The organism is Leclercia sp. GHBNCSD (assembly GCF_055805075.1).
Genome location: NZ_JBQVYO010000002.1, coordinates 394,170 through 449,000 on the forward strand (window position 1 = coordinate 394,170; position 54,831 = coordinate 449,000).

The 54,831-nt window shown below is 56.6% G+C and carries 59 protein-coding genes and 1 other annotated feature (2 of these 60 running past the window's edge); of the genes, 21 read left to right on the forward strand and 38 right to left on the reverse strand.

The genetic code is table 11. From position 1 onward, the window contains the following. From selO to thrS, 14 genes are all read right to left on the reverse strand, one after another. A protein-coding gene (selO, locus tag ACT3IC_RS22240; RefSeq protein WP_159339070.1) for a protein adenylyltransferase SelO crosses the window boundary here: on the reverse strand, nt 1-415 show its 5' portion. It extends 1,028 nt beyond the left edge of the window; only the first 415 of its 1,443 coding nucleotides appear in the window; it begins with the start codon at nt 413-415; the stop codon falls past the left edge of the window. 64 nt (nt 416-479) lie between these two features. Beyond that, nucleotides 480-1,190, reverse strand: a complete 711-nt coding sequence (locus tag ACT3IC_RS22245) for an EAL domain-containing protein (protein ID WP_214421877.1) — start codon at nt 1,188-1,190, stop codon at nt 480-482. 285 nt (nt 1,191-1,475) lie between these two features. Continuing rightward, entirely contained in the window at nt 1,476-1,940 is a 465-nt protein-coding gene (locus ACT3IC_RS22250) for an NlpC/P60 family protein (protein ID WP_103179311.1), read from the reverse strand. A 72-nt stretch (nt 1,941-2,012) separates the two neighbouring features. After that, nucleotides 2,013-2,768, reverse strand: a complete 756-nt coding sequence (gene btuD / locus ACT3IC_RS22255; protein WP_103179310.1) for a vitamin B12 ABC transporter ATP-binding protein BtuD — start codon at nt 2,766-2,768, stop codon at nt 2,013-2,015. Further along, nucleotides 2,768-3,319 (reverse strand): glutathione peroxidase, encoded by a 552-nt coding sequence (locus ACT3IC_RS22260; protein ID WP_159339073.1) that lies wholly within the window; start codon nt 3,317-3,319, stop codon nt 2,768-2,770. Before ACT3IC_RS22260 ends, btuD begins: the two co-directional genes overlap by 1 nt. Nucleotides 3,320-3,354: 35 nt before the next feature. Then, the gene (btuC, locus tag ACT3IC_RS22265) at nt 3,355-4,335 is read right to left on the reverse strand and encodes a vitamin B12 ABC transporter permease BtuC (RefSeq protein WP_473479439.1); all 981 of its coding nucleotides are present in this window, start codon (nt 4,333-4,335) and stop codon (nt 3,355-3,357) included. A gap of 101 nt (nt 4,336-4,436) precedes the next feature. After that, entirely contained in the window at nt 4,437-4,736 is a 300-nt protein-coding gene (gene ihfA, locus ACT3IC_RS22270) for an integration host factor subunit alpha (protein ID WP_006820203.1), read from the reverse strand. A 4-nt stretch (nt 4,737-4,740) separates the two neighbouring features. Next, on the reverse strand, nt 4,741-7,128 hold the full coding sequence (gene pheT, locus ACT3IC_RS22275) for a phenylalanine--tRNA ligase subunit beta (RefSeq protein WP_156654358.1): 2,388 nt from the start codon (nt 7,126-7,128) through the stop codon (nt 4,741-4,743). Nucleotides 7,129-7,143: 15 nt separating this feature from the next. Further along, nucleotides 7,144-8,127, reverse strand: a complete 984-nt coding sequence (gene pheS, locus ACT3IC_RS22280; RefSeq protein WP_103179306.1) for a phenylalanine--tRNA ligase subunit alpha — start codon at nt 8,125-8,127, stop codon at nt 7,144-7,146. 40 nt (nt 8,128-8,167) lie between these two features. After that, nucleotides 8,168-8,291 (reverse strand) — a sequence feature (Phe leader region). Beyond that, a complete protein-coding gene (gene pheM, locus ACT3IC_RS22285; protein WP_001386830.1) occupies nt 8,242-8,286 on the reverse strand; it encodes a pheST operon leader peptide PheM in 45 nt (14 codons plus the stop codon). (Overlaps the previous feature by 45 nt.) Nucleotides 8,292-8,408: 117 nt before the next feature. After that, nucleotides 8,409-8,765, reverse strand: a complete 357-nt coding sequence (gene rplT, locus ACT3IC_RS22290; protein ID WP_000124850.1) for a 50S ribosomal protein L20 — start codon at nt 8,763-8,765, stop codon at nt 8,409-8,411. 50 nt (nt 8,766-8,815) lie between these two features. Then, a complete protein-coding gene (rpmI, locus tag ACT3IC_RS22295) occupies nt 8,816-9,013 on the reverse strand; it encodes a 50S ribosomal protein L35 (RefSeq protein ID WP_001124225.1) in 198 nt (65 codons plus the stop codon). Nucleotides 9,014-9,110: 97 nt separating this feature from the next. Next, entirely contained in the window at nt 9,111-9,653 is a 543-nt protein-coding gene (gene infC / locus ACT3IC_RS22300; protein WP_023616141.1) for a translation initiation factor IF-3, read from the reverse strand. A gap of 3 nt (nt 9,654-9,656) precedes the next feature. Beyond that, on the reverse strand, nt 9,657-11,585 hold the full coding sequence (gene thrS, locus ACT3IC_RS22305; RefSeq protein WP_103179305.1) for a threonine--tRNA ligase: 1,929 nt from the start codon (nt 11,583-11,585) through the stop codon (nt 9,657-9,659). 327 nt (nt 11,586-11,912) lie between these two features. On the opposite strand from thrS, the gene yncL reads away from it, so the two are divergent. After that, complete coding sequence (yncL, locus tag ACT3IC_RS22310) at nt 11,913-12,005, forward strand: stress response membrane protein YncL (RefSeq protein WP_103179304.1); 93 nt, start codon at nt 11,913-11,915, stop codon at nt 12,003-12,005. A 100-nt stretch (nt 12,006-12,105) separates the two neighbouring features. Next, entirely contained in the window at nt 12,106-12,213 is a 108-nt protein-coding gene (gene yniD, locus ACT3IC_RS22315) for a small membrane protein YniD (RefSeq protein WP_103179303.1), read from the forward strand. Nucleotides 12,214-12,399: 186 nt separating this feature from the next. Here yniD and ACT3IC_RS22320 read toward each other — a convergent pair whose 3' ends face one another. Next, nucleotides 12,400-12,633 carry a hypothetical protein gene (locus tag ACT3IC_RS22320; RefSeq protein ID WP_156654356.1) on the reverse strand — a complete coding sequence of 78 codons (234 nt, stop codon included), beginning with the start codon at nt 12,631-12,633 and terminating at the stop codon, nt 12,400-12,402. A gap of 256 nt (nt 12,634-12,889) precedes the next feature. Continuing rightward, entirely contained in the window at nt 12,890-13,648 is a 759-nt protein-coding gene (locus tag ACT3IC_RS22325) for a DUF481 domain-containing protein (protein WP_103179301.1), read from the reverse strand. A gap of 292 nt (nt 13,649-13,940) precedes the next feature. Here ACT3IC_RS22325 and pfkB point away from each other — a divergent pair, with 292 nt between their 5' ends. The 3 genes from pfkB to ACT3IC_RS22340 all read left to right on the forward strand — a co-directional run bounded on the left by pfkB (nt 13,941) and on the right by ACT3IC_RS22340 (nt 16,217). Further along, nucleotides 13,941-14,873: a 6-phosphofructokinase II gene (pfkB, locus tag ACT3IC_RS22330; protein WP_103179300.1), complete on the forward strand. Its 933-nt coding sequence runs from the start codon at nt 13,941-13,943 to the stop codon at nt 14,871-14,873. Between the two features lie 87 nt (nt 14,874-14,960). Next, the gene (gene ghoS / locus ACT3IC_RS22335; protein ID WP_103179299.1) at nt 14,961-15,251 is read left to right on the forward strand and encodes a type V toxin-antitoxin system endoribonuclease antitoxin GhoS; all 291 of its coding nucleotides are present in this window, start codon (nt 14,961-14,963) and stop codon (nt 15,249-15,251) included. Between the two features lie 105 nt (nt 15,252-15,356). After that, a complete protein-coding gene (locus ACT3IC_RS22340) occupies nt 15,357-16,217 on the forward strand; it encodes a fructosamine kinase family protein (RefSeq protein ID WP_103179298.1) in 861 nt (286 codons plus the stop codon). A gap of 39 nt (nt 16,218-16,256) precedes the next feature. On the opposite strand, the gene ACT3IC_RS22345 is transcribed toward ACT3IC_RS22340, so the two are convergent. Then, nucleotides 16,257-16,793, reverse strand: a complete 537-nt coding sequence (locus ACT3IC_RS22345) for a YniB family protein (protein ID WP_103179297.1) — start codon at nt 16,791-16,793, stop codon at nt 16,257-16,259. 144 nt (nt 16,794-16,937) lie between these two features. Here ACT3IC_RS22345 and hxpB point away from each other — a divergent pair, with 144 nt between their 5' ends. The 4 genes from hxpB to ACT3IC_RS22365 all read left to right on the forward strand — a co-directional run bounded on the left by hxpB (nt 16,938) and on the right by ACT3IC_RS22365 (nt 20,720). Beyond that, entirely contained in the window at nt 16,938-17,606 is a 669-nt protein-coding gene (gene hxpB / locus ACT3IC_RS22350) for a hexitol phosphatase HxpB (RefSeq protein ID WP_103179296.1), read from the forward strand. Between the two features lie 148 nt (nt 17,607-17,754). After that, nucleotides 17,755-18,516: a 2-dehydro-3-deoxy-D-gluconate 5-dehydrogenase KduD gene (gene kduD / locus ACT3IC_RS22355; protein ID WP_473479449.1), complete on the forward strand. Its 762-nt coding sequence runs from the start codon at nt 17,755-17,757 to the stop codon at nt 18,514-18,516. Nucleotides 18,517-18,608: 92 nt separating this feature from the next. Then, entirely contained in the window at nt 18,609-19,199 is a 591-nt protein-coding gene (locus ACT3IC_RS22360) for a metal-dependent hydrolase (RefSeq protein ID WP_103179294.1), read from the forward strand. Nucleotides 19,200-19,328: 129 nt separating this feature from the next. Continuing rightward, complete coding sequence (locus tag ACT3IC_RS22365) at nt 19,329-20,720, forward strand: L-cystine transporter (RefSeq protein WP_156654354.1); 1,392 nt, start codon at nt 19,329-19,331, stop codon at nt 20,718-20,720. A 58-nt stretch (nt 20,721-20,778) separates the two neighbouring features. On the opposite strand, the gene cedA is transcribed toward ACT3IC_RS22365, so the two are convergent. Continuing rightward, complete coding sequence (gene cedA, locus ACT3IC_RS22370; protein ID WP_103179292.1) at nt 20,779-21,033, reverse strand: cell division activator CedA; 255 nt, start codon at nt 21,031-21,033, stop codon at nt 20,779-20,781. 195 nt (nt 21,034-21,228) lie between these two features. Here cedA and katE point away from each other — a divergent pair, with 195 nt between their 5' ends. Further along, nucleotides 21,229-23,487: a catalase HPII gene (gene katE, locus ACT3IC_RS22375; protein WP_473479455.1), complete on the forward strand. Its 2,259-nt coding sequence runs from the start codon at nt 21,229-21,231 to the stop codon at nt 23,485-23,487. 129 nt (nt 23,488-23,616) lie between these two features. On the opposite strand, the gene chbG is transcribed toward katE, so the two are convergent. The 7 genes from chbG to osmE all read right to left on the reverse strand — a co-directional run bounded on the left by chbG (nt 23,617) and on the right by osmE (nt 29,462). Continuing rightward, nucleotides 23,617-24,375: a chitin disaccharide deacetylase gene (chbG, locus tag ACT3IC_RS22380; RefSeq protein WP_473479457.1), complete on the reverse strand. Its 759-nt coding sequence runs from the start codon at nt 24,373-24,375 to the stop codon at nt 23,617-23,619. An 11-nt stretch (nt 24,376-24,386) separates the two neighbouring features. Next, entirely contained in the window at nt 24,387-25,742 is a 1,356-nt protein-coding gene (locus ACT3IC_RS22385) for a 6-phospho-beta-glucosidase (RefSeq protein ID WP_103179289.1), read from the reverse strand. A 102-nt stretch (nt 25,743-25,844) separates the two neighbouring features. Further along, on the reverse strand, nt 25,845-26,663 hold the full coding sequence (chbR, locus tag ACT3IC_RS22390; RefSeq protein WP_214421869.1) for a transcriptional regulator ChbR: 819 nt from the start codon (nt 26,661-26,663) through the stop codon (nt 25,845-25,847). Between the two features lie 28 nt (nt 26,664-26,691). Further along, complete coding sequence (gene chbA / locus ACT3IC_RS22395; RefSeq protein WP_103179287.1) at nt 26,692-27,045, reverse strand: PTS N,N'-diacetylchitobiose transporter subunit IIA; 354 nt, start codon at nt 27,043-27,045, stop codon at nt 26,692-26,694. Nucleotides 27,046-27,090: 45 nt separating this feature from the next. Beyond that, entirely contained in the window at nt 27,091-28,449 is a 1,359-nt protein-coding gene (gene chbC, locus ACT3IC_RS22400; protein ID WP_103179286.1) for a PTS N,N'-diacetylchitobiose transporter subunit IIC, read from the reverse strand. Between the two features lie 81 nt (nt 28,450-28,530). Next, nucleotides 28,531-28,848, reverse strand: coding sequence for a PTS N,N'-diacetylchitobiose transporter subunit IIB (chbB, locus tag ACT3IC_RS22405; RefSeq protein ID WP_103823836.1), 318 nt, complete (start codon nt 28,846-28,848; stop codon nt 28,531-28,533). A gap of 272 nt (nt 28,849-29,120) precedes the next feature. Further along, nucleotides 29,121-29,462 (reverse strand): osmotically-inducible lipoprotein OsmE, encoded by a 342-nt coding sequence (gene osmE, locus ACT3IC_RS22410; protein WP_103179284.1) that lies wholly within the window; start codon nt 29,460-29,462, stop codon nt 29,121-29,123. 231 nt (nt 29,463-29,693) lie between these two features. Here osmE and nadE point away from each other — a divergent pair, with 231 nt between their 5' ends. Together nadE and cho are read left to right on the forward strand one after the other, a co-directional pair. Continuing rightward, entirely contained in the window at nt 29,694-30,521 is an 828-nt protein-coding gene (gene nadE, locus ACT3IC_RS22415) for an ammonia-dependent NAD(+) synthetase (RefSeq protein ID WP_103179283.1), read from the forward strand. A gap of 84 nt (nt 30,522-30,605) precedes the next feature. After that, nucleotides 30,606-31,493, forward strand: coding sequence for an excinuclease Cho (gene cho / locus ACT3IC_RS22420; protein ID WP_168192013.1), 888 nt, complete (start codon nt 30,606-30,608; stop codon nt 31,491-31,493). Here cho and ves read toward each other — a convergent pair. The 7 genes from ves to astC all read right to left on the reverse strand — a co-directional run bounded on the left by ves (nt 31,462) and on the right by astC (nt 39,166). Beyond that, nucleotides 31,462-32,019, reverse strand: a complete 558-nt coding sequence (gene ves / locus ACT3IC_RS22425) for an environmental stress-induced protein Ves (RefSeq protein WP_159339079.1) — start codon at nt 32,017-32,019, stop codon at nt 31,462-31,464. The two genes, cho and ves, sit on opposite strands and share 32 nt — an antisense overlap. 293 nt (nt 32,020-32,312) lie before the next feature. Next, nucleotides 32,313-32,804: an ATP-independent periplasmic protein-refolding chaperone Spy gene (gene spy / locus ACT3IC_RS22430; protein ID WP_103179280.1), complete on the reverse strand. Its 492-nt coding sequence runs from the start codon at nt 32,802-32,804 to the stop codon at nt 32,313-32,315. A gap of 338 nt (nt 32,805-33,142) precedes the next feature. After that, nucleotides 33,143-34,108, reverse strand: a complete 966-nt coding sequence (gene astE, locus ACT3IC_RS22435) for a succinylglutamate desuccinylase (protein ID WP_473479465.1) — start codon at nt 34,106-34,108, stop codon at nt 33,143-33,145. Nucleotides 34,109-34,118: 10 nt separating this feature from the next. After that, the gene (astB, locus tag ACT3IC_RS22440; protein WP_103179278.1) at nt 34,119-35,444 is read right to left on the reverse strand and encodes an N-succinylarginine dihydrolase; all 1,326 of its coding nucleotides are present in this window, start codon (nt 35,442-35,444) and stop codon (nt 34,119-34,121) included. Beyond that, entirely contained in the window at nt 35,431-36,918 is a 1,488-nt protein-coding gene (gene astD / locus ACT3IC_RS22445) for a succinylglutamate-semialdehyde dehydrogenase (protein ID WP_473479468.1), read from the reverse strand. Before astD ends, astB begins: the two co-directional genes overlap by 14 nt. Next, nucleotides 36,915-37,949 carry an arginine N-succinyltransferase gene (astA, locus tag ACT3IC_RS22450; RefSeq protein ID WP_103179276.1) on the reverse strand — a complete coding sequence of 345 codons (1,035 nt, stop codon included), beginning with the start codon at nt 37,947-37,949 and terminating at the stop codon, nt 36,915-36,917. The genes astD and astA overlap by 4 nt, the downstream gene beginning before the upstream one ends. Then, the gene (gene astC, locus ACT3IC_RS22455) at nt 37,946-39,166 is read right to left on the reverse strand and encodes a succinylornithine/acetylornithine transaminase (RefSeq protein WP_103179275.1); all 1,221 of its coding nucleotides are present in this window, start codon (nt 39,164-39,166) and stop codon (nt 37,946-37,948) included. Before astC ends, astA begins: the two co-directional genes overlap by 4 nt. Before the next feature lie 444 nt (nt 39,167-39,610). Here astC and xthA point away from each other — a divergent pair, with 444 nt between their 5' ends. The 6 genes from xthA (at nt 39,611) to ACT3IC_RS22485 (ending at nt 45,827) form a co-directional block, all read left to right on the forward strand. After that, nucleotides 39,611-40,420, forward strand: coding sequence for an exodeoxyribonuclease III (gene xthA / locus ACT3IC_RS22460; protein WP_156654345.1), 810 nt, complete (start codon nt 39,611-39,613; stop codon nt 40,418-40,420). Beyond that, on the forward strand, nt 40,421-41,107 hold the full coding sequence (locus ACT3IC_RS22465) for a TVP38/TMEM64 family protein (protein ID WP_473479473.1): 687 nt from the start codon (nt 40,421-40,423) through the stop codon (nt 41,105-41,107). A gap of 21 nt (nt 41,108-41,128) precedes the next feature. Next, on the forward strand, nt 41,129-42,292 hold the full coding sequence (locus ACT3IC_RS22470; protein ID WP_473479523.1) for an ABC transporter substrate-binding protein: 1,164 nt from the start codon (nt 41,129-41,131) through the stop codon (nt 42,290-42,292). After that, entirely contained in the window at nt 42,265-43,800 is a 1,536-nt protein-coding gene (locus ACT3IC_RS22475; protein WP_420193033.1) for an ABC transporter permease family protein, read from the forward strand. Before ACT3IC_RS22470 ends, ACT3IC_RS22475 begins: the two co-directional genes overlap by 28 nt. After that, complete coding sequence (locus ACT3IC_RS22480) at nt 43,800-44,432, forward strand: ATP-binding cassette domain-containing protein (protein WP_159339084.1); 633 nt, start codon at nt 43,800-43,802, stop codon at nt 44,430-44,432. Before ACT3IC_RS22475 ends, ACT3IC_RS22480 begins: the two co-directional genes overlap by 1 nt. Before the next feature lie 87 nt (nt 44,433-44,519). Beyond that, on the forward strand, nt 44,520-45,827 hold the full coding sequence (locus ACT3IC_RS22485) for a sulfurtransferase (RefSeq protein WP_473479476.1): 1,308 nt from the start codon (nt 44,520-44,522) through the stop codon (nt 45,825-45,827). On the opposite strand, the gene ACT3IC_RS22490 is transcribed toward ACT3IC_RS22485, so the two are convergent. Both ACT3IC_RS22490 and ACT3IC_RS22495 read right to left on the reverse strand, forming a co-directional pair. Further along, on the reverse strand, nt 45,828-46,451 hold the full coding sequence (locus ACT3IC_RS22490; protein WP_473479479.1) for a CDP-alcohol phosphatidyltransferase family protein: 624 nt from the start codon (nt 46,449-46,451) through the stop codon (nt 45,828-45,830). Next, on the reverse strand, nt 46,444-47,016 hold the full coding sequence (locus tag ACT3IC_RS22495) for a carboxymuconolactone decarboxylase family protein (protein WP_473479482.1): 573 nt from the start codon (nt 47,014-47,016) through the stop codon (nt 46,444-46,446). Before ACT3IC_RS22495 ends, ACT3IC_RS22490 begins: the two co-directional genes overlap by 8 nt. A gap of 66 nt (nt 47,017-47,082) precedes the next feature. Here ACT3IC_RS22495 and ACT3IC_RS22500 point away from each other — a divergent pair, with 66 nt between their 5' ends. Continuing rightward, complete coding sequence (locus tag ACT3IC_RS22500; RefSeq protein WP_263950935.1) at nt 47,083-47,508, forward strand: pyrimidine (deoxy)nucleoside triphosphate diphosphatase; 426 nt, start codon at nt 47,083-47,085, stop codon at nt 47,506-47,508. Here ACT3IC_RS22500 and ACT3IC_RS22505 read toward each other — a convergent pair. Beyond that, nucleotides 47,459-47,734, reverse strand: coding sequence for a YnjH family protein (locus ACT3IC_RS22505; RefSeq protein WP_114387331.1), 276 nt, complete (start codon nt 47,732-47,734; stop codon nt 47,459-47,461). The genes ACT3IC_RS22500 and ACT3IC_RS22505 overlap by 50 nt on opposite strands. 238 nt (nt 47,735-47,972) lie before the next feature. Here ACT3IC_RS22505 and gdhA point away from each other — a divergent pair, with 238 nt between their 5' ends. After that, the gene (gene gdhA / locus ACT3IC_RS22510; RefSeq protein ID WP_180209540.1) at nt 47,973-49,316 is read left to right on the forward strand and encodes an NADP-specific glutamate dehydrogenase; all 1,344 of its coding nucleotides are present in this window, start codon (nt 47,973-47,975) and stop codon (nt 49,314-49,316) included. Nucleotides 49,317-49,409: 93 nt separating this feature from the next. On the opposite strand, the gene ACT3IC_RS22515 is transcribed toward gdhA, so the two are convergent. From ACT3IC_RS22515 to ACT3IC_RS22525, 3 genes are all read right to left on the reverse strand, one after another. Then, entirely contained in the window at nt 49,410-51,314 is a 1,905-nt protein-coding gene (locus tag ACT3IC_RS22515) for a DNA topoisomerase III (RefSeq protein WP_156654343.1), read from the reverse strand. A 4-nt stretch (nt 51,315-51,318) separates the two neighbouring features. Then, nucleotides 51,319-52,362: a selenide, water dikinase SelD gene (selD, locus tag ACT3IC_RS22520; RefSeq protein ID WP_159339088.1), complete on the reverse strand. Its 1,044-nt coding sequence runs from the start codon at nt 52,360-52,362 to the stop codon at nt 51,319-51,321. A gap of 116 nt (nt 52,363-52,478) precedes the next feature. Then, the gene (locus tag ACT3IC_RS22525) at nt 52,479-53,030 is read right to left on the reverse strand and encodes an NAD(P)H nitroreductase (RefSeq protein WP_180209537.1); all 552 of its coding nucleotides are present in this window, start codon (nt 53,028-53,030) and stop codon (nt 52,479-52,481) included. 166 nt (nt 53,031-53,196) lie between these two features. Here ACT3IC_RS22525 and sppA point away from each other — a divergent pair, with 166 nt between their 5' ends. Then, nucleotides 53,197-54,831: the 5' portion of a signal peptide peptidase SppA gene (sppA, locus tag ACT3IC_RS22530; RefSeq protein WP_159339089.1), read on the forward strand. The gene runs 222 nt beyond the window's last position; the window shows 1,635 of its 1,857 coding nt (coding positions 1-1,635); it begins with the start codon at nt 53,197-53,199; the stop codon falls past the right edge of the window.

Sequence of the window (54,831 nt, forward strand, 5' to 3'; positions counted from 1 at the left end):
TCGCCTCGGAAGCCAGGCTTTCGCGGATGGTGGAGCGCAGCACGGCGCGACCGTCGCCCATACGCGAGTATGGCGTGAGCCCGGCCCCTTTCAGGTGCCAGTCCATCGTTTGGCCATTGGCAAGCTGCTGTTCGCCAAGCAGGATCCCCCGCCCGTCACCCAGTTGTCCGGCCCAGACGCCGAACTGGTGCCCGCTGTAGACTTGCGCCAGCGGCTGCATGCCCGGCAGCAGCGTTTCGCCGCCAAAGACGCCAGCGCCCTGTTCAGGGCGAAAGAGCGAGGCCGGGATTGCCAGTTCGTCTGCCAGCGCCGTGTTATGCCAGATTAGACGGGCATTGTTCAGGGGCGTGGGTTTCAGTGCCGTGTAAAAACCAGGTAGTTCATCATGCCAGTGCGCGGTAAAAGACAGGGTCATAGGTCCTCCTGCTTTTAGTGTAGTGGGTTTGTCAGATGTTAAACACCGGTTAAGACCAAGGTTATCACTGCACCAGGGACGTGATCCGCTCAAGGGGAACGGCAGGCCAGAGGTTGCCCTGCATGGCACTGAAGCCGTAAACCGACAGCCGTTGCAAGGCGATATCATCATTAACCCCCGCCACCATCAGCGACTGACAGTACGGCGATACCTGGGCAAAGATAGCCCGTAAAAAAGGATCGAAGGTATTTTCAGTAAGATGATTCTGAATGAAATTTTTATCCAGCGCCACGCGTTTAAACATGCCATCAAAAATGGCTTTGGTTGACGCATCCCCGGTTCCGAAATTACCCAACACCAGCGGAAAGCGCAGCGCAAAATTCATTAGCGTGTTATTTAAATTACCTTTATTAAGGTCAGGGTAGTTCTCATAAATGGTGAACTCCAGCCATGGATATCGTTCACATATTGAAACACCTTCGTCTTCTGTTAACAGGTATTCAACGATAACCGGGGAGATATTTATCCAGGCGATGAGCTGATGCTGAATAAAAAAGAGCTTGCAGGTTTCAAGCAAGGCGAGCTGCTCCTGAAACAGCATCAACTCCTGTGCAGGGGTTAGCATAGGCCGCACCAGCTCGGTAGGTATGCGCACCTGGTTGTTAACGCCAACAAAGTTGACGTTTATTTCAAGTCCTTTAAGCGCTCCTGAGTCATGGCGCGCAGGGACTAATAAAAATTCTGTTTGGTACGCAATATCCAGCATCACAATCATGGCATCCGTCCTGATTTAAAGACGATACATGACATCCTGAAACATGTGCTGAAGCAATTCAACCTTATGGATTTTAATAGGAATAAATTCATTCGTTCCTTTTAATTTTCGGATTTTCCTTAGCCCTGAAATAATCTTATCCTGGTTGCTGCTTAATAGCCAGTTTAGCTTAACTACCAGAATTGCATCAAATTAATTCAGACCTCTGGCCTCCCGGTAAATTAAGCCTTAAAACGAATCTCATTTAAAAATTATGCTGCGTCGCGCCCGCCTGGCGCGACGGGGTTAAATACGCCGGGCTTGCCAGAAATTTTTGCGCCAGTAAACGTTGTTGAGAGACGAACGCATTACACCGCGGCTGGTCGAGGCGTGTATAAATTGATTATCGGTATCGTAGATCCCGACATGCAGGCCGCTCTCTCCGGAGCCGGTTTTGAAGAACACCAGATCGCCCGGTAACAGATCGTCTTTATCAATTTCGGTGCCTATAGTTGCCTGCTGGCGCGTTTCTCGCGGCAACTGCAGGGCAAACTTGTCGCGAAAGGTCAGCAGGACAAACCCCGAGCAATCCACCCCACCACGGGTCATGCCGCCGTAACGATAAGGCGTGCCTCCCCAGCTATGGAGTTGATCGTTAAGACCGGCAATTACGGCGATAGAATCAGACAGCCGCGCGTTGGGCGGCGGTGCGCGATGGCTGCTGCATCCTGCAAGAAATAGCGCGGCTACCAGGAGAAAACAGAATCGCATTCCCGATGAATCCTCTGATTTTTTGAATTTTCTGTAATTTAGCCTGTGAATATGTCGCTGTGCAACAAGCGGTTATTCCTGTGACGTCGAAATGATCATTCTGTGACCTTCGATGTCCAGGCGGCGGAAAGACATCTCATACGCTTTCGCCAGATTCGGCGGCGTCAGCACGCTGTCACGCGCCCCGCTGGCAATGAGTTGCCCCCGCTTCAGCAGCCAGACGCGATGCGCGTGGCGTAGCGTATGGTTGAGATCGTGGCTGCTCATGACTACCGCAACCCCCTGCTGTGAAAGTGCGCTCAATGCTCTGTCGAGCGCTACCTGCTGTGCCACATCGAGACTGGTCATGGGTTCATCCAGCAGCAGCAGTTGACCGTGGGGATTGCCCTGGGGATGGATTTGCAGGATCACCGCTGCCAGCCGCACACGCTGCCACTCTCCCCCCGAAAGCTGACTGACGTTTCGGGACAGCTTATCTTCAATACCCAGCATCGCTGCCACGTCACTTAACAGCCCCTTTTGCGGGTTGGTATGCTGATGCAGCGTCAGATAGTGCCAGACCGGCATAGCGAACGGCGCAGTTTGCTGCTGCGCCAGATATGCCCTGCGGCAGGCCAGCGAGGCGGGAGACCAGCGCGAAAGGGGTTCCCCCAGTAAGGTAATGTTCCCTTCACCACCGGTTAAACCCGCCATACGGGAGAGCAGCGTGCTTTTCCCGGCACCGTTCGGCCCGACAAGATGCACGATCTCCCCACCATTGACGGTGCTATCGAGCGGGCCCAGCCGCCCTTTCACCGCTACGGCGCTGAGCTGCATCAGGACGGTCATTAGCTGGCCAGCGCCTTTTCAACCGCAGAGGTGATGGCCGGATCGTCTGGCGTCATATCCGGTGAAAAGCGCTGGATCACCTTCCCGTCGCGACCGATCAGGAACTTCTCGAAGTTCCACAGGATGTCCTCCGGCGAGAGCGGCGCGCGGCCTTTACTGGCCATACGTTCATAAAAACCGCTGCCCTCTGGCGCCAGGGCGGTCGGTGCTGCCGCAATCAGCTTCTGATAAACCGGATGGCGGTTCTCACCGTTAACATCCACTTTACTGAACATCGGGAAGGTCACGCCATAGGTTGTGCTGCAGAATGTTTTGATCTCTTCTTCGCTGCCTGGCTCCTGGCCGAGGAACTGATTGCAAGGGAAGCCCAGCACGCTGAACCCCTCTTTTTCCCGCGCCTTTTGCATCGCTTCCAGTTGCTCATACTGGGACGTCAAACCGCATTTAGAGGCCACGTTAACCACCAGCAGCACTTTGCCTTTGTAGCTTTCCAGAGTGGTCTTTTCTCCATCAATGGTCGTCACTTCGGTGTTCAGAATATCGTTCGGCATAACATTCCCTCAGGTTGATGTTCAGAGTGGCAGCCTTAGCGGCCCGCTTTTAATAATAGCCAGATAAATACCGGTGCTCCCAGCGTAGCGGTGACAACACCAATCGGCAACTCTGCCGCGGTCAGAGCCAGACGCGCAATGATGTCGGCAATAAGCAGCGTAGCGCCGCCTGTCACGGCCGCAGCAGGCAGCAGCAAGCGATGGTCGGTAATCCCGCACAGACGCAGCATATGGGGGATAACGAGGCCGATAAAGCCGATGGCCCCAGACAGCGCCACACTCACCCCCACCATCCAGCCGATGGCGATCACCAGGATGTTGCGCCAGAAGGTTAGCGGCAGTCCCAGTTGGCGAGCAGAAACTTCGCCCAGCACCAGGATGTTCAGCGGCGCTGCCTGAAAGCAGCCCCAGACGATGGCAGGCACCAGCAACAACATTAGCCAGCCCTGTTCCCAATTCACGCCACCGAAGCCGCCCATCATCCAGTACATCAGCTGGCGCAAATCAAATGAGGTAGAAAAATAGACCGCCCAGGTCATCAGGGCGCTACAGATGATGCCCAGCGCCACACCGGCAAGCAACAGACGGCTCACCGAGAGATGACGGCGGGCGAAGCGCAACAGAATAAGGGTAATGATGAGCGCGCCGGCAATGGCACAGAGGCTCAGTTCCCCTCCTGACAGGGCTCCCGCACCCAGCATTACTGCGGCAATCAACCCGACCCCCGCCCCGTTCGAAACGCCTAGTAAGCCAGGCTCCGCCAGCGGATTATCAAACAGCGCCTGCATAATTGTCCCGCTTAGCGCCAGCGCAGCGCCCACCAGCACCACGGCCAGCGTGCGCGGCAGGCGGATTTGCCAGATAAAGAGCTCCCCCTGCGGCGTAAACCACGACTGCGGCCCGATCCATTGCTCGCCCGCACAGAGGCTCAGCCCTAGCGCAGTGATCAGCGCCAGCAGCAGTAAGAGCACTTTACGTAGATCGGAACGGTATTGCAGACGGGCAAATTCAGACATTGGAATCATTTTGCGGGAAAAAGATGTAGTTGATTTTACGGTGGGTTTACAGCAGCGCAAAGAAAAAAGGCCGCTTTCGCGGCCTTTTTAGTTAGATCATCTCACTCTGCTTTGGGTGAAGCGTTTTCGACACGGCTTTTTAACTTCTGGCCGGGTCTGAAGGTCACCACGCGGCGAGCCGTAATGGGAATATCCTCACCCGTCTTCGGGTTACGACCCGGACGTTGATTCTTGTCGCGCAAATCAAAGTTACCAAAGCCGGAGAGTTTCACCTGCTCACCGTTTTCCAGAGCGCGACGGATCTCTTCGAAAAACAGCTCAACCAGCTCTTTGGCATCCCGTTTGCTAAGCCCAAGCTTATCAAACAGATATTCGGACATTTCAGCTTTTGTAAGCGCCATAGGTTCAATCCCTCAATGATGCCTGGAATCGCTCTTTTAATGCCTCTACACATTTGGCAACGGTAGCGGCAATCTCCTCTTCTTCGAGTGTACGGCTGGTATCCTGAAGGATCAGGCTGATAGCCAGGCTCTTAAAGCCCTCTGCCACGCCCTTGCCGCGGTACACGTCAAATAAGTTTACGCCAACTACCTGATTTACGCCAACTTTCTTACATTCGGCCAAAATATCTGCGGCAGGCACATTTTCAGCCACGACAACGGCGATATCACGACGGTTTGCCGGGAAGCGAGAAATCTCCTGAGCCTGAGGAATGACGCGGTCTGCGACCTTGTTCCACTCCAGCTCAAACGCCAGTGTACGGCCATTGAGATCGAGTTTGCGTTCCAGTTCCGGATGCACAACACCAATGAAACCAACGCGTTCACCTTTCAGATAAATCGCGGCACTTTGCCCCGGATGCAGCGCCGGAATAGCTTCAGCACGGAACTCAATTTCAGACAATTTACCGGTAAGTTCCAGTACAGCTTCCAGATCGCCTTTCAGATCGTAATAATCAACGCTGTTTTTACTGAGATCCCAGTGCTCTTCATAGCGGTTGCCGCAGATAGCGCCCGCCAGCATCAGATCCTGACGGATACCCAGGTTCGCCTGAGTGTCCGGCACAAAGCGCAGACCGGTTTCGAAAATGCGTACGCGGCTCTGCTGACGGTTCTGGTTGTAGACGATGGTAGTCAGCAGGCCGGTCAGCAGCGACAGGCGCATCGCGGACATCTCGCTGGAGATTGGGCTTGGCAGGATCAACGCTTCCTGGCCCGGGTGGATCAGCTGCTGCACTTTAGGGTCAACGAAGCTGTAGGTGATCACTTCCTGGTAGCCTTTATCGATCAGCATGGTCTTCACACGCTTCAGAGAGAGGTCAGCTTCACGGTGGGAGCCCATCACCAGGCCAGCCTGTACCGGCTCATCAGGAATATTGTTGTAGCCGTAAACGCGGGCCACCTCTTCCACCAGATCTTCTTCGATCTCCATATCGAAACGCCAGCTTGGCGCAACGGCTGTCCACTGGTCCTGGCCTTCGGTTACTTCACAGCCCAGACGACGCAGAATGTCGCTCACCTGCGCATCGGCAATGTGGTGGCCAATCAGGCGATCCAGTTTGCTGCGGCGCAGGGTGATGGTCGCAGGCTTCGGCAGATGCGCCTCGCTGGTCACGTCAATAACCGGACCGGCTTCGCCACCGCAGATGTCGATCAGCAGGCGGGTAGCGCGCTCCATCGCTTTGTACTGCAGCGCCGGATCGACGCCGCGCTCATAGCGGTGAGAAGCGTCGGTATGCAGGCCGTGACGACGTGCGCGACCGGTAATGGAGAGCGGGCTGAAGAAGGCGCATTCCAGCAGCACGTTCTGGGTTTCATCGTTCACGCCGGAGTGGTCGCCGCCAAAGATCCCGCCCATCGCCAGCGCCTGGCCATGGTCGGCAATCACCAGCGTGTCGGCATTGAGTTTGGCTTCGCTGCCGTCGAGCAGAACCAGGGTCTCGCCCTCTTTCGCCATACGAACCACAATGCCGCCTTCAATGCGATCTTTATCGAACGCGTGCATTGGCTGACCCAGCTCCAGCAGAACGTAGTTGGTCACATCAACCACGGCATCGATGGAGCGGATGCCGCAGCGGCGCAGCTTCTCTTTCATCCACAGCGGAGTAGGCGCCTTAACGTTAATGCCTTTAACCACACGGCCAAGGTAGCGCGGACAGGCCTCTGGTGCGTCAACCTGAATCGATACCGTATCGTTGATGGTGGCAGCAACCGGTGCAATCTCTGGCACGTTCAGTTCGGTCTGGTTCAGCACAGCGACGTCGCGCGCAACGCCGATAATGCCTAAGCAGTCGGCACGGTTCGGCGTCACGCTGATTTCGATGGTGTTGTCATCGAGCTTCAGGTATTCGCGCAGGTCGGTACCGATCGGGGCATCTGCTGGCAGCTCAATGATGCCAGAGTGGTCGTCAGAAATACCCAGCTCAGAGTAAGAGCACAGCATGCCTTCAGACGGCTCGCCGCGCAGTTTCGCCGCTTTAATTTTGAAATCGCCAGGCAGTACCGCCCCAACGGTGGCCACGGCTACCTTCAGGCCCTGACGGCAGTTTGGCGCGCCGCAGACGATATCCAGCAGGCGTTCGCCGCCCACGTTCACTTTGGTGACACGCAGTTTGTCTGCATTCGGGTGCTGGCCGCACTCCACCACTTCACCCACAACCACGCCATTAAACGCACCTGCAACCGGCTCAACGCCGTCCACTTCCAAGCCTGCCATGGTGATCTGGTTAGAGAGCGCCTCGCTGTCGAGCGCGGTGTTTACCCATTCGCGTAACCACAGTTCACTGAATTTCATTGTTCTGTCCTGCCCTTATTTAAACTGTTTGAGGAAACGCAAATCGTTTTCGAAGAAAGCGCGTAAGTCGGTCACGCCATAACGCAGCATGGTCAGGCGCTCCATCCCCATACCGAACGCAAAGCCGGAGTAAACTTCCGGATCGATGCCAACGTTACGCAGGACGTTCGGGTGCACCATGCCGCAGCCCAGCACTTCCAGCCATTTGCCGTTTTTACCCATCACGTCAACTTCGGCAGAAGGTTCAGTGAACGGGAAGTAGGAAGGACGGAAACGGATCTGCAGATCTTCTTCAAAGAAGTTGCTCAGGAAGTCGTGCAGAGTACCTTTCAGGTTGGTAAAGCTGATGTTTTTATCCACGATCAGCCCTTCCATCTGGTGGAACATCGGGGTGTGGGTCTGGTCGTAGTCGTTACGATAGACGCGGCCCGGCGCGATAATGCGGATTGGCGGCTGCTTCTCTTTCATGGTACGGATCTGTACGCCAGAGGTCTGGGTACGCAGCAGACGGGTAGCATCGAACCAGAAAGTGTCGTGGTCAGCACGTGCCGGGTGATGGCCTGGGATATTCAGGGCATCGAAGTTATGGTAATCGTCTTCGATTTCCGGGCCGGTCGCCACGGTAAAGCCGAGCTCACCGAAGAAACTTTCAATGCGGTCGATAGTCCGCGTGACCGGATGCAGACCACCGTTTTCAATACGACGACCCGGCAGGGAGACGTCGATGGTTTCTGCAGCCAGACGCGCATTCAGCGCAGCGCTTTCCAGCGCGTTTTTACGCTCGTTCAGCGCCTGCTGAACCTGCTCTTTGGCTTCGTTAATTACCGCACCTGCAGCCGGGCGCTCTTCTGGCGGCAATTCACGCAGGGTAGTCATTTGAAGGGTCAATTGCCCTTTCTTGCCCAGATATTCCACGCGGACATTGTCTAACGCGGCAACATCTGAGGCCTGGTTAATGGCGGCCGTTGCACTGGCAACCAGCTCTGCGAGATGTGACATGGTTTTCCTCGTTATGTAGCGATATTTACAAGCGGCAGATACGAAAAAAGCCTCCATCAGGAGGCTTTCTGGCGCTGTTTTCCGTTTCGTCTTTCACGCGCTAGCCTCCTGATGTCAGGTGCTAAAGTAAAAGAAGAAGCGGAAAATAGCAGCATTCATGCTTGCGTTACCTTGTGTGGTATGGGACCTGTCGCCCTATTGAAAAGGGTCGCCAGAAAATTGTCAATGTTTTGATGCTGTTGAAACGAAAAGAGGGAGCAGAGCTCCCCCTTTCAACTGGCTTATGCCAGAGCTGCTTTCGCTTTTTCGACCAGAGCGGTGAACGCTACTTTGTCGAATACTGCGATGTCAGCCAGGATCTTACGGTCGATTTCAACAGAGGCTTTTTTCAGGCCGTTGATGAACTTGCTGTAAGAAATACCGTTCTGACGTGCTGCTGCGTTGATACGCGCAATCCACAGTTGACGGAACTGACGCTTACGCTGACGACGGTCACGGTAAGCGTACTGACCTGCTTTGATAACAGCCTGGAAGGCAACGCGGTATACGCGTGAACGCGCACCGTAGTAGCCTTTAGCTTGTTTCAAAATTTTCTTGTGACGTGCACGTGCAATTACACCACGTTTTACGCGAGCCATGTGTGCTCTCCTGTATCTATTCTAAGTTAAAAAAGTTAAACGTTAACGACTTATGCGTACGGCAGGCACGCGATTACCAGGCCCAGATCGCCTTTAGAAACCATGGCTTTTGGACGCAGGTGACGTTTACGCTTGGTAGCTTTCTTAGTCAGAATGTGACGCAGGTTAGCGTGCTTGTGCTTAAAACCACCTTTACCGGTTTTTTTGAAGCGCTTAGCAGCACCGCGTACGGTCTTAATTTTTGGCATTTTAATAACTTCCACTTCGCATTGTTAAATAAACGAAACGTAGGCGAACAAAACCTGCGAAGCCTGTCGGCTCCACAGGAATTGCTACTTGAAGGCCTTACTGTTTCTTCTTAGGAGCGAGCACCATGATCATCTGGCGGCCTTCGATCTTCGTAGGGAAGGATTCGACTACTGCCAGTTCACTCAGATCGTCACGGACGCGGTTAAGCACTTCCATACCGATCTGTTGGTGGGCCATCTCACGACCGCGGAAACGCAGCGTGATCTTGGCCTTATCGCCATCTTCCAGAAAGCGAATCAGGCTGCGGAGTTTTACCTGATAATCGCCATCGTCGGTACCAGGACGGAATTTAATTTCCTTAACCTGGATAACTTTTTGCTTCTTCTTCTGTTCCTTAGAAGACTTACTCTTTTCATAAAGGAACTTGCCGTAGTCCATGATACGACAAACTGGCGGTTCGGCGTTAGGGCTGATTTCAACTAAATCTACTCCAGCTTCTTCAGCCTTTTCGATTGCTTCTCTCAGACTCACAATCCCCAGCTGCTCGCCTTCCAGACCTGTTAAGCGAACTTCCTGGGCGCGAATCTCGCCATTGATACGATTCGGACGTGCCGTTTGAACTCGTTTTCCGCCTTTAATACCTTATTCCTCCAGTTGTTGAAGACTGCGGCTGCGAATCTCTTGTTGCAGCTTCTCAATCACTTCACTTACGTCCAGGCTGCCCAGGTCTTTACCACGGCGGGTGCGAACGGCAACTTTGCCTGCTTCCACCTCTTTATCACCACAGACCAACATATACGGGACACGACGTAAAGTGTGCTCGCGGATTTTAAAGCCAATCTTCTCATTTCTCAAGTCTGCTTTTACGCGAATGCCCGCATTTTGTAGTTTCTGCGTCAATTCTTTAACGTAATCAGCCTGAGAATCGGTAATGTTCATCACCACTACCTGCACCGGCGCAAGCCAGGTTGGGAAGAAGCCAGCGAACTCTTCGGTCAGGATGCCGATGAAGCGCTCCAGAGAACCGAGAATCGCACGGTGAATCATTACCGGAACCTGACGCTCGTTGTCTTCGCCAACGTAAGAGGCGCTTAAACGCTGCGGCAGGGAGAAGTCCAGCTGTACAGTACCGCATTGCCATGCACGATCGAGGCAGTCATACAGGGTAAATTCAATTTTCGGACCGTAAAATGCGCCTTCGCCCAGCTGGTATTCAAACGGGATACCGTTCTCTTCCAGCGCGACGGCCAGGTCCGCCTCAGCACGATCCCAGGTCTCGTCACTGCCGATACGTTTTTCAGGACGAGTTGAGAGTTTGACCACGATCTTCTCGAAGCCAAAGGTGCTGTACATATCGTAGACCATACGAATACAGGCGTTAACTTCATCACGCACCTGATCTTCAGTACAGAAGATATGCGCGTCATCCTGCGTAAAGCCACGAACACGCATCAGGCCATGCAGCGCGCCTGATGGCTCGTTACGGTGGCAGCTACCGAACTCCGCCATACGCAGCGGCAGGTCGCGGTAGGATTTCAGACCCTGGTTGAAGATCTGAACGTGACCCGGACAGTTCATCGGCTTAATGCAGTATTCACGGTTCTCAGAAGAGGTGGTGAACATTGCATCTTTGTAGTTGTCCCAGTGGCCGGTTTTTTCCCACAGCACACGGTCCATCATGAACGGGCCTTTCACTTCCTGATACTGGTACTCTTTCAGCTTGGAGCGTACGAACGTCTCCAGTTCGCGGAAGATAGTCCAGCCATCGTTATGCCAGAACACCATACCCGGCGCCTCTTCCTGCATGTGATACAGGTCGAGCTGTTTACCGATTTTACGGTGGTCACGCTTCGCCGCTTCTTCCAGACGCTGCAGGTACGCGTTCAGGGCTTTTTTGTCGGCCCAGGCGGTACCGTAAATGCGTTGCAGCATCTTATTGTTGCTGTCGCCACGCCAGTAAGCGCCTGCGGTCTTCATCAGCTTGAAGTGATGGCAGAAACGCATGTTCGGCACGTGCGGTCCACGGCACATGTCGACATATTCTTCATGATGATACAAGCCAGGCTTATCATCATGGGCAATGTTTTCATCAAGAATAGTGACTTTGTAGGTTTCACCACGCTTCACGAAGGTTTCACGCGCTTCGTGCCAGCTCACTTTCTTCTTAATGACGTCATAGTTGCTCTCAGCCAGCTCGTGCATACGCTTTTCGAGGGCTTCGATATCTTCCTGGGTCAGGGTGTGGTCAAGGTCAACGTCATAGTAGAAGCCGTTGTCGATAACCGGGCCGATAGCCATTTTGGTGTGAGGCCACAGCTGTTTGATCGCATGACCGAGCAGGTGTGCGCAGGAGTGACGAATGATCTCCAGACCTTCTTCGTCTTTCGCGGTGATGATCGACAGCTTCGCATCGTTTTCAATTAAATCGGAAGCATCAACCAGCTCACCATCTACGCGGCCAGCAATAGTGGCTTTCGCCAGTCCCGGGCCGATATCCAGCGCAACATCCATTGGGCTGACGGCGCGGTCAAAATGGCGTTGGCTGCCATCAGGAAGAGTAATAACAGGCATTTTATATCCTTATTTGCAGTGATGCCCCACACATAAGAGCATATGCAAAGAAAATAATCTTTAATTTACAGTGGATTGCAAAACCATCTGACCAACAATCGTCAAATTGGCCCGCAACCATGCACAGGATCGAAATCAGATAAATGACAATTTACGATCAGCCCGAAGATGGTAACACTAACAAAAGGGTGAAAACACCCTTTACAGGCAGAATGAACGCGTTAGTACTTTTGCATGAGTTTGACGTGGAATTTCAGACAGCTGCTCGCAATAGCGGGCTGCTAAGCTATTCTTGAAAAGGTCCTTCAACATTCCATGGGGCAAATTATGAACGTATCCAGCAAAACAGTCGTTATCCTGAACATTCTTTCTGCCACCGCCTTACTCGTCATTCTGGCAGATAAGTTTCACTGGTTTTGACGCGTGTTGTTGCAGGCGCCTGAGGATGTAGCATCCCGGTGAAGCGCAATTATCTTTGTTCTTTGGTAAACTCCATGAATCAATGAACAAGGATGATCGGATGCCAACGAAACGCTTTACAAAAAAACACTGGAAGATGGTGATTGTGTTAATCGCCATCTGCGTTGCCATGCTGTTATTACGCTGGGCGGCAATGCTTTGGGGTTAATCGTCTCGCCTTCCCCTACGCCATAACGGTATTTCGCGTCTTGTAGGTAATAATGGCGCGAATATAAAATCGCGTTCTATATAACTTTACAAAAATGACAAAAATAAAAAAACCGGCACATCAAAATCCGGTTTTTTTAGTGGCAATAACAGCCCGTAAATGAATGGAGATAATCTGACAAATCGATCAGGACCATTCCCCGGCGACCAGTTTATGCACGTCGAATGCGTCATCCATGGACTGCCCGGTAGATTGCGAACCCGGGGCGATGTTTGATCCGGCTTCTACATCAGAGGCTTTGGTAATGCCGATTTGTGTAGAGGTGTCACTGGCAGAGTTATATACAGCGTCAGCGGCAAATGCGCCGAATGACAGTGCAGAAAGCACCAATGCTGCAGATGCAGTTGCGATTTTATTCATAATGTTTTTCTCTTACTGAATTAATACAGACCAACTTAAGGCAATATCTAGCCTGTGTTCATAGTTTAGATCTGGATCACACTTTTGCATAGTCAAAATATTTATCAATTCGTGTCAAATAAACTGAATAGTTAACGAAGCGAGGAATTATGGAGAGAATATGGAGATATCGGCTACCGCTATATTCTAAAACAGTGTTTATTATTTATCAGCACAAAAATCAAAAACGGGCCAATATATTCTTGGCCCGCGATAATTACATTTTGTAGCCCAGAGAGACGGTGGTTCTACGATCGGTGTGTTCCGGCGCAGACGCTGGCGGCTCGGAGTTCCAGGTCACATTGTATGCAACTTTCAGCCCGAAATGGGCGTTGATTGCCACGTTAAGCGCGGTTTCGGAGTTGACGGTGGTGTCGTCAGCGCCAAAGACAGAAACGCCCTGGCTGAATTTCGCGTTATCGGTCATCTGCCATGCATAAGTTCCGGACGCGTAGCCCAGCGGCTGAGTTTCCGTGTCGCCGTCAGTGTATTCGTCATAACGTACGCCTGGACCAAATTCAAAGCGGAAGCTGTGTACCGGACCGTTCAGGAACTGCCGACCGTAACCGGCGGTCGCAACGTCACGCTCACGATAGCCGTTATAGCGATCGGTTAACCAGCTTGCCTGGCCAAACAGATAGTCATAGTCGGTCACATTGAAACGGCTACGCCCACCTACCGCATATTTCTCGGAAGAACGCTCATCGTTAGAAGAGGTGTTACTTGCGTTACCCCACAGCGACCAGGCGGTAGTATTGCCGTACCAGGTCAGGGTGGTGTCTGCGGTCAGGGAGGAGCTTTTCGTATTGCCCGATTGCGCCAGATAACCTGCGTTAAGGTTGCCTTCGAAGGGTTTCTGTGCAGTGGAGGGATCATCCATGACAGTAAAAACGGAATCATCGGCTGCTGCATTCATTGACGCAAGCAGGCCTCCCGCTAACATCATCGCAGCGGGTACTGTCTTTAAGAGCTTCATTTATAAAGAGTCCGTACAACAAAAAAAGAGACCATTACGGTCCCGGAAACTTTCTTGCGGATCAATGCCATGGGATCCTTGGAAAGGTAACAAATTATAAAAAGGCTCAAATAACATAGCAATGATTTCTTGTTTCATTTTTGGAATAAGAACGATCTCAAATCCCTCTAATATTTATAAAAAACAGTCACGTTACGTAAAGATATTTATATTAGAAATCATATTGTTATTTCTTTCGCTTCTGTGGGTTCGGTGCCAGGCTTAATGCAAACCTCACTTACAGGAGATAAGCATGGATCGTATTTTTACGTTGACGCTCTCCCCTTCCCTGGACAGCGCTACCCTGACGGCACAAATCTATCCTGAAGGTAAACTCCGCTGCAGCGTGCCGGTCTTTGAGCCCGGCGGCGGCGGTATTAACGTCGCCCGCGCTATTACGCACCTTGGCGGAAAAGCCACAGCCATCTTCCCCGCGGGCGGTGCGACGGGCGAACATCTCGTCTCACTCCTTGCCGACGAGCAGGTTGCCGTCGATACGGTTGAGGCCCGGGACTGGACCCGGCAAAACCTGCATGTTCACGTTGAATCCTCTAACGAGCAATACCGCTTTGTGATGCCTGGTGCGACATTAAGCGAAGATGAGTTTCGCCAGCTTGAAGAGAAAGTGCTGGCCATCGAAAGCGGCGCATTGCTGGTTATCAGCGGCAGTCTGCCACCCGGTGTGAAAACCGAAAAACTGACGCAGCTGATCCGCGCTGCCCAGCAGAACGGCATTCGCTGCATTGTCGATAGCTCCGGGGAGGCGCTCAGCGCCGCGCTGACGCTTGGCAATATTGAGCTGGTAAAACCTAACCAGAAAGAGCTGAGCGCGCTGGTCAATCGTGACCTCAGCCAGCCAGACGATGTGCGTAAGGCCGCCGAGGAGTTAGTGAAAAGCGGCAAAGCGCGGCGGGTCGTCGTCTCCCTGGGACCGCAGGGGGCGCTGGCCGTTGATGAAACCGGCTCGGTACAAGTGGTACCGCCGCCGATGAAAAGCCAGAGCACCGTCGGCGCAGGTGACAGCATGGTCGGCGCCATGACCCTGAAACTGGCGCAGGGCGCATCCTTACGGGAGATGACCCAGTACGGGGTGGCAGCAGGCAGCGCGGCGACCATCAATCACGGCACCCGACTCTGCTCGCTGGAAGACACGCAAAAAATATTCAAGTATCTGGCAAATGCGTAATGACAGCCCTCCCGGTTAGCCGGCGAGGGCGACAAATAGCATGAATCGACTATGCTAAAAAATTTCGGGATAACAACGAGGTGAATGATGAGTAGTGGAGAGATCGCGCGCTACGTGGTAACCATTAAAGTGCATGAAGATACGCTGACCGAGCTCAACGAAATGAACAACAACCTCACCCGCGGAGGTTTTTTACTGACCATGACTGACGATGAGGGCACGCTGCATGAGCTGGGCACCCATACTTATGGTCTGGTTACCCCGCTGGGTGAAGACGAGGTGAAGGCGCTGGCGTCGGGGCTGGTTGAGAGCGCAACCGGGAAAGAGCCGCAGGTTGAAGTCACGCGCTGGGAAAACTGGCAAAAAGAGCAACAATAAATGCCCGAGGGCCAACCAAACGGCCCAACTGTGCGTTAGCTCGTATTTTTTTACCATAGTTTCACGCTAACTTTATGATCTGGCAGACAACATGGGAGAGCGATCATGTGGCAGGCTATCAGTCATCTTTTGAGTGAACAGTTGGGCGAAGGTGAAATTGAACTGCGTAATGAGCTGCCAGGAGGCGAAATCCACGCCGCGTGGCATCTGCGCTATGCAGGCCTCGATCTCTTCGTAAAATGTGACGAACGTGAACTGTTACCGATATTCACAGCAGAAGCCGATCAGCTGGAACTGCTCTCCCGCAGCAAAACCGTATCTGTTCCTACAGTCCGGGCCGTCGGTAGCGATCGTGACTACAGTTTCCTGGTGATGGACTATCTCCCTCCCCGCCCGCTCGACGCGCATAATGCCTTTATTCTGGGGCAGCAAATCGCCCGCCTGCATCAGTGGAGCGAGCAACCACAGTTTGGCCTCGATTTTGACAATGACCTCTCCACCACGCCACAACCCAACGCCTGGCAGCGACGCTGGTCAACCTTCTTTGCCGAACAGCGCATCGGCTGGCAGCTGGAGCTGGCAGCGGAAAAAGGGCTGGCGTTCGGCAATATTGACGCCATTGTCGATCATATTCAGCAGCGCCTGGCCTCGCACCAGCCGCAGCCTTCGCTGCTGCATGGCGATTTATGGTCGGACAATTGCGCGCTGGGGCCGAACGGCCCCTACATCTTCGACCCGGCCTGTTACTGGGGAGACAGAGAGTGCGATCTCGCCATGCTGCCGCTCCATCCTGAACAGCCGCCGCAAATTTACGACGGCTACCAGTCGATATCACCCCTGCCGGCAGATTTTCTGGAAAGGCAACCGGTGTATCAGCTCTATACGCTGATGAACCGCGCCATTCTGTTTGGTGGGGAGCATATGGTGAATGCGCAGCGAGCGCTGGAGCGGGTACTGGCGGCATAACGCGCAGGCTGCCGGGCTTCAGCGCCCGGCAGCGAACGCTTAGATCAGGCCGAGCAGCGAAAACAGGAAATACCCGGCGACGATCATCAGCACGGGCAGCACGTAGAGCGTGAATATTTGCAGGAAAATAGTGTTATTCGGTACCACAATACGTGATTCGATCTGCTCACGGGTCAAGCCCTCCTCCCCTCTCGCTTTCTCCAGAATCAGCTGCGCCTCCAAACCTTCGCGGATCATGCGCGTCTGGCGGCGCATCCGCGCTCCCGAGGCCTGCAGCGCGAGGGCAATAAAGATCAGGGCAAAAATAATCCAGAACGCGATGTTCATCCCCTGCCGAAAATCAGGCGTCGGCGAGTTGTACCAGAAAAAGTTCAGGAATGGGGTATTGAACCGCATCATCTCAATCATGACATGGGCAAAATCAAGCATCACGGCATTAATCCCGGCCTGCTTCTCGCTGTGGTCATAGATAAATTTCAGAACAGAAATAATGGTCGAGATAACTGATGGGATAAAAATCACCCATCCGGCGATCTGTTTCAGTATCGCAACGCGACCAGCTTGTTGATATGTCATTGGTTCCTCATTATGAAATTACATCCTTTGTGGCTAAGTTTACCTGCTGGATCTCATTTTCGCCCGCTCTTTACTGGCGATATGCTAAATTGCCAGGGTGAGGTAGCGCTTACCGCTGCTAAAACCAACGAAAGGAGAGGTTGCATGTCGACGCCACGTCAAATTGTTGCTGCCATTTTTGATATGGATGGATTACTGATTGATTCTGAGCCGCTGTGGGATCGGGCTGAACTGGATGTAATGGCGAGCCTGGGTGTGGATATCAGCCGCCGTCACGAGCTGCCGGATACCCTCGGCCTGCGCATCGATATGGTGGTTGATCTCTGGTACGCCCACCAGCCGTGGGTAGGTCCAGGCCGGGATGAAGTGACCGATCGCATTATCAACCGCGCCATTACGCTGGTGGAAGAGACCCGTCCCTTACTCAAAGGCGCGCGTGAGGCCGTATTACTCTGTAAAGAGCAGGGACTGAAGGTCGGTCTGGCCTCCGCCTCGCCGCTGCATATGCTGGAGAAGGTGCTGATCATGTTCGATCTGCGCGACAGCTTCGACGCGCTGGCCTCGGCAGAAAAGCTCCCGTACAGCAAGCCGCATCCGCAGGTCTATATGGATTGCGCTGCGAAACTGGGCGTCGACCCGACCGCCTGCGTGGCGCTGGAAGACTCGGTAAATGGCATGATTGCCAGTAAAGCGGCCCGGATGCGCTCAATTGTTGTTCCTGCGGAAGAGAACCAGCACGACGCGCGTTACGCACTGGCCGATGTCAAACTGACCTCCCTGCAGGCACTTACCGTGGCGCATCTGCGCGGGTAATGGTCACTGGCGGGCAGCACCCTGTTGCCCGCAAACATGACCGCCTCAAAAATTTTTGAAACACCATTTCATTTTAATTTGATCTTCCTGATAACTGATTCTATGCTTACCTCAGAACAACTATATCCCCCTACACACTGAGGTCTGTATGATACTGGATGCCTTTAATCTTTCAGGAAAAGTTGCCATCGTTACCGGCTGTGATACCGGCCTCGGCCAGGGCATGGCGCTGGGTCTGGCCCAGGCTGGATGCGATATTGTCAGCGTCAATCGCCGCGTTCCGGAAGAGACCGCCGCAGGCGTGAAGGCGCTGGGGCGCCGGTTTCTGGCTATTCAGGCCGACCTCAGCAAGCAGGATGCCATTGAAAGTCTGGTTGAACAGGCGGTGACCGGCATGGGGCGGGTCGATATCCTGGTGAATAACGCCGGAACCATTCGCCGGGAAGATGCGTTGACCTTCAGTGAGAAAGACTGGGATGAGGTGATGAACCTCAACCTGAAGTCGGTCTTTTTCCTCTCTCAGGCCGTGGCCCGCCAGTTTATTGCCCAGGGGCAAGGGGGCAAAATTATCAATATCGCTTCCATGCTCTCCTTCCAGGGGGGGATCCGCGTTCCCTCTTATACCGCGTCAAAAAGCGGCGTGCTGGGGCTCACCCGGCTGCTAGCCAACGAGTGGGCACAACATGGTATTAACGTAAATGCAATCGCCCCGGGGTACATGGCGACCAACAACACCCAGCAGCTACGCGACGACGAACAGCGCAGCAAAGAGATCCTCGAACGTATTCCGGCGGGTCGCTGGGGCAAGCCGGACGATCTCCAGGGCCCGGCGGTGTTTCTGGCCTCTTCCGCCTCGGACTATGTGAACGGTTATACCCTTGCCGTCGATGGTGGCTGGCTGGCGCGTTAACAGCTTTGTGACAAAGAGTTACACCGTCACTACTTCCGTATACTGTATAAAATCCCTATACTGGATGCATCGACAGTTTAGTGGGTTTTATCATGACGGCGGAAGGTCATCTGCTTTTTTCTCTCGCCTGCGCAGTGTTTGCCAAGAACGCTGAGCTTACACCGGTGCTGGCGCAGGGTGACTGGTGGCATATTGTGCCATCGGCGGTTTTGACCTGCCTGTTACCGGATATCGATCATCCTAAGTCGCTGCTCGGGCAGCGGCTGAAGTGGATCTCCAAACCCATTGCCCGCGCCTGCGGCCATCGTGGGTTTACCCACAGCTTGCTGGCGGTGTTCGCCGCCCTGACCCTCTTCTATTTAAAAGTGCCCGACAGCTGGCTCATCCCCGCAGACGCCATTCAGGGAATGGTGCTGGGTTACCTGAGCCATATCCTGGCCGACATGCTCACCCCGGCTGGGGTTCCCCTCCTCTGGCCCTGCCGCTGGCGTTTTCGTTTGCCTATCCTCCGGCCGCAAAAAGGTAACCAGCTGGAGCGTGCGCTGTGCATGGCGCTGTTTGCCTGGGCCGTCTGGATGCCTCAGACGCTGCCTGAAAACGGTGCCGTGCGCTGGTCTTCGCACATGATCAATTCGCTGCAATTTCAGTTCAACCGCTTTATTCATCTGCAAAGTGAGCAGTAACTGGACAAACTTAACCGTTTTGGCATAACCCATTCCATTTGGATATAAGCGACTGGATCACACTTCTGCTAACCTTGCGCCAACAAGGTCGGACTGATACCGATCTGATATTAAATCAGGAGAACGGGGATGAATTTTCCATTAATCGCGAACATTGTGGTGTTCGTCGGCCTACTGCTGTTGCTGGCGCAGGCGCGTCATAAACAGTGGAGCCTGGCTAAAAAAGTGCTGGTCGGTCTGGTCATGGGCGTGGTCTTTGGCCTGGCGCTGCAGGCCATTTACGGTTCCAGCAATCCGGTACTGAAAGAGTCTATTCAGTGGTTTAACATTGTCGGCAACGGCTACGTCCAGTTGCTGCAGATGATCGTCATGCCGCTGGTCTTCGCCTCTATTCTGAGCGCGGTTGCCCGTCTGCATAACGCCTCCCAACTGGGGAAAATCAGCTTTCTGACCATCGGTACGCTGCTGTTTACTACGCTTATCGCGGCGCTGGTCGGTGTGCTGGTCACCAACCTGTTTGGCCTGACGGCAGAAGGCCTGGTGCAGGGCACCGCGGAGACCGCGCGCCTGACCGCCATCGAGACCAACTATGCGGGTAAAGTGGCGGATCTCACCGTTCCGCAGATGCTGCTCTCCTTTATCCCGAAAAACCCGTTTGCCGATCTGACCGGGGCCAACCCGACGTCTATCATCAGCGTGGTAATTTTTGCCGCCTTCCTGGGCGTAGCTGCCCTGAAGCTGCTGAAAGATGATGCGCCGAAAGGCCAGCGCGTACTGACCGCCATCGATACCCTGCAGAGCTGGGTGATGAAGCTGGTGCGTCTGGTGATGCAGCTGACCCCGTATGGCGTTCTGGCGCTGATGACCAAAGTGGTTGCGGGCTCGAACCTCCAGGACATCATTAAGCTAGGTAGTTTCGTGGTGGCCTCGTATCTCGGTCTGGGCATTATGTTTGTGGTTCACGCCATTCTGCTCAGCGTAAACGGCGTCAGCCCGCTGAAATACTTCCGCAAAGTGTGGCCGGTACTGACCTTCGCCTTTACCAGCCGCTCCAGCGCCGCCTCCATTCCACTGAACGTGGAAGCGCAGACCCGTCGTCTGGGCGTGCCGGAATCGATTGCCAGCTTCTCTGCCTCCTTCGGTGCAACGATTGGCCAGAACGGTTGTGCGGGTCTCTACCCTGCCATGCTGGCGGTGATGGTTGCCCCAACGGTTGGGATTAACCCGCTGGATCCGGTATGGATTGCGACCCTGGTGGGGATTGTCACCGTGAGCTCTGCCGGTGTGGCCGGTGTGGGCGGCGGCGCAACCTTCGCGGCACTGATTGTTCTGCCTGCGATGGGTCTCCCGGTAACGCTGGTGGCTCTGCTGATCTCCGTTGAACCATTGATCGACATGGGGCGTACCGCACTGAACGTCAGCGGCTCCATGACCGCCGGGACGCTGACCAGCCAGTGGCTGAAGCAGACCGACAAAACTATCCTGGCAAGTGAAGATGACGCGGAGCTCGCGCACCGTTAATCGCCTTCTGAGTTAAAAAAAACCGCCTTCAGTAATGACGGCGGTTTTTTTATCTCTGTTAATCCTCAACCTCTTCATCCTGACGGACCTGTAGCGCCCAGCGCTGGGCTGATTCCGGTACGGTAAAAGCTGGAGAACGACGAAAACGCTCCCCGATCAGCACAAAGGCCACATATTTGCCGCGTAACAGCCAGACGTCACGAAAGCCATCCATTTTGGTGGCATGTTCTGGCGGCGCAGGTTCAACGCGAGGCTGGTAACTGATCACAGGGCGGTTTTGTTGGCGAAGAGGTTTCATAAGCAGCAGTTTCACTAAACATACATAAAAATCAGCAAATTCTTATCATAGCCGATTGCCCCTCCTGCGTCGCGCCTCACGTGTCTTATGCAACATAAGCTCTGACCTTAGATCGGCCTTTCACCCGGTTTATAACCCGTAATGTTCTATAGTTATTGAGTTTTGACGCAAAAACGGCCGCATTTCAGCAATGAAAAGGAGACGAGTGCAATGTCGCAAAATGATAAGACCCATAAACCTGAACAATCCCCGCTTCACGATGCCAGCGAAGCGAAACCCGGAATGGACTCGCTGGCCCCGGCAGACGGTTCTCACCGCGCAAGTCCAGTCCCTACTCCGCCAGGCCAGGAGCCGACGGCTCCCGGCAGCATGAAGGCACCTGATACCGGCAACCAGAAACTGAATGCGCTGGAGGGGGTTCGCAAAGGGGGGGAAAACTTCCCGTTGACCACCAACCAGGGTGTGCGTATCAGTGACGATCAGAACTCCCTTCGTGCCGGTACGCGCGGCCCCACCCTGCTGGAAGACTTTATCCTGCGGGAGAAGATCACCCACTTTGACCATGAACGTATCCCGGAGCGCATCGTACACGCCCGCGGCTCCGCCGCACATGGCTATTTCCAGCCTTACAAAAGCCTGAAAGAGATTACTAAAGCCGATTTCCTGTCGGATCCGGATAAAATCACGCCGGTTTTTGTACGCTTTTCCACGGTACAGGGCGGGGCAGGTTCCGCCGACACGGTGCGCGATATTCGCGGTTTCGCCACCAAGTTTTACACTGATGAAGGCGTTTTTGATCTGGTGGGCAACAACACACCGATCTTCTTTATTCAGGACGCACACAAGTTCCCCGATTTTGTTCACGCCGTAAAACCGGAACCTCACTGGGCTATTCCCCAGGGCCAGAGCGCACACGATACCTTCTGGGATTACGTGTCGCTGCAGCCGGAAACCCTGCACAACGTGATGTGGGCGATGTCCGACCGCGGCATTCCGCGCAGCTACCGCACCATGGAGGGCTTTGGCATTCATACCTTCCGGCTGATTAACGCCGAAGGCAAAGCCACCTTTGTGCGCTTCCACTGGAAACCGGTCGCCGGTAAAGCCTCGCTGGTATGGGATGAGGCGCAAAAGCTCACCGGGCGCGATCCAGACTTCCATCGCCGCGATCTGTGGGAATCCATTGAAGCGGGCGACTTCCCGGAATTTGAGCTCGGTTTCCAGCTGATCCCGGAAGAGGACGAGTTCAAGTTTGATTTTGATATCCTCGATCCGACCAAGCTCATTCCCGAAGAGCTGGTGCCGGTTCAGCTGGTGGGCAAAATGGTGCTCAACCGTAACCCGGACAACTTCTTTGCCGAAAACGAGCAGGCCGCGTTCCACCCTGGACATATTGTCCCCGGGATGGACTTCACCAACGATTCATTACTGCAGGGTCGTCTGTTCTCCTATACCGATACGCAAATCAGTCGTCTGGGCGGGCCTAACTTCCACGAGATCCCAATCAACCGACCAACTTGCCCGTACCATAATTTCCAGCGGGACGGGATGCACCGCATGGAGATCGACACCAATCCGGCGAACTACGAGCCAAACTCGATCAACGACAACTGGCCGCGCGAAACGCCGCCGGGGCCAAAACGGGGCGGATTCGAGTCCTATCAGGAGCGCGTGGAGGGATCGAAGATCCGCGAGCGTAGCCCCTCTTTCGGTGAATACTATGCCCATCCGCGCCTGTTCTGGCAGAGCCAGACGCCCGTTGAGCAGGATCATATCGTGGGCGCCTTCAGCTTTGAGCTGAGCAAAGTGGTGCGGGCCTATATCCGCGAGCGGGTGGTCGATCAGCTGGCCCATATTGATATCACGCTGGCCCAGAAGGTGGCGGACAATCTGGGCATCACCCTTACCGACGAGCAGCGTAACCTGGCTCCGCCGCAGGATGTGAACGGCGTACAAAAGGATCCTTCCCTCAGCCTGTATGCTGTTCCTGGCGGCGATATCAAAGGCCGTGTGGTGGCGGTATTGCTGAACGATACTCCACGGGCCAGCGACGTGCTGGCGGTGCTCCAGGCGCTCAAGGCCAAAGGCGTCCATGCCAAACTGCTCTATTCGCGCATGGGTGAAGTTACCGCCGATGACGGCTCGGTACTGCCAGTGGCGGCCACCTTCGCCGGTTCACCGTCGTTGACCGTCGATGCGGTCGTCGTGCCGTGCGGCGATATTCAGAGCCTGCTGAATAACGGCGACGCGGCTTACTATCTGCTGGAAGCGTACAAGCATCTCAAGCCGATTGCGCTGGCTGGCGATGCCCGTCAGTTTAAGCCGCTGCTGAAGGTGGCAGATCAGGGCGAAGAGGGTATCGTCGAAGGCGATACGGCTGCGGGTGCATTTATGGATGAACTGACGTTGCTGATGGCGGCGCACCGGGTATGGTCGCGCAGCAGTAAGATTGACCAAATACCTGCGTAAAAAAAGCCGGGTGGCGCTTGCGCTTACCCGGCCTACGGTTCCGTGTAATTTGCTAACCGGATAAAACCCGGCGCAAGGTTCCATTGAAGTTGTAGGCCGGATAAGGCGAAGCCGCCACCCGGCATTTCCTCACAGATCCCCGAACGTTCCCAGACGATACCCGCGCTCGGCAATCGCATACTTCAGCGACGTCGAGGTCAGCACCTCCATCTCCGTCAGTCGTGGCCAGCAGTAAGCGCTTTTACGGATCGTATTGTCGATAAAGGCCGGATGCGCCATCACCTCCAGCGACCGCTCTCCCTGCTGTACGGACCTGTCCAGTACGCTTAAAAACAGCGCTTCACTGATTTCATCGCCATAAAATGCGCTACTGAAACCGTCCGTCGTGGGCGGCAGATCGACCCCCATTTCGCCGGGCATGTCGGCCTGACGATCCACACGCAGCGCCACCCCTTTGCGGCGGGCAAACTCGGCCACCAGCGGGAAGATGGCCGGGATCATATGCACGTGATGATGGCTGTCGATATGGGTCGGTTCGCGCCCGAAGAGATCGACGAAGCGATTGAACTGACAGTCCAGTTCGCGGGCGATCTCCTCCAGGGGTAACGTCCCCTCCTCTGCCCTCTCCCAGATCCATTTGCCCAACACCCCCTCCCGGGTCAGCCCTGGCATAGCGGTCAGCGGCATACCAAGGGTCAGAACAAAGTGCATGCCCACGCCCAGATCGGGCAGATCCCGGCTGAGCGCCGCGGCGTGCTCAATGGCTTCACCGTTCACCATCGCGGTGGTGGAGGTCACCACGCCGTGCCGACAGGCTTCCACGATGCCGTAGTTCTGCCCTTTTGAGAGGCCAAAATCATCGGCATTGACGATCAGCAGATATTCCATAGCGATCCCTCTTAGTGCTGCTCGCTTTTCAGTTTATCGATCGTGGCGGCGAAGTTCGGCAGCCATTTTTCATGGGCCAGGATCAGATCCCGCGCCAGCTTCTCGGCATCACGATCGGAGTGCACCAGCGGGCTCAGGTTCAGCGCCAGCAGCACGTCGTTCAGCTCGCCGCTGATGGCCGCCTGGCTTGCCGCCACTTCAAAGCCCTTGATGGTGTGGATGAGGCCCATCACTTTGTCATCGAAATGGGTCAGTCGCGGATGTGGCTTCGCCCCGTCACGGCCCAGGATGCAGGTCATCTCCACCGCCCAGTCCGCCGGGATGTTATCGATGTGGCCGTGGTGCGGCACGTTGACGTAGTGTTCCGCCTGCTTGTCGTTGTAGATAGCGTTGATCACTTCGCAGGCCGCATCGGAGTAGTATGCTCCGCCGCGCTGCTCCAGCTCTTTCGGCTTCACGTCCAGATCCGGGTTCTTATAGAGCTCGAACAGCTGTTTTTCCACCTTCTGCACCACCTGCGCGCGGGCACCGCCTTTGTAGTATTCGCCCATCTCGATCGCCAGCATCTCTTTCAGCTTGAAGTAGTAGAGCAGATAGGAGCATGGCAGCAGATTCAGGGAGCGGATCAGCCCTTCGCTAAACGGCAGGTCAAAGATGTTCTTCACCGAACTTGCTTTCAGAGTGCCGCTGGCAACGCCATCCAGCAGCTCCGGGAAACGTGATTTGCCGTTGACCAGGACATCCTTGATAAAGACCATGTGGTTCAGGCCAAACAGGTCGATAGAGAGGTCGTCGTTGTCGGTCAGGGCCAGCACGTCGTGAATAAACATCTTCATGCCGATAGGGATATTGCAGACCCCAATGAAGCGTTTGAACCCGGTATGGCGATAGACCGCTTCGGTGACCATCCCGGCCGGGTTGGTGAAGTTAATCACCCATGCCTGGGGGCAGATCTCCTGTACATCTTTAATGATGTCGAACACCACCGGAATGGTGCGCAGCCCTTTGAACAGGCCGCCTGCACCGTTGGTCTCCTGGCCCAGATAGCCGTAGCTCAGCGGGATACGCTCATCCAGCTCGCGCGCTTTCAGCTGGCCGACACGCAGCTGCGTCGTCACGAAATCGGCATCTTTCAGCGCCTGACGACGGTCGAGGGTTTTATGCACGGTCATCGGCACACCCGCTTTTTTCACCATACGCTGGCACAGGTCGAAAATAATATCGAGCTTCTCCTGGCCCTCGGCCACGTCAACCAGCCACAATTCGCTGACCGGCAGTTCATGATAACGCTTAAGGAAGCCTTCCAGTAATTCCGGGGTGTAGCTGCTTCCGCCGCCGATGGTCACTACTTTAAGTTTCTTTTGCATAATATTCTCCCTGGAGATCCGCTTTTTAAGTATAGCGATCCCGTCCCATTTATATTGGGCAAGCCTGTTAATCGATATTCCCGGCGGTAAACCCGCCGGACGTTAATTAATAACTGTGAGGTTTTTCCGGTAGCTGTTAGGGGTAAATGAGGTCAATTTCTTAAAGGTTTTAATAAACAGACTCGGACTGCTATAACCGGATTCGTAAGCAATATCCGTCACCGAATAGTTGGTGATTTCCAGCTGTTTTCTGGCGAAATTGATCCGTATTTCATTAATAATCTGCATCGGCGTTTTCTGGTAATAACGCTGGGTGGCACGGGTCAGGTATTCCTGGGATTTTCCCGACAGCGCCACCATATTTTCCAGCGCGTTTTCACCAAAACGCAGCTTGTCATGCATCGATTCAACGGTCGTGCGCAGCCATTGCGGAATATCGTCGGATGCCTGCTGCTCTTCGCGATAATGGCGTAGCCGATTGACGACGTAAAAGGTCACCGTTTCAATAAATTCATCGAATTCATTGTCGCGGAAGTTGAGTGAGGCAATAACAGTGTCGATCCAGTTCAGGAATTCACTTTTAACGTGATAAACCTGCGATGCAACAAAGCAGAACGGCAGCAGCGGCGAGTAGTGGGTTTCGAAGAAGCGTTTACTGATGCCGACGTTGAGAATGCGCGTGGCACCAAAATCGTAAAAGCTCTGATGGTGAGAACCCATCGGGATAAAAACAAAATCCCCACGCTCCAGCAGCACCCGCTTGCCGTTGATCTCCTGGAAATAGCGGCCGGTCAGCACGATGGTGAACTCATAGTAGTCATGCTGATGCAGACCGCTGATGCTCTCCACCTTGTTGTAGATAAAGACATGAAAATTTTTACCATTAAACAGCTGTTGTTCCCGGGCGGTAGTGATTTCCATGGCGCTGACCTCCTGCTATCAGTCTGACCTACTGCATTTTCTCATGAAGTTCGATGAGTTCCGCCACCAGCTCACGCGCCAGCATGGAGGTCATCAGATGGTCCTGAGCATGTACCAGCACCAGGCTGACCTTCATTTTACCTTCACCCTGATCGCTTTCGATCAGTTTTGTTTGCACCAGGTGCGCTTCATTGAGCGCGGTGCGCGACTGGGCCATCATCTCTTTCGCGGTGTCGAAATCGCCCTGCTTGGCTTTTTTCAGCGCCGCGTACGCCAGGCTGCGCGCCTGACCGGAGTTGATGATAAGCCCCATCACCACTTCTTCAAGATCGTTCTCTGCGACCTCTTCCGCTTCTGCAACTACATTCTCTAAATCAAACATGTTTTCTCTCCTGTAGTGACGCGGGTCGCCCCGCGTCATACGACATCAGAATTTCAGTGCGAGGGCGATATCCTCTTCGCTCTCTTCTTCATCAATGGTGGTCTGGGCTTTATTGGCGATGGCAACGAATGGCATATAGAGCAGGGTTGCCACACCCAGGTTAAATATCGCCAACAGGAAGGCCGCTACGCTGCCGTTGGTGTTGAAGAAGGCGCCCAGACCGGCTGGCATGGTCCACGGTGCAATGTTAGTGACCGGCGGGATGATGCCCAGGTAGTAAGCCGTCAGGGTAATGGCCGCCAGCAGCGGCTGCACCAGGACGAACGGAATAAACATCACCGGGTTCATGATAATCGGCAGACCGAACAGGATGGGCTCGTTAATCTGGAAGATGCCTGACGGCAGGGCCAGCTTCGCCACCTGACGATGATCCGCACGACGGGAGGTGATAAATACCGCGATGATCAGGCCCAGCGTTGCCCCGGTACCGCCCAGGAAGATGTAGGAGTCCAGCATCGGTTTCGCCCATACGTGGAAGGTTTTACCGGCCGCCAGCGCTGCGTCAACGGAGCCGTACTGCTGGTAGAGCGCCACGTTTTCCAGCGCCCATGGGGTCATGATGCCGCTGTCCAGCGCAGCCAGCGCCAGAGAGCCGTGAACACCGAAGAACCAAAGCAGGGAGGTGAAAATCACGTAAGCCCAGCCTACCACGCCTCCCATGGATGCCAGCGGTGTGGAGATGGTGTCCATGATGATCTGGTGGAAGTTGGTGCCCCAGTGTGAGAGCGCCCAGGCGATAGTCCCCATGATGGAGAGAATAATGAAGCCGGGGATCAGCGCCGAGAACGAGCGCGATACCGATGCCGGAACGCTGTCCGGTAAGCGAATCACCCAGTTGCGTCGAATAATAAAGGTGAACATCTCCGCCACCACCAGACCGATCACAATGCCGGAGATGATGTTTGCCCCGCCCAGCCAGTTGGCGCCCACTGCGTAGGCTTCGCCCACGCTGTAAGGGGTGACGGTCATAAACGCAGCGACAGATAATAAACCGGCGGCCAGTGAGTCGACTTTACGCTCTTCTGCCAGCGCCATCCCGATAAAGAAAGGTGCCATCAGCGACATAATACCCAGCGTACCGTTGTACACATTGCCGCCGATGGCCTTGAAACCATTTAATGTTTCAATAGTTGAGGGATCTAAACGCACGCCTAATGAATAGAAAAATGAACCATCACCGAAGCTAAGAAAAACGTTGTTAATTAAAACGAACATGGCCCCGGCCAGTGTTAACGGCATTACTTTAATAAAACCGTTTTTAATGGCGTTGACATGCGGTTGCTTTCCTATTTTAACTGCAAAAGGAAGGAGTACCTTTTCAAGCGCAGCAATAAATCTACTCATAGAAAATACCCTTAAATGCCGCAATAATATTGCGGCGTAAATGTGTGAAATTGCTCTTTGACGGGAAAAATAAAAATTAAATTAATTAGCAGCTTTTTTAATCGCCGCTACTGCAGCTTTAAGAACACCCAAACCATCCACTTTGCCGTACAGGGCAGAGTCGATCACTTCAACCGGTTTATTCGGTAACAGACGCTGAATTTCTGGCAACATATAGGCAATTTGCGGCCCCAGCAGTACCACATCGGCACTGGTGCCTTTTTCGCCTGCCAGCGTTTCCGGGAAGGCTTCAATGATAACCGGAACTTCGTACTTCTCGGCCTGCGCGCGCATCTTTGACACCAGCAGTGACGTTGACATGCCTGCTGAGCAAAACAGATAGATATGTTTCTTTTCCATAATGACTTCCCTCTTATATAGCCACCGCGTTAGCTGCGACTTCAGCACCGTTACCGGGCGTTCTTCTCGCAGGCTGGTCTGATGGGATGAGTATACGGCAAGCGAAAAGGCTGTGGTAATCCAGGATGTTTTGGAATTGTCTCTCATTGACCTGCGGTTATGACAACCTTCACATTTCAGGCAAATAATTCGCGATAAGAAATAAGATTATAGGGGGGAAAAAGAAAAACCGGCCAGTTGGCCGGTTTGGATCTGCTCAGGCAAAAGGGTTATCAGGCTTTAGGTGCCTGCGGATCGGTGTCATATTCCGCGCAGGTCTGGTAGCCAGAGTTCATAACGTGACCTGTGTCATCTAATGCAACAAAATAGGTTTCGGTTTTACCATCCCGTTGACCCAGGATATAGGTCTGGCAAGTACCGCGAGCGTGGATCATCGTCACTTCAGAGGATGGCTTACCGGCCAGCTGCTCGACCTGAGCGCGGCTCATCCCTTTCTTAACATCTTTGACCACAGGCTCTTTAAACTGATCGGTTGTGCGGTCATAAGCGGTACAGCCCGCCAGTAAAGTCAGTACAGCCGCTGCGCCTAACATTCCTGCTACGTTCTTGTTCATATTCCGTCCTCTTGTTTATCAGCGTGTTAAGTAAGCCTGGAATAGAAAACCACATTTTTCAACCTCAAGCGTGACGGCAAAGTTTTTTCGGAAAATTCCGGCAAAACAAAAATAACCTGCTAAATCGCTCTATTTCGCTCCATTCAAATTTGTGATCCTTGTCGTTTTATCCATCACAGGTTAGCTTTAACAGTACATTCATCAGGCAAATTTGTGTAACGGAGGGGCTAGATGGCTCTGCAACAAGAGATTATCCAGGCACTGGGTGCAAAACCCACTATCAACGCGGAAGAAGAGATTCGCCGTAGCGTCGATTTTTTGAAATCCTACTTAACCCGCTTCCCGTTTCTGAAAACGCTGGTGCTGGGCATCAGCGGCGGTCAGGACTCTACGCTCGCCGGGAAGCTCGCCCAGATGGCGATCAACGAACTGCGTGCCGAAACGGGGAATAACGACCTGCAGTTTATCGCGGTGCGCCTGCCCTACGGTGTGCAGTTTGACGAGCAGGATTGTCAGGATGCCATCGCGTTCATCCAGCCCGATCGCGTGCTGACCGTCAATATTAAAGAAGCGGTGCTGGCCAGCGAAAAAGCGCTGCGCGAGGCGGGCATTGAGCTGAGCGATTTCGTCCGCGGTAACGAAAAAGCCCGCGAGCGCATGAAGGCGCAGTACAGCATCGCCGGGATGACCAGCGGCGTAGTGGTGGGGACAGACCATGCGGCAGAAGCCCTGACCGGCTTCTTCACCAAATATGGCGATGGCGGTACCGACATTAACCCGCTGTTCCGTCTTAACAAGCGCCAGGGCAAACAGCTGCTGGCCGCGCTGGGCTGTCCGGAGCATCTGTATAAAAAAGCCCCTACCGCAGATCTGGAAGACGATCGCCCTTCCCTGCCTGACGAAGCTGCGCTGGGCGTGACCTATGAAAATATTGATGATTATCTGGAAGGTAAGACGCTGGACGAAGGCACCGCCCGCATTATCGAAGGCTGGTACCTGAAGACCGAGCACAAACGTCGCCCGCCGATCACGGTGTTTGACGACTTCTGGAAAGCGTAATCTGACGGGGCGGCTTATGCCGCCTCTTTTTTAACCGCACCACTGCTGCTACACTGTATGCCTGAACAGTATCAGGAGTATGTTGTGAGCAGGCGTCAATCGGCACCGCGGCTTGAATTTGAAGCGGCAGCAATCTATGAATATCCCGAACATCTGCGCCCGTGGCTTGAGGCACTTCCCAGGCAGCCAGGCGTCTACTTCTTTCATGGCGAAAGCGATGCCATGCCGCTTTATATCGGCAAGAGCGTCAATATCCGCAGCCGGGTGCTGTCGCATCTGCGCACGCCGGACGAAGCCGCTATGCTGCGCCAGTCCCGGCGCATCACCTGGACGCAAACCGCGGGCGAGCTGGGCGCCCTGCTGCTGGAAGCGCGTTTAATCAAGGAGCAGCAGCCGCTGTTCAATAAACGATTACGTCGCAACCGCCAGCTCTGCTCGCTGCAAATCACCGAGGGTAAACCGCAGATCGTCTATGCCCGCGAGGTCGATTTTTCGCATACCCCGAACCTGTATGGCCTGTTCGCTAACCGCCGGGCGGCGCTGCAAACCTTACAGACGCTGGCCGACGAGCGACAGCTCTGTTACGGCCTGCTGGGGCTGGAGTCGTTAAGCCGCGGGCGGGCCTGTTTCCGCTCCGCCCTGAAGCGTTGTGCAGGGGCGTGCTGCGGGAAAGAGAGCGTGGAGGAGCATCAGCAGCGGCTGGTTGAAGGGTTGCAGGCGATAGGCGTCACCTGCTGGCCGTGGGACTGCGCCGTGGCGCTGAAAGAGTCGCGCCCGGAGATGACCCACTACCACATTATCCATAACTGGCTCTGGCTGGGCGCGGTCGAAAGCCTGGACGAGGCGGCGGAACTGCTGCGCACGCCCGCCGGTTTTGATCAGGATGGGTATAAAATACTCTGCAAGCCGCTGCTGGCGGGCAAGTATGAGATCATTCCGCTCAGTGGCCCGGAAGCCAGAAAATCTCGCTGAACAGCAGGGTGCCCTCGTCCTTAAGCAATCGCAGGGTATGGTCGCCTTCATGCCAGTACGCCCCCTGATCGGCGGTCAGCAGTTTATCACCCAACTGCCAGGCGCCGCTCAGCACAAACACCACGCCGCCGCGTGACGCGAATGTCGTGAAGGTGCGATCCGCCACCCGCACCTTAGCCCGGCAGCAATCCCGGCGGGTCATGATGTTAAAGTCCATCGACATCTGCCCTTCCAGCAGCTGCGCCTTGACCGGCAGTTCTCCGGCAAAGCTGAAGGGTTGATGACGCCGCAGCGTGTGATTAAACGCCTTTCCACCATCCAGCTGCACTTCTCCCCCTTCCAGCAGGGTGATCACCCGATCAACACCGGGGGAAACAGAAAAATCACCGTTGCTGGCAAGGGAGGCAATACTGGCGCGCCAGTTAAAGTCCCGGGTTGCAGGAGGGAAACAACATATTTCGCGCGTCTCTCCCGCGCCGTTGCGCCAGAGGTTAACCGGCATTTTGCGGATATCGAAGAATTCCATCACCACTCCAAATGGCGCAATACGCGCCAAAGCACCCCGCCCAGGGCGGTCGCTTTTTGTTTGTTATCGTTAGGTCGCTGCAGAACAGTATCGGCAGATGTGCGGGTGGGCCTTAGTCTGACGACAAAAAAAGTAACGTCAGAAATTTCAAACACATTCTGCAAATCGATAACAGGAGAATACCGGGATGGCGGCGGCTGGCAAGAGGCTGGAAAAGAAAAAACCGCCGGACCTGCCCACAGCAAATCTGCTTGAGTGGACAAGACTCCGGCGGTCTTGAATAGCTGAACCGATTATTCGGCTGAGGTGGTCATTTTACCTTTCGCCGCGGAACGTTCTGTCAGACGCTTCTCAAAATTGGCATTAAACTGCTTTTTCTGTTCCGGGGTAAGGATGTTGTAAATCTTGTTTTGGGTTTCCATGTGCGCCAGCATGCGGGCTTTATGCTGCTCAGCCATCTTATCAACCTGCGCTTCGGCCTTCGCTTTATCGAAGGCGTCGCTGGCGATGATGTCATGCATTGCGCGGCGCTCTTCTACCGGCGGACGCTTCATCTGGTCACGCTGGCTTTTCATGATGTCGCGGATCTGCTCTTTCTGCGCATCCGTCAGGTTCAGGTCTTTAAACATCATGTCGTGATGCATGCCCGGCTTACCTTTGTGATGCATCATTTTGCCTTCGGTCGGTGCAGCCGTGGTGGTGGTGGCGGTATCAGCGGCGAACGCCGCGCTGGTAGCGCCCAGAGCCAGGGTAGAGGCAACAAACAGTGCAGTTAATTTACGCATAATTTTGTCCTTCCTTTCAGTTATTCTTCGGCGCTATGCCGTGTTGACGAGATTAACTTTACGGGGTTTATCGTCAATTAGTCAGAGCAACGGTAAAACAGTGAAAGTGTAAAAAACAAATTATCGTCAAATATGGAGAAAATAAGGATAAAGCGTGGAGAGTTGAAACAAAAATATGCATGCAGATGATTTTAAAGAGATTGTGGAGAAGTATACCGACAAACAGATTAATAATAAAGCAAACAACCAGGAATAATCCGTAATAAAACGGCAGTCGAGTGAAATGGCTGAGAAAATAAACAACCCCACCGCGTTACGCAGATGGGGTCAGGTAATTTTCAGGCAACTTTTTCCAGCATCAGCCCGGCGCGCAAACCAAAGGCCACGGCGGGGTTCGGGAAAAGAACATACTCGGTTGGCTTTTGTACTTCATAGCGTTCTTCGCCATCCTCTGCCAACAATACCCCCTGGCGGAACGGCGTAAAGTTCAGGGTATGACTCGCCATGTGCAGCACAAAGGCCTCGCTGCGGCGGGTGATCTGTTGCACCACCCGATACTGCGCCACGGGCCCGGCATGGGACGTCGATACCTCACCACACAGCAACGCGCGCAGCGCCTGATGGGTGGTGGCAAAACGCGTTAAATCGTTATGCCCGAACGGCAGCGCTTTTCCCAGCTCCAGGGTGCAGGCCAGCGCCCCAAAGCGTTCGCAGGTGAAATGGGTGAAGGTACCGCCGGGTGCCTGATGAAAGACCAGCGCCTCCAGCCCGGCATCCGCCAGCCACTGAATAAACGCCTCATCCCAGGGCTGATTGCGCTGGGGCAGCACGCCAAAGCGCTCATGATACGAGGCGCGGATGGCGGTATGCAGATCCAGATGCCAGCGATCGGAACCCGCCTGCCGGTAAAAGGCCGCTAACAGATCCTCCAGCAGCGCCGCCCGTTCGGTCTCCTCGCAGGCCGGGAACTGCGTCCCGCGCCCGCTGAACAGGCGATTGATATCGCAGGTCAGGTAGCGCTTGCCGGCTCGCAGCGCCGGAGGATTCCCGTGGATAATCAGCAGACGGCAGCGCAGCGAGAGTTCGCCGCGAAAGAGCGTCCTGACCAGCAGGTCGACAATCTCCACCGGCGCCGTTTCGTTGCCGTGTATCCCGGCAGAGAGCACCAGGGCTCGCTCGCTGTCTGCCTCCGGGATGAGCTCCAGCACGCCGCGTGCCAGCCAGCGCCAGTGAAACGAAGCCCCTTTGCCCTCCCGTCGGGCGGGCGTTTCATTCGCCATGGTCAGCGCCAGAAAATTTTCCATAACGCCTCCTTTATTGCTGGAACGGGTAGACGGAGCCCAGTTGCAGAATGCGGGTCAGGGCATCCAGCGCTTCGCGTCCTTCCCGTAAAAGCTGCGGATCGACCAGGTCGGCCTGGGTCAACCGATCGCGATAGTAGCGATCCACCCAGTCATTAAGGGTGTTGAACAGGGTATCGTTCATCATCACCGCCGGGTTAACCGCCCGCTGCTCCTCAGGGGTGAGCACCACGCGCAGGCGCAGACAGGCCGGACCGCCGCCGTTGGCCATGCTTTCGCGCAGATCGAACACCCGCAGCTCGCTGATGGGGTTATCCTCGGCCACCAGCTGATTCAGATAGCGCCAGACGCCAGGATGGTTCTGCGACTCCTGGGGTAGCACCAGCATCATGCTGCCGTCGTCACGGCTCAGCAGCTGGCTGTTAAAGAGATAGGTTGCCACCGCATCCTGCACCGAAACGGCTTCCGTCGGCACCTCAATCGGCATAAATCCGGGCACGCGATCGCCCAGGGCGTGCAGCAGCGCTGACTGGTGAACAAACGCCTGCTCGTGGCAGAACAGCACCTGGCGGTTCGAGACCGCAATCACGTCGTTATGGAACACCCCCTGGTCGATCACCAGCGGGTTTTGCTGGGCAAACATCAGTTGGCCCGGATTGACCTGATTCAGGCGGGCAACGGCCTGGCTTGCGGCCAGAGTCTGACGGGCCGGGTAACGGGCAGGCGCGGGACCTGTTCCCTCATCACGACCATAGACAAACAGTTGCAAACCCGGCTCGCCATAATCGCCGCCAAGACGGTTATGGTTGGCCGCCCCTTCGTCGCCGAACATCGCCACTTGCGGCAGCGCTGTATGGACACTGAACCGGGACTCATCGCGAAAAATAGCCCGCAGCACCTGTTCCGTGGTACCAGCTTCACTGGCGCGGTGGAACTTGTTGTTCAGGTTCGCCACCGTCAGATGCACTTTTCCGTCGAGGGTATCTGCGGAGGGGGCCACCGTCGCGGCGTTGGCAACCCACATGGAGGAGGCCGAACTGGCGGCAGAGAGCAGCTGCGGCATTTGGGTGCCCGCTTTCTCCACCACCTGCTCGTCGCTGCCGGTAAACCCGAGCTGGCGCAGGACGGCGACGTTAGGCCGCTCCTGCGGCGGGATCACCGCCTGAGGAAAACCCGCATCCGCCAGCGCCTTCATTTTTAACAACCCCTGCTTTGCCGCCAGCCGCGGGTTGGAGATCTGAAAGCGGTGTTTTGTGGAGGCCTCATTGCCGAACGACAGCCCGGCATAGTGGTGGGTTAACCCCACCAGCCCGTCGAAGTTAACTTCACGCGCTTTCATGACGCTTCTCCCGTGTAAAATCGAGGCCCGGATTCAGCTGCTCCGGCAGGACGATGGCCGGCGTCTCCAGGCTCGCCATCGGCCAGGCGCAGTAATCCGCCGCATACCAGGCGCTGGCACGATGGTTACCGGAGGCGCCCACCCCGCCAAACGGGGCGGTACTGGCCGCGCCGGTGAGCGGTTTATTCCAGTTCACAATCCCGGCGCGCGCCTCCAGCAGCAGCTGGTCAAATTTCTCACGATCCGGGGAGATCAGCCCGCACGACAGGCCGTAGCGTGTGGCATTTGCCATCGCGATGGCCTGGTCAAAATCGTCATAGCGCCAGACGCAGAGCAGCGGACCAAAGACCTCTTCGTCCGGCACACCGCTCACGCCAGTCATCTCGACGATTGCCGGGGTTAATAAAGAGGTTCCCGCCTTCACCAGCCGTGGCTCCAGCAGCGACTGGCCGCCGCGGGCGACATGTTCCCGCCAGGCGTGATAGACATTTTTTGCCGCCTGTTCGGAAATCAGCCCGCCGATAAACGGCTGCTCGCTGGCATCCCACTCGCCCGGCAGCAGCCGCCTGCTCACCTCAACCAGACGGGCCAGGAAAGCATCCCCTTCAGCACCGCGTTTCACCAGCAGCCGGCGGGCGCAGGTGCAGCGCTGCCCGGCGGTAATAAAGGCTGACTGGATGGTCAGGTGGACCGCGGCATCGGTATCCGCCGGATCGTCAACGATCAGCGCATTGTTGCCCCCCATCTCAAGGGCGAGAATTTTCTCCGGTTGCCCGGCCAGCTGGCGGTGCAGCTGATAGCCAGTTCCGGCGCTGCCGGTAAAGAGCAGCCCGTCAATATCGCTCAGCGCACTCAGCGCCTGACCGGTTTCGCGCCCGCCCTGGACCAGGTTGAGCACCCCCGGCGGCAGCCCGGCCTGCTCCCACAGTTTGACCACCGCTTCGCCGCTCCAGGGCGTTAGCTCGCTCGGCTTGAAGATCACCGTGTTACCCGCCAGCAGGGCGGGCACGATGTGGCCATTCGGCAGATGGCCGGGGAAGTTATAGGGGCCAAACACCGCCAGCACGCCGTGCGGACGATGGCGCAGCGTAGCGGCCCCGTCCGCCATCTCGGTACGCTGCTCGCCGGTGCGGGTGTGGTACGCCTTAATTGAAATGGCGACCTTGTTGATCATGGCGGTAATTTCGGTCGCCGCCTCCCAGCGCGGTTTTCCGGTTTCGCTGGCAATAACGCGGGTCAGCTCCTGCTTATTTGCCTCCAGCAGGGTGGCAAATTTCTCCACGATCGCCTGACGAGCGCTGAACGGCAGCTTCGCCCAGCCGGGGAACGCGGCGCGCGCGGCGCGGCACGCCTGCTCAACCTGCCCGGGGCTGGCATCCGCCCCTTGCCATAATCTCTCCTGCCCCACCGGGTTATGTTTGCTGCGAAGTTCAGCTTCGCCGATTACCCAGTCACCGTTAATCCATAAGTTCATACCGTTTTCTCCTCGGGGCACAGACGCACCATGCGAATACGATCGCCAGCGCAACATTTCAGGGCATCCAGTTGCGCTGCGGTCAGCACCAGACGTTCACATTCGGGGTCCACGCGGATCAGCGTGGCGCGATAGCTGTCATATTGTTCGTTCGCCACCAGGCAGGCCGGAAACTCACCCGGCGCGGGCTGCCCCTCGGCCACCTCCACCAGACGGCTTTTGCGGATCGCCCGCACCCGGTCGATATCACACTCCAGCGTCGGGCCGCCGTCGAAGATGTCGACATAGTTACGGTAGCGGAAGCCCTCTTTTTCCAGCACCGCGCGGGCCGGCGCGGTATGCGGATGGACCTCGCCAATTACCGCCTGCGCCTCGGGGCTGAGGAAATGGGTGTAGATGGGATGTTTTGGCATCAACTCGGCGATAAAAGCTTTCTGCCCGGTGCCGCACAGGTAGTCCGCCTTGCTGAACTCCATGGAGAAGAAGCGCTCGCCCAGGCTTTTCCAGAACGGCGAGAAGCCTGTTTCGTCGATGACGCCGCGCATCTCGGCAACCACTTTTTCGTTAAAGCGATCGCGGAAGGCGGCCATAAACAGAAAGCGCGATTTGGAGAGCAGATAGCCGTTGCCCTCTTTGCGCCACTCCGGGTCGAGAAACAGCGAGCAGAGCTCGCTGCTGCCGGTGTGATCGTTACTGAGAAACAGCGTGGGCAGTGCGTTGTAGACGTTCAGCTCTTTCGAGGCATGCACCAGGGTGCCCACACGGTAGTTATACCAGGGATCGTTCAGGCCTACCGCCACCTCAATGGCGCAGATCCCCGCCACGGTGCCGGTAACGGTATCTTCCAGCACAAACACGTAGCCCTGTTCGCCTTTCGGCAGCGTCCCTTGCCAGGTCTCGATGGAGCGCTCAATGCGCGCCGAGAGCGTGTTTTCGTCAACGGGAAGCGAGGTCAGCCCGCCTCCCGTCTTACCGGCAAGCTGCATGAGGGCGGAGAGATCCCCGCGCTCAATGGGACGGATGACCATCATGATGACACCCCGGACTTCACCTGTTCGCAGGCCAGCGCAAAGCGATCTAACCCGGTCCGCACCTCTTCTTCGCTGACAACCAGCGCAGGCGCGAAGCGCACTACGTTAGCCCCGGCGATCAACACCATCACGCCCGCTTTTGCCGCTTCCTGTGAAATGAGTTTAGCTTTTCCGGCGAATTCATCCGTGAGCACGCAGCCAATCAGCAGCCCCAGACCGCGAATCTCTTTAAACAGGCCGGTTTTGCTGTTGATGGCCTGAAGACGCTCAACAAACCAGTCGTGACGCTGCTTCACGCCGTTCAGCACTTCCGGCGTGTTGATGATATCCAGCACCTGACCGGCCACCGCCGATGCCAGCGGGTTGCCGCCGTAGGTGGTGCCGTGGGTGCCGACGGTCATCACCCGGGCAAATTTATCGGTGGTGAGCATTGCCCCGACAGGGAAGCCGCCGCCCAGCGCTTTGGCGGTGGAGAGCACATCCGGCGTCACGCCGTAGTGCATATAGGCATAGAGCTCACCGGTGCGGCCGACGCCGGTCTGGACTTCATCGAAAATCAGCACCGCGTTGTGGCGATCGCACAGCTCGCGCAGCCCCTGCAGGAACGCTTTGTCGGCAGGCACAACGCCGCCTTCGCCCTGCATCGGCTCGACGATCACCGCGCAGGTGGACTCATCTATCAGCTCGCTGGCGGACTGTAGATCGTTATAGACCGCGTGGCGGATATCCGGTGGCAGCGGCGCGAAATCCTGGGAGTAAGAGGGTTGCCCGCCCGCGCTGACGGTAAACAGGGTGCGGCCGTGGAAGGCATTTTTAAAGGCGACGATACCGCTTTTATGGCTGCCAAAATTGTCGTGGGCATATTTACGTGCCAGCTTCAGCGCGGCTTCGTTGGCCTCAGCGCCTGAGTTACAGAAGAACACTTTTTCCGCGAAGGTGGCGTCGATCAGTTTTTTCGCCAGGCGCAGCGCGGGCTCGTTGGTGTAGCCATTCCCGGTATGCCAGAACTTTGCCGCCTGGTCGTTCAGCGCCTGACGCAGCGCCGGATGGGCATGTCCCAGGGCGTTAACCGCAATGCCCCCAGCAAAGTCGATATACTCTTTGCCCTGCTGATCCCACAGGCGCGAGCCCTCTCCCCGTACCGGAATAAAAGCCGCCGGGGCGTAAACCGGCATCATCCATTCATCAAAGTTTTCACGCGTAATTGACAGAGACATAGCGACCTCATCCGGCAAATAAAAGGTTGATAAAATGTTAAATATTTATGTGTTTGCCCTGTGAATGTAGATTGCAGCGTTCGTGCCAGCCAGCGATAAAAATGCATAAACGGGAGGGGGTAACGAAATATCAACAGGTTACAACATGGAGTTATTCACTGTTATTGCATAAAAAGTGAATATTTTTACAACAAGCGCAGCTTTACCGAAGGAAAAACAGAAATATTATGCATAGGCCAAATATAATTCTGGAATTGTGATCGCTCGCGAAATTTGTATAGCTTTTATGCGCCATCGGAGGGCGTAACGCGCCAGAACGGTGCAGAAATTGCACTATCGGCAGGATCTGTTGCAGTAATGGGTGGAACATACGCAGCGGCGGCAGTCAGCGGGAGGAAATTCTGCTACCATCCTTGCACTATTCACCTTGCACTGGCAGCGACTATGAAATTTGTCTCTTTTAATATCAACGGCCTGCGCGCCCGCCCTCATCAACTCCAGGCTATCGTTGAAAAACATCAGCCTGACGTCATTGGCCTGCAGGAGACAAAAGTTCACGACGATATGTTCCCCCTCGAAGAGGTGGCAAAACTGGGTTACAACGTCTTTTATCACGGCCAGAAAGGTCACTACGGCGTGGCCCTGCTGACCAAAGCGGCGCCTGTCTCGGTACGTCGCGGTTTCCCGGGGGATAACGAAGAGTCCCAGCGCCGTATCATCATGGCGGAAGTGCCCTCCCCGCTGGGTAATGTCACCGTGATCAACGGTTACTTTCCCCAGGGCGAGAGCCGCGACCATCCGCTGAAATTCCCGGCCAAAGAGAAGTTCTACCAGGATCTGCAGTCATTGCTGGAAACGGAGCTGCAAAAAGATCATCCGGTGCTGATCATGGGCGATATGAACATCAGCCCGACCGATCTGGATATCGGCATCGGCGAGGACAGCCGCAAGCGCTGGCTGCGCACCGGGAAATGTTCTTTCCTGCCGGAAGAGCGCGAGTGGATGGGGCGTCTGCTGGGCTGGGGTCTGGTGGATACCTTCCGCAACGCCAACCCGGAAACCCACGATCGCTTCTCGTGGTTTGACTACCGCTCTAAAGGTTTTGATGATAACCGCGGCCTGCGCATTGACCTGCTGCTGGCAAGCAGCCCGCTGGCGGAGCGCTGCATCGAAACCGGGATCGACTATGAGATCCGCAGCATGGAAAAACCGTCCGACCACGCCCCAGTCTGGGCGACCTTCGACGTGAAATAAATGGCTGTACGTCCCGGTAAAGTTCTGCTTATTTGCGCCCTTCTGGGCGCTTTTACCCTTCTTTTTAGGCTACTGCCGCCCGGCACGCTGACGCTGGAAAACCTTCAGGCGCAGCATCAGGCCCTGCAGCTATACTGCCAGCAGGCGCCGCTGAAAAGCGCCATACTCTTTTTCCTTCTCTATGTGCTGGTCACTACCCTGTCGCTGCCAGGCGCCGCGGTGTTAACCCTGCTCGGCGGGGCGCTGTTTGGCCTGTGGCCGGGGATTGTGCTGGTGTCGTTCGCCTCGACGCTGGGGGCCACGCTGGCGATGCTGAGCAGCCGCTACCTGCTGCGGGACTGGGTGCAGCGCCGTTTTGCCGGGCCAATGCGCACGGTTAACGAAGGTGTCTCGCGGGACGGGGCGTTCTATCTCTTTGCCTTGCGCCTGATGCCGCTGTTCCCGTTCTTTGTGGTCAACCTGCTGTCGGGGATCGCCCCGATCGGATTGTGGCGCTACTGGTGGGTCAGTCAGCTCGGCATGCTGCCAGGGGCAATCGTCTATCTTAATGCCGGACACCAGCTGGGGCAGATCGCCGCGCTGCGTGATATCCTTTCACCCGGCGTGGTCATTGCCTTTACGCTACTGGGGCTGCTGCCGCTTATCACCCGCTGGCTGTTCGCCCGCTTTTCCCGCACTTCTTCATAACAGAGAGGCACTATGCGCCGTGTGCGTTTTTGCATGTTGTTAACGGGCCTGCTGATGGCAGGACACGCGCTGGCCGATGAGGGCTGGCAGAAAATCAAAGAGGAGGCCCAGGGCCAGACCGTCTGGTTTAACGCCTGGGGCGGCGATGAGGCGGTGAACCGCTACCTGGACTGGGTGAGCGGGGAGATGAAAAGCCACTACGCCATAAACCTGAAGATTGTCCGTCTGGCGGATGCCGCCGACGCGGTGAAGCGCATCCAGACCGAGGCCAGCGCCGGGCGCAAAACCAACGGTTCGGTGGATCTACTGTGGGTCAACGGCGAGAACTTCCGCACCCTCAAAACCGCCGGGCTGTTGCAGACCGGCTGGGCGCAAATGCTGCCTGACTGGCGCTATGTGGATACCGCGAAACCGGTGACGGAGGATTTTGCCATCCCGACCGAGGGAGCCGAGTCTCCGTGGGGCAGCGCCCAGCTGACCTTTATCGCCAGCCGCAAGAGCCTGCCGCAGCCGCTGGCTGACCCGCAGGCGCTGCTGGCGTACGCCACGCAACATCCCGGCACCATCACCTATCCGCGCCCGCCCGACTTTACCGGCACCGCGTTTCTGGAACAGCTTCTGCTGACGCAAACCCCCCAGCCGGAGGCGCTGAAACAGCCGCCGGACAGCGCCACCTTTGCCCGGGTGACCGCGCCGCTCTGGACTTATCTCGATAAACTACATCCGTACCTGTGGCGCGAGGGTAAAGACTTCCCGCCTTCGCCGGCGCGGATGGATGCCCTGCTGGCCAGCGGCAATTTAAACCTGTCGATCACCTTTAACCCGGCCCACGCCCGGCAGAAAGTGGCCAGCAAAGCGCTGCCCGCAGACAGCTACAGCTTTGGTTTTCAACAGGGGATGATCGGCAACGTACATTTTGTGGCGATCCCGGCCAACGCCTCCGCCAGCGCGGGGGCGAAAGTCGTCGCGAATTTCCTGCTCTCGCCGCAGGCACAGATCCGCAAGGCGGACCCGGCTAACTGGGGCGATCCCACTGTGCTGGATCCTCAAAAACTCCCGGCGGCAGCGGCGGATAAATTGCGCCAGTTTATGCCGGCTGAGCTTCCGCCAACGCTCGCTGAACCACATGCCGCCTGGGTGAATGCGCTGGAGCAGGAATGGCTGCGTCGTTACGGCACCCACTAAGCGGGCTTGCCTGGCTGCTGATGGCGGCGGTGTACCTGCCGCTGCTGCCCGCCTTCGGCCTGCTGCTGCCCCCGATCTTCTCCCTTGATAACTGGCGGGCGCTGGCCGCCGATCCGCAGATCCCGCAGGCGCTGGCCGCCACGCTGGTTTCCACTCTGATTGCCGCCGCCGGGGCGCTAATGCTGGCCCTGGCGGTGGTGGCCGCGCTGTGGCCCGGCAGCCGCTGGCGACGCCTGTGCAACCATCTGCCGTGGCTGCTGGCGATCCCCCACGTGGCGTTTGCCGTCAGCGTGCTGCTGATATTTGCCGAAGGGGGAGAACTCTACCGCCTCTGTTCTCTCTGTTCACCGATAGTGGATCGCTACGGGATCGGGCTGGGGCTGACCCTCGCCGTCAAGGAGAGCGCCTTTGTGGTCTGGGCGATTTACGCCTCGCTGCCGGAAAAAGAGCTGGCGCAAAAGGTGACGATCCTGCGATCGCTGGGTTACGGACGCTGGCAGGCGCTGCGCTGGCTGATCCTGCCCGCCATTGCGCCTGCTCTGGGGGCTGTGATGCTGGCGGTGATCGCCTGGTCGCTGTCGGTGGTGGATGTGGCCCTGATCCTCGGGCCGGGTAATCCCCCCACCCTGGCGGTGCTGGCGTGGCAGTGGCTGACGCAGGGGGACAACGTCCAGCAGGCCAAGGGGATGCTGGTGTGCGTGATCCTGCTTCTGCTGCTGGAGCTGATTGCCATCGCGATATTTATCAGCTGGCGGCGCTGGCGAACCACCATTCCGGCCATCTCCGGGGAGCGCCCGATGCCGCGTCCGCTGCTAACAGGGCGAGCCTGCGGCCTGCTGCTCCCCCTGGCCGGGATCGCCAGCATCGCGGTGCTGGTTCTGGTGGCGGGCAATGCCAGCGTTTCGCGGGAGACGGCCGGGGTGAGTCTGACGCTGGGGCTGCTCTCAGCGGGGATAGCGCTGGGGATGATCCTGCTCTGGCTCGAATGGGGCCCGCAGCGCGGGGGATTCTGGGTCTGGTTGCCGCTGGCCCTTCCCGCCCTGCCGCTGGTGGCCGGGCAGTACCGGCTGGCGCTGCTGTTGCAGCTGGACGGGCAGTTTGTCGCCGTGCTGTGGGGACATTTACTGTGGGTGCTGCCGTGGATGCTGCTGGTGATGCAACCGGCGTGGCGCAGGCTCGATCCGCGCCTGATCCTGACAGCCCGCACCCTCGGCTGGGGATCGCTTAAAATTTTCTGGCTGATCAAATGCCCGCAGATGATCCGCCCGGCACTGACGGCGTTTGCCGTCGGCTTTTCCGTCAGCGTGGCGCAGTATCTGCCCACCCTGTGGCTGGGTAGCGGACGGTTTGCCACCCTCACCACCGACGCGGTGGCGCTCAGCAGCGGCGGCAGTAGCGCGGTGCTGGCAGCCCAGGCGCTCTGGCAACTGCTGCTGCCGATGCTGATTTTCGCCGCCTGCATTTTGCTTTCCCGGCTGGTTGGCCGTTTTCGACAGGGGTTACGTTAATGCTTGTGGTCAAGGATGTTTCGCTCTCTCTGCGTCAGACGGCGCTGCTGCACAACATCAGTTTTTCGGTGGTGCCCGGCGAAATCCTCACCCTGATGGGCCCTTCCGGCAGCGGCAAATCGTCTCTGTTTGCCTGGATGGTAGGTGCCCTGCCCGCTGATTTTCGCGCCGAAGGGGAGCTGTGGATCAACGCCCGGCGCTGCGACACGCTGCCCACCGAACAGCGCGGCCTGGGTCTGCTGTTTCAGGATGCACTGCTTTTTGATCATTTCAGCGTTGGGCAGAATTTGCTGCTGGCGCTTCCGGCGTCCATCAAAGGAGAGCAGCGTAAACAGCAGGTAATCGCGGCGCTGGATGCCGCCGATTTGCCCGGTTTCTTTCAGCGCGATCCCGCCACGCTGTCCGGCGGACAGCGCGCCCGGGTCAGCCTGCTGCGCGCGCTGCTGGCCCGGCCCCAGGCGCTGCTGCTTGATGAACCCTTTAGCCGACTGGATAAAACGCTGCGCGACCAGTTTCGCCGCTGGGTATTTGCCGAAGTGCGCGCCCGGCGCATTCCCGTCGTTCAGGTGACCCACGATGAAGAGGATATTCCTGCTGCGGGTCGGGTGCTGGCGATGGAGAAGTGGCAATGAATCCCATGGCAACCTGCGCAAACGCAACGTTTTTTGTCGGGAGGATTGCCACAATCACCGCTCTTTTTTCTTACGACGGGCATTTCGATGAAACGTGTTTCTCAACTGACCGCGCTGACCGCCGCGTTAGGTCTCGCCTCTTTCTTCTCTTTTGCCGCTGATATGGCGCCTTCCCTCACGCTCAAAGAGCTTCAGCAGCAGAAAGGTGCGGTGATCGATACCCGCATCAGCGCCTTTTACAACGGCTGGCCCCAGACGCTGAACGGCCCATCCGGACATGAGCCTTCGGCTCTTAACCTCTCTGCCAGCTGGCTGGGTGCCATGTCTGAGGCGCAGCTGAAAGCCTGGGCCATGCGGCATCAACTGACGCTGACCACCCCCATCGCATTATATGGCAGCGAGAGCGATAACCAGGCCGTGAAGGCGCGGCTGACTGATGCAGGCTTCAGCCACATCACCCTGCTCGGTGATGCCCTGCAAACCTCGTCTCGCCTGCAGCGTCTCGCCCATTTCGAACAGCTGGTCTATCCCCAGTGGCTGCATCAGCTCCAGCAGGGAAAAACGGTCCCTGCCGCCCCTGCCGGCGAGTGGAAAGTGATTGAGGCCGCCTGGGGCGCGCCGAAATTTTACCTGTTGAGCCACATTCCCGGCGCGGACTATATCGACACCAACGAAGTGGAAAGCGAGCCGCTGTGGAACAAGGTCTCTGATGCCGATCTGAAGGCGATGCTGGCGAAACACGGCATCCGCCATGACACCACGGTGATCCTCTACGGACGCGATGTCTACGCCGCCGCGCGCGTGGCGCAGATCATGCTGTATGCCGGCGTGAAAGATGTACGCCTGCTGGACGGCGGCTGGAAAGCGTGGGATGACGCGAAGCTGCCGGTCGAGCGCGGCACGCCCGACAAGGTCAAACCCGCCGCCGACTTTGGCGCGCCGATCCCCGGTCAGCCGCAGCTGATGCTGAGCACCGAACAGGCCCGCGGCCTGCTGCATCGTCAGGACGCTTCGCTGGTGAGCGTTCGCTCGTGGCCGGAGTTTACCGGTGTCACCAGCGGCTACAGCTACATTAAACCTAAAGGGGAGATCCAGGGTGCCCGCTGGGGCCACGCCGGAAGCGACTCGACCCATATGGAGGATTTCCATAACCCGGACGGCACCATGCGCAGTGCGGATGATATCGCCAGGATGTGGAAGCAGTGGAACATTCTGCCAGATCAGCAGGTGGCCTTCTACTGCGGCACCGGCTGGCGGGCATCAGAAACCTTTATGTATGCCCGGGCGATGGGCTGGAAACATATCGGCGTCTATGACGGCGGCTGGTATGAGTGGAGCAGCAACCCGCAGAACCCGGTAGTGGCTGGGGAACGCGGGTCAGACAGCTCGCGGTGATCACGGCTGGCGCTGAACCTCCTTCAGCGTCAGATACCCGCTCCAGATGCGCGTTGTGGTGGTGAGCCAGCACAACGCGCCAAACACCCACGCCAGCCACCCGAAATGCGCCGGGAACAGGCAAAAGAGCACGAACAGCAGCAGCGTTTCCGTCCCCTCCGTCAGGCCACCCAGATAGTAAAACGACTTGTGGGCATAGCCTGGATTGTCTATCTCATGCTTCGCGGCCAGGGTAGCAAACGCCAGAAAACTGCTCCCAGTGCCGATAAAGGCAAACAGCAGCCAGGCGGCAGGCAGCGAATTGTTAACCGGATCCGCCAGGGCAAAGCCAAAGGGCACCAGGGCATAGAAGAGGAAATCGAGGGAGATATCGAGAAAGCCTCCGGCATCGCTCAGCCCGCGCCGCCGGGCCAGCGCGCCGTCCAGCCCATCGAGCAAGCGGTTCAGCGCAATGGCCACCAGCGCCGCCAGGTACCAGCCCAGCGCCAGAAACGGCAGCGCCAGTACCCCGATGGCAAAGCCCATCAGCGTAATACCGTCCGGGGTGATGCCCGGTTTATCCAGGGTTGCGACCAGCCGGTTGAGCAGCGGCTTGATGCGCGGATGAAGGTGGCGGTCAAGCATCCTGTTTTTCTCCTCTTATCGCGCACAACCCCTGGGAGGGGATATCCAGCGCCGCGTTAAAGCGGGCGGATAAATTCTGAAAACCAATCAGCGCCGTCATCTCGGTAATCGCCTCGTCATTGAAGTACTGGCGCAGCGCCGCTTTGGTGGCCTCATCCACCACCGGCGGCGTGGCGGTAACGGCTTCCGCATAGGCCAGCGCGGCGCGCTCCTTATCGCTGAACAGGCTGCTGTCGCGCCATGTCGCGACGGCCTGCACCTTATCCAGCCCGCCGCTGCGTTCCGCCAGGCGCAGCGCGTTGGCATCGATGCAAAAGGCGCAGTGGCAGATCTGCGAGACGCGGGTCATCAGCAGCGAACGCAGTACCGGCTCAAGGGGCGATTTTTTGCGTTCCAGAAAGCCTACAAACAGCGCCACCAGCCAGAACAGCCGGGGCATTCTTCCCCACCAGCGCAGCGGATTAAGCACTGCGCCATAATGTTTTTTCTGCATTGCCGCGACAGGCGTTAGAATGGTGGGAATGGATTCGATGGGTTTAACCCAGACGGGTGGTCTCTCGTTCACAGGATGCTCCTGGCGTGTTAAGTGCGCAGATCCTAACTCTTTTTCTTTTATTCATTATTGACGACCATGCTAAAAACACTCGATGTTGTCTGCGCTATTCTCGAACGGGATGGCAAAATTTTACTGGCGCAACGCCCGCTGCATGCGGATCAGCCCGGTCTGTGGGAGTTTGCCGGGGGAAAAGTGGAGGCGGGGGAAACCCAGCCCGCGGCATTAGTGCGTGAACTGCGCGAGGAGTTGGGCATTGAGGCCTGCCCCGCAGAGTATATCGCCAGCCATCAACGGGAAGTGTCCCAGCGACTGATTAACCTACACGCCTGGCACGTCGCGGAATTCACCGGCACGCCGGAAGCGCGCTATCACAGCCAGCTGGTATGGTGTTCACCGTACGAGGCGCTGGATTACGACCTCGCCCCGGCAGATATCCCTTTGTTACAGGCGTTTATTCTCTTACGCGACGCCACACCAGCGGATTCGTACTCAGGGCGTTAGGATCGCGCTGGCACTGCAACAATACCCCCTCGGCTTTTACCACCGCCCCTTCTGAATAGTTCTGATCCTGATAGATACAGCACTGGTTACACGGCGGTGGACGCTGACCGCTGGAGCTGAAGATCTCCGGCGGGATATTCACATCCACCCCGGTTCCAAACCGCTGATCGGCCTGACTGCCAGCCGCGAAAACCCCAAGCAAAACAGCCATCACAATACGCTTCATCGACGCTTCTTCCTGTTATGTCCTGATATTCACTATAACGGTAAAAACAGCGCGAAGCTTTAATCCCCCCTCGGTCATCGTTTTTTATTATGACCCGGCGCGTTTAATGAATTTAACTTGAGGACGAAATTTAGCTTGCGTCACAAAGCCTGTCGGGTGGTATAGTCGAAAAACACAACATCACGAAGATATTTGTTACAAATTAAATAATCCCAATATATTAGAGGAACTTATAGTTATGGACCAGGCTTGCTCCCTTGACTCCTTTCTGAATCGTGTTCAGCAGCGTGACCCGCATCAGAGCGAATTTGCTCAGGCCGTCCGCGAAGTGATGACCACTCTCTGGCCATTTCTGGAACAAAATCCCCGCTATCGTCAGATGTCCCTGCTTGAGCGCCTGGTTGAACCTGAACGCGTGATCCAGTTCCGCGTGGTCTGGGTTGATGACCGCAACCAGGTACAGGTTAACCGTGCCTGGCGCGTACAGTTCAACTCGGCGATCGGCCCGTTCAAGGGGGGCATGCGTTTCCATCCGTCGGTAAACCTGTCGATTCTGAAGTTCCTCGGCTTTGAACAGACCTTTAAAAATGCCCTGACCACCCTGCCGATGGGCGGCGGCAAAGGCGGCAGCGATTTTGATCCGAAAGGCAAAAGCGAAGGTGAAGTGATGCGTTTCTGCCAGGCGCTGATGACGGAACTCTATCGTCACCTGGGCGCCGACACCGACGTACCGGCTGGCGATATCGGGGTTGGCGGACGCGAAGTGGGCTTTATGGCCGGGATGATGAAAAAACTCTCCAACAACAGCGCCTGCGTCTTTACCGGTAAAGGCCTCTCCTTCGGCGGCAGCCTGATCCGCCCGGAAGCCACCGGTTACGGTCTGGTCTATTTCACTGAAGCGATGCTGAAGCGTCATGGGATGAGCTTTGAGGGCATGCGTGTCGCCGTATCCGGCTCCGGCAACGTGGCTCAGTACGCTATCGAAAAAGCGATGCAGTTCGGCGCACGCGTCATCACCGCCTCCGACTCCAGCGGCACCGTGGTGGATGAAGCGGGCTTTACAACCGAAAAACTGGCGCGCCTGTGCGAAATCAAAGCCAGCCGCGACGGTCGCGTGGCCGACTATGCCCGTGAATTCGGTCTGACCTACCTTGAAGGCAAACAGCCGTGGTCAGTGCCGGTGGATATCGCCCTGCCTTGCGCCACCCAGAACGAACTGGATGTCGAGGCGGCGCGCCAGCTTATCGCCAACGGCGTGAAAGCGGTAGCTGAAGGGGCCAACATGCCCACCACCATTGAAGCCACCGACCTGTTCCTCGAAGCGAACGTGCTGTTTGCCCCGGGTAAAGCGGCTAACGCGGGCGGCGTGGCGACCTCTGGCCTCGAGATGGCGCAAAACGCCGCTCGCATGGGCTGGAAGGCGGAGAAAGTGGATGCGCGTCTGCACCATATCATGCTGGATATTCACCACGCCTGCGTCGAGTACGGTGGGGAAGAGAAGCAGACCAACTACGTTCGCGGCGCGAACATCGCCGGGTTTGTGAAGGTCGCCGATGCGATGATGGGTCAGGGTGTGATCTGATTCTGTGGCTGTGCCGGGTGGCGGCTACGCCTTACCCGGCCTACAAAAGTACGAACCGTAGGCCGGGTAAGCGCAGCGCCACCCGGCAATTTTTTACGCCGCACTCTTCTTCTTAAACTTTTTCTTCTTGTCGCCGCCCGGTGCCACCATGCCGCGAAAATCCCTCACCGACGTGTTTCGCGCCTGGTTGATCAGATCGAACAGCGTACCCACCAGCGGCTGCATAAAGTCCTGATAGCGACACTGCTTTTCGCTGATCTGAGTCAGCACCGACTCCCAGTGGGCGGTCATGTCTGGCCTCGCGGCCATCTCCGGCAGGGAGTGGATCAGCGCCCTTCCGGCATCCGTCGAGTGGATATAACGCCCTTTCTTGTGCAGAAAACCGCGTTTGAACAGCAGCTCAATGATCCCGGCGCGGGTCGCTTCGGTTCCCAGGCCGTCAGTGGCGCGGAGGATCTTCTTCAGATCTTTATCCTGCACAAAGCGGGCGATACCGGTCATCGCGGAGAGCAGCGTGGCGTCGGTAAAGTGCCGCGGCGGCTGGGTCTGTCGCTCCACCACTTCGCCCCTCTCGCACAATAACTCGTCATTTTTTGCCACCACCGGCAACGGCGTACCGTCGTTCTCCTCGTCCCGCTCTTTATTGCCCAGCAGCGTACGCCACCCTGCTTCCGCCAGAAAACGCGCCTTGGCAATAAACTTGCCTTTGGCGATCTCCAGCTCAATGACGCACTTGCGGAACACCGCATCGGGGCAGAACTGCATCAGATACTGGCGGGCCACGAGGGTATAAATCTTCGATTCGTTATCCGTCAGGTTGACGGAACTGCTGCGCGCGGTGGGAATGATGGCGTGGTGGGCATCCACCTTTTTATCGTCCCAGCAGCGGTTGCGGGTATCCGGGTTGACCACCGGCTGTGGCACGAGATCGGGGGCGTGTACGGCAATGGCGTTCAGCACCGCGTGGCGCCCGGCGAAATGCTCTTCCGGCAGGTAGCGGCTGTCGGAACGCGGGTAGGTAATGAGTTTGTGCGTCTCGTACAGCTTCTGGCAGATATCGAGTACGTTTTGCGCGCTCAGGCCGTAGCGTTTTGCCGCCTCGATCTGCAAAGCAGAGAGGGAGAACGGCAGCGGCGCGGGTTCTGATTCCCGTTTATCGTTATAGCTGGTGACGACGGCGGGCTGGCCCTGGATGCGGGTCACCACGTGATCGGCCAGCGGACGATGCAGCAGACGTCCCTCTTCATCCTGGTAGGGTTCACAGGCCTCACTCGGCTGCCAGACTGCGGTAAAGCGTTCGTCCTTCGGGGTGACGATATGGGCTTTCACCTCGAAGAAGTCTTTGGCGACAAAGTTCTCGATCTCTTCGTCGCGACGCACCACCAGCCCCAGCACCGGCGTCTGCACCCGGCCAACGGAGAGCACCCCCTGGTAACCCGCGTTGCGCCCGAGGATGGTATAGGCGCGGGTCATGTTGATGCCGTAGAGCCAGTCGGCGCGGGCGCGGGCCAGCGCCGACACGCACAGCGGAACAAACTCGCTGTTGGCGCGCAGACGGGTGATGGCCCGCTCTACCGCCTGCGGGTTGAGGTCGTTAATCAGACAGCGCTGCACCTGCTGGCGTTTTTCCGGCGCCAGACTCAGGTAATCCAGCACCTCGTCCACCAGCAGCTGCCCTTCCCTGTCCGGGTCACCGGCGTGGATCACCTCGGATGCCTCGTTCAGCAACCGCTTAATGACGTTGAGCTGTTTGGTGACCGACGGGCGCGGCTGCAGCTGCCACTTCTCCGGCACGATGGGCAGATCGTTAAGATTCCAGCGCGCATAGCGGCTGTCGTAGGCGTCCGGCTGGGCCTGCTCCAGCAGGTGGCCGATACACCAGGTGACCACCTGGCCGTTTCCGCACTCAATGTAGCCGTCACCCTTGCGATGCGGTTTGGGTAAAACGTCCGCAATCGCCCGGGCAAGGCTGGGTTTTTCGGCAATAAATAACCGCATTGAATTAACGGATCTCAATCATCGGACGGCCACCGCGGGCGGTCACCAGCTCGCCAATGGCGGTCAGGGTAATACCGAACTCGGCGGCGGTCGCGCGCACTGCCTCTTCGGCGTCCGGCGTCACGGCCAGCAGCAGGCCGCCGGAGGTCTGCGGGTCGCACAGCAGATCGCGCCACTCGGCAGGCATCTCGCCCATCAGATGGCCGTAGCTGGCGAAGTTACGCTGCGTGCCGCCCGGGACCGCGCCTTGCGCAATGTAGGCTTCCACGCCCGGCAGCTTCGGCACGTCCTGATACCAGACCTGCGCCTGAACGCCTGCGCCCTGGCACACTTCGCTCAGGTGGCCCAGCAGGCCAAAACCGGTGACGTCGGTCATCGCCTTCACCCCCTCGATGTCGGCAAAGGCAGCACCGGCAAGGTTCATCTGGCACATCACCTCTGTTGCCAGCCCTTTGTGCTCAGGCAACAGCAGCGATTTTTTCTCGGCGGTGGTGAGCACGCCAATGCCCAGCGGCTTGGTGAGGAACAGCTTGCAGCCCGCTTCCGCGGTGCTGTTGCGCTTGACGCGCTCCGTTGGCACCACGCCGGTCACCGCCAGGCCAAAAATCGGCTCCGGGGCATCAATGGAGTGGCCACCCGCCAGGGCGATCCCCGCCTGCTGGCAGGCGAAACGCCCGCCCTCGATTACCTCGCGGGCGATCTCCGGGGCCAGGGTGTTAATCGGCCAGCCAAGGATCGCAATCGCCATGATCGGCTTGCCGCCCATTGCAAAAATGTCGCTGATGGCGTTCGTGGCCGCAATGCGCCCGAAATCGTAGGGATTGTCTACGATCGGCATAAAGAAATCGGTGGTGCTGATAATGCTGGTGCCGTTACCCAGATCGTAGACGGCAGCATCATCGCGGGTTTCATTGCCAACAAGCAGGTTCGGGTCGATAAACTTCGCCTGCTCGCTGTGCAGAATGGTTTCCAGCACTTTGGGGGAAATTTTACAACCGCAACCGGCTCCATGGCTGTATTGCGTTAAACGAATAGCTTGCTCGCTCATGACAATCTCCTTTCATTACAATTGCACTATGTTAGCGCTCATTCCATTAAGTGATAAGTATGACTGTCTGAATTCTGCTGCACTTGCTCAGGATCCAGACAGTTTTATGCCATTAATCAGAAACGGGTGACAAAAGGCGCGGTGTCAGGCACGGAAACGGTGGTGGAGGCTTTAAGCTGCGGGGTGCCCAGATAGAGGAAACCGACGATTTTATCATCTGCGCCGCAGTCGAGGCCTTCCCGCACGACCGGGCTGTCGGTCAGTGCGCCGCTACGCCAGATACCGTTATAGCCCTGGGCGACTGCCGCCATCTGCATCGCCATGACCGCGCAGCCCGCGGACATCTCCTGCTCCCACACCGGCACTTTGTGCTGCGGCTGGCATTTAGCGACCACGGCGATGATCATCGGGGCGCGGAACGGTGCGTTACGGGCTTTCTCAATCGCTTTTTCATCCTGCCCGGCGGCAACAGCGCCCTTCTCCAGCAGGGTGCTGAAGCGCTCGCGCCCTTCCCCTTCGATGATAAAGAAGTGCCACGGCTGCAAGGTACCGTGATCCGGGGCGCGCATTCCGGCGCGAAGAATATTCTCCAGCTGTTCGCCTGCTGGCGCGGGCTCCGCCAGACGCGCTGCGCTACGACGGTTAACAAGCAGTTCGAGTGCATCCATTGGGTTAACTCCTGTCTTGAAATTTACTCAAAATTAACACGACGGCAGATTTTGTTACAGCGTAGCAGGCGATTCCTGCTGACAAGTGACGGTCGGGTCATTACGATAGCCCGACAACGCCGTCCAGTAGCGACGGAATAGGTAATTATCTGGACAGGGAGAATACATGCGAACCCTCTGGCGACTGTTTGCCGGCTTTTTTAAATGGACGTGGCGACTGCTCAATTTCGTCCGCAACCTGGTGATGAACCTCTTTTTCATCCTGTTTGTGATAGTTTGCGTCGGTGTCTGGATGCACCTCAGCGCCTCCAGCCAGAGTCAGAGCGCCGGGCGTGGCGCGCTGCTGCTGGATATCGCTGGCGTGGTGGTGGATAAACCGTCCACCAGCAATCGCCTTGGCGTGCTGGGCCGCCAGCTGTTTGGTGCCAGCGGTGACCGTCTGCAGGAAAACTCACTGTTCGATATCGTCGACGCCATTCGTCAGGCGAAGGACGATCGCAACATTACCGGCATCGTGCTGGATCTGAAAAATTTTGCCGGGGCAGATCAGCCTTCGATGCAGTATATCGGTAAAGCGCTGCGGGAATTCCGCGACAGCGGCAAACCGGTGATTGCGGTAGGCGATAACTACAGCCAGGGGCAGTACTATCTGGCGAGCTTTGCCAATAAAGTGTGGCTCTCGCCGCAGGGCACCGTCGATCTGCACGGTTTTGCCACCAACGGCCTCTATTACAAATCGCTTCTCGATAAGCTGAAGGTCACCACCCACGTCTTCCGCGTCGGGACCTATAAATCTGCCGTTGAGCCATTTATCCGCGACGATATGTCCCCTGCCGCCCGTGAAGCGGACAGCCGCTGGATTGGCGAACTGTGGCAGAACTACCTCAGCACCGTGGCCGCTAACCGCCAGATCACCACCGGGCAGGTCTTCCCGGGCGCGCAGGGCGTGCTGGATGGGCTGCGTAAGGTTGATGGCGATACCGCGAAATATGCGCTGGATAACAAGCTGGTGGATGCCCTGGGCTCAAGCGCCGAAATTGAAAAGTCCCTGACCAAACAGTTCGGCTGGAGCAAAGAGGAGAAGAACTACAGCGCCATCAGCTTCTATGATTATCAGGCGAAAAAACGAGCCGATACCGGGGACAGCATCGCTGTGGTCTTCGCGAACGGCGCGATCATGGATGGCGAAGAGACGCCGGGCAACGTTGGGGGCGATACCACTGCCGCGCAGATCCGCGACGCGCGCCTCGACCCGAAAGTGAAAGCGATTGTGTTGCGGGTTAACAGCCCGGGCGGCAGCGTCAGCGCATCGGAAGTGATCCGCGCTGAGCTGGCAGCCGCGCGCGCCGCCGGGAAACCGGTAGTGGTCTCCATGGGCGGTATGGCAGCATCCGGTGGCTACTGGATCTCCACCCCGGCGAACTACATCGTGGCGAACCCGAGCACCCTTACCGGCTCCATCGGCATCTTCGGGGTGATTAACACCGTTGAAAACAGCCTCGACTATCTGGGGGTGCATACCGATGGCGTCGCCACGTCGCCGCTGGCCGACATTGCCGTAACCAAAGCGTTACCGCCGGAAGTGTCGCAGATGATGCAGCTTAGCATTGAGAATGGCTATAAGCGCTTTATCACCCTGGTGGCCGACTCCCGTAAGCGGACCCCGGAGCAGATCGACCAGATTGCCCAGGGTCACGTCTGGACAGGTCAGGATGCGAAGAGCAACGGTCTGGTGGATAACCTGGGCGACTTCGATGATGCCGTCGCCAAAGCCGCTGAACTGGCGAAGCTGAAGCAGTGG

What these genes read in the sequence shown, in the direction of transcription:
- ACT3IC_RS22385 (WP_103179289.1), bottom strand. Translation starts at nt 25,742, where the DNA reads ATGCAAAAGAAACTTAAAGTAGTGACCATCGGCGGCGGAAGCAGCTAC.
- ACT3IC_RS22325 (WP_103179301.1), bottom strand. Translation starts at nt 13,648, where the DNA reads ATGAAGCTCTTAAAGACAGTACCCGCTGCGATGATGTTAGCGGGAGGC.
- ACT3IC_RS22500 (WP_263950935.1), top strand. Translation starts at nt 47,083, where the DNA reads ATGCTAAAAACACTCGATGTTGTCTGCGCTATTCTCGAACGGGATGGC.
- ACT3IC_RS22490 (WP_473479479.1), bottom strand. Translation starts at nt 46,451, where the DNA reads ATGCTTGACCGCCACCTTCATCCGCGCATCAAGCCGCTGCTCAACCGG.
- btuD (WP_103179310.1), bottom strand. Translation starts at nt 2,768, where the DNA reads ATGACCGTCCTGATGCAGCTCAGCGCCGTAGCGGTGAAAGGGCGGCTG.
- ACT3IC_RS22260 (WP_159339073.1), bottom strand. Translation starts at nt 3,319, where the DNA reads ATGCCGAACGATATTCTGAACACCGAAGTGACGACCATTGATGGAGAA.
- osmE (WP_103179284.1), bottom strand. Translation starts at nt 29,462, where the DNA reads ATGAACAAGAACGTAGCAGGAATGTTAGGCGCAGCGGCTGTACTGACT.
- ACT3IC_RS22320 (WP_156654356.1), bottom strand. Translation starts at nt 12,633, where the DNA reads ATGAATAAAATCGCAACTGCATCTGCAGCATTGGTGCTTTCTGCACTG.
- kduD (WP_473479449.1), top strand. Translation starts at nt 17,755, where the DNA reads ATGATACTGGATGCCTTTAATCTTTCAGGAAAAGTTGCCATCGTTACC.
- ACT3IC_RS22505 (WP_114387331.1), bottom strand. Translation starts at nt 47,734, where the DNA reads ATGAAGCGTATTGTGATGGCTGTTTTGCTTGGGGTTTTCGCGGCTGGC.
- ACT3IC_RS22250 (WP_103179311.1), bottom strand. Translation starts at nt 1,940, where the DNA reads ATGCGATTCTGTTTTCTCCTGGTAGCCGCGCTATTTCTTGCAGGATGC.
- ACT3IC_RS22345 (WP_103179297.1), bottom strand. Translation starts at nt 16,793, where the DNA reads ATGACATATCAACAAGCTGGTCGCGTTGCGATACTGAAACAGATCGCC.
- btuC (WP_473479439.1), bottom strand. Translation starts at nt 4,335, where the DNA reads ATGTCTGAATTTGCCCGTCTGCAATACCGTTCCGATCTACGTAAAGTG.
- chbG (WP_473479457.1), bottom strand. Translation starts at nt 24,375, where the DNA reads ATGGAATATCTGCTGATCGTCAATGCCGATGATTTTGGCCTCTCAAAA.
- chbR (WP_214421869.1), bottom strand. Translation starts at nt 26,663, where the DNA reads ATGGAAATCACTACCGCCCGGGAACAACAGCTGTTTAATGGTAAAAAT.
- yniD (WP_103179303.1), top strand. Translation starts at nt 12,106, where the DNA reads ATGCCAACGAAACGCTTTACAAAAAAACACTGGAAGATGGTGATTGTG.
- hxpB (WP_103179296.1), top strand. Translation starts at nt 16,938, where the DNA reads ATGTCGACGCCACGTCAAATTGTTGCTGCCATTTTTGATATGGATGGA.
- ACT3IC_RS22475 (WP_420193033.1), top strand. Translation starts at nt 42,265, where the DNA reads ATGGCTGCGTCGTTACGGCACCCACTAAGCGGGCTTGCCTGGCTGCTG.
- rplT (WP_000124850.1), bottom strand. Translation starts at nt 8,765, where the DNA reads ATGGCTCGCGTAAAACGTGGTGTAATTGCACGTGCACGTCACAAGAAA.
- astD (WP_473479468.1), bottom strand. Translation starts at nt 36,918, where the DNA reads ATGAACTTATGGATTAACGGTGACTGGGTAATCGGCGAAGCTGAACTT.
- spy (WP_103179280.1), bottom strand. Translation starts at nt 32,804, where the DNA reads ATGCGTAAATTAACTGCACTGTTTGTTGCCTCTACCCTGGCTCTGGGC.
- astC (WP_103179275.1), bottom strand. Translation starts at nt 39,166, where the DNA reads ATGTCTCTGTCAATTACGCGTGAAAACTTTGATGAATGGATGATGCCG.
- ihfA (WP_006820203.1), bottom strand. Translation starts at nt 4,736, where the DNA reads ATGGCGCTTACAAAAGCTGAAATGTCCGAATATCTGTTTGATAAGCTT.
- rpmI (WP_001124225.1), bottom strand. Translation starts at nt 9,013, where the DNA reads ATGCCAAAAATTAAGACCGTACGCGGTGCTGCTAAGCGCTTCAAAAAA.
- yncL (WP_103179304.1), top strand. Translation starts at nt 11,913, where the DNA reads ATGAACGTATCCAGCAAAACAGTCGTTATCCTGAACATTCTTTCTGCC.
- nadE (WP_103179283.1), top strand. Translation starts at nt 29,694, where the DNA reads ATGGCTCTGCAACAAGAGATTATCCAGGCACTGGGTGCAAAACCCACT.
- ACT3IC_RS22365 (WP_156654354.1), top strand. Translation starts at nt 19,329, where the DNA reads ATGAATTTTCCATTAATCGCGAACATTGTGGTGTTCGTCGGCCTACTG.
- ghoS (WP_103179299.1), top strand. Translation starts at nt 14,961, where the DNA reads ATGAGTAGTGGAGAGATCGCGCGCTACGTGGTAACCATTAAAGTGCAT.
- selD (WP_159339088.1), bottom strand. Translation starts at nt 52,362, where the DNA reads ATGAGCGAGCAAGCTATTCGTTTAACGCAATACAGCCATGGAGCCGGT.
- xthA (WP_156654345.1), top strand. Translation starts at nt 39,611, where the DNA reads ATGAAATTTGTCTCTTTTAATATCAACGGCCTGCGCGCCCGCCCTCAT.
- ves (WP_159339079.1), bottom strand. Translation starts at nt 32,019, where the DNA reads ATGGAATTCTTCGATATCCGCAAAATGCCGGTTAACCTCTGGCGCAAC.
- katE (WP_473479455.1), top strand. Translation starts at nt 21,229, where the DNA reads ATGTCGCAAAATGATAAGACCCATAAACCTGAACAATCCCCGCTTCAC.
- ACT3IC_RS22360 (WP_103179294.1), top strand. Translation starts at nt 18,609, where the DNA reads ATGACGGCGGAAGGTCATCTGCTTTTTTCTCTCGCCTGCGCAGTGTTT.
- chbB (WP_103823836.1), bottom strand. Translation starts at nt 28,848, where the DNA reads ATGGAAAAGAAACATATCTATCTGTTTTGCTCAGCAGGCATGTCAACG.
- chbC (WP_103179286.1), bottom strand. Translation starts at nt 28,449, where the DNA reads ATGAGTAGATTTATTGCTGCGCTTGAAAAGGTACTCCTTCCTTTTGCA.
- ACT3IC_RS22525 (WP_180209537.1), bottom strand. Translation starts at nt 53,030, where the DNA reads ATGGATGCACTCGAACTGCTTGTTAACCGTCGTAGCGCAGCGCGTCTG.
- astB (WP_103179278.1), bottom strand. Translation starts at nt 35,444, where the DNA reads ATGAAAGCGCGTGAAGTTAACTTCGACGGGCTGGTGGGGTTAACCCAC.
- ACT3IC_RS22480 (WP_159339084.1), top strand. Translation starts at nt 43,800, where the DNA reads ATGCTTGTGGTCAAGGATGTTTCGCTCTCTCTGCGTCAGACGGCGCTG.
- gdhA (WP_180209540.1), top strand. Translation starts at nt 47,973, where the DNA reads ATGGACCAGGCTTGCTCCCTTGACTCCTTTCTGAATCGTGTTCAGCAG.
- ACT3IC_RS22465 (WP_473479473.1), top strand. Translation starts at nt 40,421, where the DNA reads ATGGCTGTACGTCCCGGTAAAGTTCTGCTTATTTGCGCCCTTCTGGGC.
- astA (WP_103179276.1), bottom strand. Translation starts at nt 37,949, where the DNA reads ATGATGGTCATCCGTCCCATTGAGCGCGGGGATCTCTCCGCCCTCATG.
- ACT3IC_RS22485 (WP_473479476.1), top strand. Translation starts at nt 44,520, where the DNA reads ATGAAACGTGTTTCTCAACTGACCGCGCTGACCGCCGCGTTAGGTCTC.
- pheT (WP_156654358.1), bottom strand. Translation starts at nt 7,128, where the DNA reads ATGAAATTCAGTGAACTGTGGTTACGCGAATGGGTAAACACCGCGCTC.
- ACT3IC_RS22245 (WP_214421877.1), bottom strand. Translation starts at nt 1,190, where the DNA reads ATGATTGTGATGCTGGATATTGCGTACCAAACAGAATTTTTATTAGTC.
- thrS (WP_103179305.1), bottom strand. Translation starts at nt 11,585, where the DNA reads ATGCCTGTTATTACTCTTCCTGATGGCAGCCAACGCCATTTTGACCGC.
- ACT3IC_RS22515 (WP_156654343.1), bottom strand. Translation starts at nt 51,314, where the DNA reads ATGCGGTTATTTATTGCCGAAAAACCCAGCCTTGCCCGGGCGATTGCG.
- chbA (WP_103179287.1), bottom strand. Translation starts at nt 27,045, where the DNA reads ATGTTTGATTTAGAGAATGTAGTTGCAGAAGCGGAAGAGGTCGCAGAG.
- pfkB (WP_103179300.1), top strand. Translation starts at nt 13,941, where the DNA reads ATGGATCGTATTTTTACGTTGACGCTCTCCCCTTCCCTGGACAGCGCT.
- astE (WP_473479465.1), bottom strand. Translation starts at nt 34,108, where the DNA reads ATGGAAAATTTTCTGGCGCTGACCATGGCGAATGAAACGCCCGCCCGA.
- ACT3IC_RS22340 (WP_103179298.1), top strand. Translation starts at nt 15,357, where the DNA reads ATGTGGCAGGCTATCAGTCATCTTTTGAGTGAACAGTTGGGCGAAGGT.
- pheS (WP_103179306.1), bottom strand. Translation starts at nt 8,127, where the DNA reads ATGTCACATCTCGCAGAGCTGGTTGCCAGTGCAACGGCCGCCATTAAC.